Here is a 57,671-nt window from a genome sequence, read left to right on the forward strand (position 1 = left end):
TCCGATTCGATGTCAACAAAATATTTTAATTTATTTTAAACTAAACACTTCGCTGCATCCCGCTAAATATAAAGCCTCAAAGGCATTACACTGACAAGAGATATACTACATATTTCTTGTCTCGAAGGTCACCGTTTTGGCTGACTCCCCGAAGCGAGGTGCGCATTATAGAGATAACTTCTCTCACTGCAACCCCTTTTTTAAATTAATTAACTGACTGCTGATTTATTAAACAAAAAGACCCTTTCGGGCCTTTTTTTGAACATTAATTAAACGTTATTGTTATGTCTCTTCTAATTGTCTTTCATAAAAAGACTATTTCACTTCCATATGTGGAGAGCGATAAACAATCTCGTTATTTAATTCAATGCCAATACCCGGCTCTTCTGATACTTCAAAGAAACCATTCACAGGTTGTGGATCTTGAATACACAATTCACGGTTCCACTCTTTAATGGCATAGGTGTGGTGTTCGTGGATCAAAAAATTAGGAATGGCTGTTTCTAAATGTAGGCTTGCTGCAGTTGCTACTGGGCCACCGCACACGTGAGCTTGCACTCGAATATCGTAAACATCAGCATAATCACATACTTTTTTGGTTTCAGTGAAACCACCACATAAACCCACATCTGGTTGCAACACATCTATACTTTGATCTTCGAAGTACGGACGCACATCCCAGCGATGATATAGACGCTCGCCACCTGCAATAGGTACTCGTACATTTTCAGCTACTTTTTTATGTACTGCAGAGTTTAGATAATTAACTGGCTCTTCGTACATCATGCATTCAACTTCTTCGATGACCTCGCCCATTTGAATAGCTGAAGCGGCGCCCATTAATGAATGGGACTCGAAGATAATATCAACATCAGGACCAACAGCGTTTCTAATTGCACGTAGTCGGTCACCAAACAAGCGCATTTGTGGCTTAGTAAACAACTTAGTGCGATCAAAAGATGAGTTACCGTCTTGGTCATAAACAATAGGGTCGACCTTTACTGCATCGTAACCTTCAGCCACTGCTTTTAAAGCGGCTTCTGCGTATTGCTCGGGCCGAGTTAATTTTGTGCACTCTTTATCCCAATCAAACTGCAACTGACTAGCGTAGGTTCTAAGTTTGCCATTAGTTTTACCACCAAGTAATTGATAGACAGGTACACCAAAGGCTTTACCTTTGATGTCCCATAAAGCTGTATCTATCGCGCTCATTGCAGCATACAAGACTGGACCACCACCTAATCCCCAGAAACTTTCACGTAACATACGCGACCATAACAGTTCGGTATTCATGGGATTAAAACCAATTAGCATGGCTTCAGCAATTTCTTTAATCATGTGTGCTGCTGCACTGTGGCCTAAATCATAAGCAAGGCCAGCTTCGCCAACCCCTGTAATACCTTCATCGGTATGTATACGGATAAATACAGGATTCCAAGGTGGACGTTTAGGACAATGTATGTCAAAGATTTCAACACGATTAATTTTCATTTAATTTTCCTGATTAATAATTCTAATAATAAAGGTGAGAATAGATTGGTGTTAATCCACACACTAGTCGCAAAATGTAGGATCAAGTTTGTAAGCTCGTCTTAACATTGAAGGCCATGCTTTTTGGCCTCCTGTTTGACCACTATGTACCACATTTGCTTGGGCATAAATTCCATCAACTATGTGTTGTGGGATCTCAATAATAGGTTGACCGGATTGAAGTAACTCCATTTGAATTTCACATGCGCGTTGTAAATCATAAAAGCGCATAAAAGCATCCCCCACAGTTGGACCAAGCGTCAAACCACCGTGGTTATGCAATAACATATGATTGGTTGTACCCAGATCATTTTGCAAGCGCAGTTTTTCATCTGCATTTACCGCTAACCCTTCGTAACCATGATAACTTAATGACGAAAGTGAAAACATGGCGTATTGACTCCAAGGTTTTAATCCTCCTTCAACAGTTGCCACACTTATGGTTGCCTTAGTATGCAGATGGATCACACAATGAGCGTCATGACGCACTTCATGAATTGCGCTATGGATAGTAAACCCAGCTGGATTGATTTGATAAGGAGACCCATCAAGTACATTGCCCTGTAAATCAACTTTAACTAAGTTAGATGCAGTGACTTCATCAAAGGCCAAACCGAAGGCGTTCACAAGATAGTGGTCGGTATTTGGTACTCGCGCAGACAAATGGGTATAGATCAAATCTCCCCAACCCAATTCAGCTACCAAACGATAACATGCAGCTAAGTCGACCCGAATCTTCCACTCTTCCTGTGGCACTTTGCCTTGTAAACTAAATTTTTCTAATTCAAACACGTATTAAGTCATTCCATAAAAATGCTATGAATACCCCAGATAATACCCTATTTAGTATACCGATATAAAACATAATGCGTTTATGACAAATTGTTATCAGCAGATATTTGGTAGTCTGCTATTACTTACTTTACCAAATTAGCCTAAGAGTCCTCTATGCCAATTATTTCTCGACGAGATTTTATAACCATGACTACTGCTAGCCTGGCAGTATCGGCCTATTCTCCGCTTTCTTTGTCTAGCACAAATCACAAAAATAAACTCGGGGTGGCTTTAGTCGGCCTAGGTTATTACAGTCGAGACCTGCTTGCTCCAGCATTAAACATCACTGAACATTGCGAGTTAAGGGGCATAGTGACTGGTAGCCCAGATAAAATACCTGTTTGGCAAAAGAAATATGGCATTAAAGATAGTAATGTTTATTCCTATGAAACCATGCATGAAATAGCCAATAACCCAGACATAGACATAGTTTACGTGGTGGTGCCTACTGCATTACATCTAAAATATTGCGAAATTGCGGCAAACGCAGGTAAACATGTTTGGTGCGAAAAACCTATGGCGATGACAGTTAAACAATGCCAACAAATCATAGATGTATGTAATAAAAATAAGGTAAATTTATCCGTAGGTTATCGCATGCAACACGAGCCCAATACCCGTGAAATGGCGGCTTATCACAAGTCACTCCCGTATGGAAAAATTAAAAGCTTATCTGCCTTTGCTGGTTATGGTGGAAATGGTGGGCCTGCTGACAATTGGCGTATGCAAAAAGCTATGGGTGGCGGAGCTATGTATGACATGGGCGTATATGCTGTTAACGAAGCACGATTTTTAACAGGGTTAGAGCCAATATCTATCACAGCCAGCCACGAAAAATCACACCCAGATATTTTTAAAGAAGTAGACGAAACCACTTATTTTACCTTAGATTTTGCTAACGGTTTATCAGCTGATTGTGGCACTAGCGTGGTCAAAAGGTTTAACAAAGCTAGAGTTGAATGTAAAACAGGCTGGTATCAACTGTCGCCTATGCAGAGTTACACTGGGGTCACCGGAACCACCAGTGATGGAAAAGTACTTGCTCCCTACTCCGGTATTCAACAAGCATTACAAATGGATAATGATGCATTAGCTATCTTAAATAAAAGCCCTGTTCTGGTGCCTGGCGAAGAAGGGCTCAAAGATATCAATATAGTTAATGCCGCCTTTGAGTCTGCAAAAAATGGAAAAGCAGTGCTTCTCTAATGCCATTGTTTTAATGGCATTATCTTTAATTTTATTTGCATTTATAAATTAAAGAAGGGCAGATGGTGTGGCCTGAAGCCAATTTTCCTTAGCATACTTAGTGTTTGCGCAGGTGATATGTAAGGTAAAAGCATGGCGTGATTTAGTAGAGATATTAGGTGCACTAAAGTGGGGTAATTCTCCATTAAATACCACCAAGGTACCTTTTTTTACCTCTAAAGGTTTTGCACAATCGTCATTTGGCCAGGGCATATCATGTAATTGTTTAAGCTCTGTTTGGTCATCTGAGTAACGCAAAAACTGCTCTTTAAGTGGAATTGGCTCGCCACCCGACTGCACCTGCAAACATCCGTTTTCGATTGTGGCATCTTCTACCGCGAACCAAAACGTAATAACAGAAATAGGATCAGTCAAAAAATAAGTGGCGTCTTGATGCCAACGAATTACGCCACCAATTTTAGGTTGCTTAAAAATATACATAGATTGGTGGATTTGTGGTTTTTGCTGACCTAGTGCTTCAGCAATGGTTTTAATTTTAGCGTTATGACTAAAAGCTTTAAATTCTGGCGATAAGGTATGCAGGGCATGACCAATTTTATTAATACTGAGTGACTTAGCTTGTTTTAACTTGCCGTTATCATCAAATGCATCTTCTTCGAAAAAGCATCTTATTTTATCCCCAGACGACAAAAAATAATCATCACGAGTTTTATTCTGATCTTGGGTTGAAAATACCGAACGAGTAGAGTCAGGATCAAAGTCATCAACAATTTGCATTGCTGACTGTTTTAAAGTATCCATCTGAGAAGGAGTGAAATATTCATCTAATACTAGATAACCATCTTGTTGGTATGCGGTTTTTTGAGAATTGGTTAACATGCAAAAACGCTCATGAACTGATAATAAAAGGTGAAAGCAAGATGTACGATTTGATAACAAAAAACAAGGATAACCGACATTAAAATCCATAAAAACACCTGAAAAAGTTCAGGTGTTTTTATGCTTGACGTAAAAATTAACTTTCTCTAATGATATAATCAAAAGCAGATAACGAAGCTTTTGCGCCTTCACCCATAGCGATTACTATTTGTTTGTATGGCACAGTTGATACATCACCTGCAGCAAAAATACCTGGTGTAGATGTATTGCACTTTTCATCAATAATCACTTCACCGTATTTAGTTCTGTCAACTACACCATCTAAAAATTCACTGTTAGGCACTAAACCAATTTGTACAAAAACACCTGACAAATTTTGCTGGTGAATGTCACCTGTTTCTCTATCTTCGTAGGCTAGGCCCGCTACTTTACCGTCCTTTGCAAGCACTTCTTTGGTAGCAACGTTTTTGATAATAGTAATTTTGTCATGTGCTTCAGCCTTATCTACCAATACCTTATCAGCTTTAAGCTCAGGTAAAAATTCAAACACAGTCACATGATTAACCATACCAGCTAAATCTAGCGCGGCCTCAATACCCGAGTTACCGCCACCTACAACTGCAACATCTTTGCCCTTAAAGAAAGGTCCATCACAATGTGGACAATAAGCCACACCTGAACCTGTATATTCTTTTTCTCCAGGAATGCCTAACTCTCTCCATTTAGCCCCCGTTGCTATGACTACAGTTTTTGACTTTATCACTTCACCACTAGATAAAGTCAAAGTTTTCGGAGCATTTTCGTTAGCAGGATCTCGCTCAATTTTGTCGACTCGAAGGAACTCTTTTATGTTGATCTCATAATCACTCATATGAGCTTGCATATTGCCAGTTAGCTCAGTACCAGTGGTTTTGGCCACTGAGATTAAGTTTTCGATACCCACAGTATCTTTTACTTGGCCGCCTATACGATCTGCGATCATAGTCACGTTTAAGCCTTTACGTGCGGCGTAAATAGCAGCAGCTACTCCAGCTGGGCCTGCTCCTATCACTGTTACATCTTGTAAAGGTAACTGCTCTGAACTTGCAGCATTAACAATATATGGAAAACGTTCAATTAATTTATCCACCAATTGAGCCGTGTCGATTTTACCATTGGCAAATAACTCGCCATTTAAGTAAACACTTGGTACACCTTGAATATTTCTTTCTTCAATTAGTTCTTGGAATAAACCGCCATCAATCATTTCAGAGCTTATTTCACTGTTTAATAATGCAAACTGGTTCAGTGACTGCACAACATCAGGGCAGTTATGACAGCTAAGAGAAATAAACACTTCAAAATGTAGTTTATCTTTTATATTTTTAATCATGCCACTTAAGGTTTTATCAAGCTTAAGCTCAGTTCCCGATGACTGTAAAATCGCTAATATTAGCGAGTTGAACTCATGACCACTGGGAATGCCCGAAAAATGAATGCCATTATTTTTGTCTTCAACTTCTAAATAAAAAGTAATTGGGCTACGCAAATTATCGTCACGCTCTATCAAGTTTAAGTTTTCTGAAACAGAGCACAGCTGAGTTAAGAACTCTTTTAATTCAGCTCGCTTTGCATGTTCACCTGTCTGTAAAACAAGTGATACTTTATTGGACATATTTTGAGTATAAGATTTAAGTGCGTTTAAAATATCGTTGTTTAACATAGTGTTACCCTTATATTTAATTTAATTTGATTGATAAAAGCGTGTTTGCTTTCTATGTGGTTATATTAAGGAACACTCGTTAATTAATAAAATTAATAAAATAAAAGTTTATATTCTAAAATACTGAACTAGTTACTAATTGAGCAAAGTAGAGTTGAGAGTTTTAATAGATACAGGGTTTCTTGTTGAAACATATAAACAAAAAAAGCGAGTTAATAACTTTCATTATTAACTCGCTTTTAATTTAGTTTATTTACTTAAGCTTATTTATCTAAGCTTAGATTTTACCTACTAAGTCTAGGCTTGGTGTTAAAGTAGCTTCACCTTGTTCCCAAGCGGCAGGACATACTTCACCATCATTTTCACGAACATACTGTGCAGCTTTAACGTTGCGCACCATATCTTTTGCACTTCGTCCAATACCACCAGCGTGGATATGAGCCACTTGGATTACACCATCAGGATCTGCTAAGAAAGTACCACGGTGTGCCATGTGATCTTCTTCAATCATCACATCAAATCCACGTGTGATATTACCTGTTTGGTCACCGATCATTGGAAACTTAATTTTTCCAATTGCCTCTGAAGAGTCATGCCAAGCTTTATGTGAAAAGTGTGTATCTGTAGATACTGCGTACACTTCTACACCTAACTGTTGTAGCTCTTCATACTGGTTAGCCATATCTTCTAATTCAGTTGGGCAAACAAAAGTAAAATCAGCTGGGTAGAATAAAAAAATTGACCACTTACCTTTTACAGATTCTGATGTTACTTCAACAAATTCGCCGTTATGGAATGCTTGAGCTGTAAACTCTGGAATGGTTTTGCCTATTTGAGCCATGTCTATTTCCTCGTTAATTAAAAATACAAATTTTGATTAAGTTTCAAAAGCCTATTCGCTTTCGATGTGAGACATATTAGGGCTAATGTTGTGATTGGTAAATTTGATTAAATTGAACTTTATATTCCAAAAAACAGAATTACTTAAGGTGACATACAACTAAAAAAACCTGTCACAATAACTTGTGGCAGGTTTTTATTATGAGTAATTTTAGGCCTTTACTTTAAATCAAAACGATCTAATTGCATCACTTTGACCCAAGCACTAATAAAATCATCAACAAACTTTTTATTAGCGTCGTCTGATGCATAAACCTCAGCAATAGCACGTAATTCAGAGTTAGAGCCAAATATCAGATCAACTGGCGATGCCTGCCACTTTAACTGGCCCGACTCTCTATCATGTCCTTCATATAAACCTTCCATTGATTTTGCTTTAGTCCACACCGTAGACATATCTAATAGGTTTACAAAAAAGTCCTGACTTAACGCACCAGGTTGCTCAGTTAGTATACCCACTGACGAACTATCGTAATTGGCATTTAATACACGCATCCCACCTACTAACACTGTCATTTCTGGCACATTCAAACCTAACAAGTTAGCTTTATCTACTAACATTTCAGCTGGTGACATATAGCTTTCGCCACTGTAATAGTTTCGGAAGCCATCTGCATGAGGTTTTAAATAATTAAAAGACTCTACATCTGTTTGCCCTTGTAAGGCGTCCACTCGGCCAGCCTTAAATGGCACAGACACTTTATGGCCTGCTTTTTTAGCTGCATCTTCAATAGCCACAGCTCCCGCTAATACAATCACATCAGCCAAAGACACATTACGACTAGTTGACTCAGCATTGAATGAGTCTTTAACCGAACGTAACTTTGCTAGTACCTTTTTCAATTCAGTTGGGTTGTTCACGGCCCAGCTTACTTGAGGCTCGAGTTGAATTCGTGCACCATTAGCCCCACCACGCATGTCGGTTACCCTATGACTTGAAGCGGACGCCCAAGCAGTTCTAACCAGCTCATCATTGGATAGACCCAAATTTGATAATTGCTTTTTGAGTTCTGAAATATCTTTGTCAGTGATGATCTTGGATGAAACTTCTGGTAGAGGATCTTGCCATAACAACACTTCTGACGGCACTTCGCTACCCACATACCTTGCACGAGGCCCCATATCTCTGTGAGTTAATTTAAACCAGGCTTTGGCAAACGCTTTATCAAATTCTTCAGGGTTTGCTCTAAAACGATCTACCACTTTGCGAAAACTTGGATCTTCCTTCAATGCGATATCAGTTGTGAACATGATAGGAGCATGACGTTTGTTAGGAATGTGTGCATCGGGTACTAAAAAGGCAGCACTTTCATCATCAGGTATCCACTGTTTAGCTCCGGCTGGGCTTTTGGTTAATACCCAATTAAAATTAATTAGGTTGTCTAAATAATTAGATGACCATTGAGTGGGAGTAACCGTCCATGCACCTTCTAAACCACTGGTTGTTGTGTCAGCACCAACTCCCGAGCCACATTTATTTTTCCAACCAAGTCCTTGCTCTTCAATTGCTGCCGCTGCCGGCTCTGCGCCTACACATTCACTAGGCTTTTTAGCTCCGTGCGCTTTACCTAACGTATGACCCCCTGCAATTAAAGCTACAATTTCTTCATCATTCATCGCCATTCGGCCAAACGACATTCTAATGTCATTAGCAGCAAGTAAAGGATCTGGTTTACCGTGAGGTCCTTCTGGATTGACATAAATCAAGCCCATTTCTACCGCAGCAAGAGGCCCTTTTAACTTACCTTTTTTGTCCCGACGTTTGTCATCAAGCATGGCGGTTTCTGGTCCCCAATAAACTAAGTCCGGCTCCCAATCATCAGTTCTACCACCAGCAAAGCCAAAAGTTTTGAATCCCATAGATTCAAGCGCAACGTTGCCCGATAACACCATTAAATCGGCCCAAGATAGATTACGGCCATACTTTTGTTTCACTGGCCATAATAAACGCCTTGCTTTATCTAAATTTGCGTTGTCTGGCCAGCTATTTAGCGGATCGAAACGTTGCTGTCCCCCCGCAGCCCCACCGCGACCATCATTCACTCGGTACACACCTGCACTGTGCCATGCCATTCTAATCATCAAAGGCCCATAATGCCCCCAGTCAGCAGGCCACCAGGCTTTGGAATCTTTTAGAGTAACTTCAATATCCTGTTTTACTTGGTTCAAATTAAGGCCGGCAAAAGCTTGCGCATAATCAAATTGTTTTCCATAAGGGTTCGACTCTTCTCCATGTTGACGAAGGGGGCTTAAATTTAATTGTTCAGGCCACCAAAACTGATTCGTTTTGGCTTCATTTGCCTGTACTGACGTAGGTATTGTAATAGTACCTAACGCAACTGAAACAGCTACGATTAGTGAGCGTGATTGTTTTAACATTTTATGTTCCTCATTCTTTCGTGCATGAAAATGTGTGCACAAATAAGCTTAGAAGTGAGATATGTTTATTAACAATTAATTAAATTGAAGATAATCTTCTGTTTTACAGAAGTTAGTGATTAATATCCTAAATTGTCTTGTTACTCCTTAATTTATGAGAACTTTAATTGTTTTGAAGGTGTTCTTATAAAATATGCAAAAGGGAATAAAAGTTAGTTAATCCTAAATAAGTTGTTAAGATCAAGATCAGGTTTAATAAAACTACTCGTGAATAATATGGTCTCCCTTAAACAATTGCATTACGCCTTAGCCATTGAAAAAACCTTACATTTCAAAAAGGCCGCAGAAATATGCAATGTTTCCCAGTCAGCATTAAGCACTGCCATTAATGAATTAGAAAAACAACTTGGTTTTGCTATTTTTGAACGTAATAACAAACAAGTCTTGGTAACAGATGAAGGCCGACCAATTCTTGAAAAAGCCAAAAAAGTCAAATTGGAGTATGACGAGTTATTGCAGCTGTCTAGAAGCAATAAACAGCCTTTCTCCAGTCCTATGACAATAGGCATTATCCCGACTATTGGCCCTTACCTATTGCCCAAGGTTTTACCAGAAGTAAGAAAACAATATCCCAACTTCAAATTAAGAATTATTGAAGACCAATCCCATGTATTGGTGGAAAAAGTCAGAATAGGCGAGATAGATACCGCTATTTTAGCCTTACCTTACCCAATAGAAGGGTTAATGAGTTTTGACTTTTGGCAAGAAGACTTTTATTGGGTTTGCCATAAAGATGAATGCCCAACAAGAGTAAAGGAGATTACTAGCGAAGAGCTAGAAATTGATAAATTAATGCTGTTAAAAGATGGCCATTGTTTAAAAGAACATGCTCTAGCCGCCTGTAGCTTGCAAAACAAAAAACAAGATTCAGATTTTGACTCGGCTAGCTTGCATACTCTTATACAAATGGTGGCGGGGAAAATGGGCACTACCCTAGTGCCGCAAATGGCGCTAGATCAGCTCACTCATAATGAATCTGAATTAAGAGCCATACATTTAAACGAACCAGGGCCACATAGAACTATTTCGCTAATCATCAGACCTAACTATGTTCGAACTAATGAATTAACTACTTTAAAAACTATTTTTACTCAACAATTAACGAGCAAATGTAAATAATTAGAATGCTTTAGTTTTATGGAAGCATATTATTAAAACAATCGAATTTTCTAACTTATTGATAAAAGGCATTATAAATATGTCTTAACTAATCAAGGAAATTCCAATGACACAAATAATAAATCAAGTAAAACTAGTGCTTCGCCCAAATACCACTAAAAAAGAAACGCTAAACTGTAATTATCCAAACAATTATTATGGTGATCAATATTGTCAAAAACGATGAATCCCATACTAAACCCTATCACTCAATAAAACCGTCTTTGCTTGACGGTTTTAGTTTTTAACTAAATATTTGTATATTTCACCAACCTTTGTGCTTTTCTTAACGACTAATGATTAACAGTTTTGAATATTTGTAATATTTTCAATTACTTAAACTCTGGCACATTACCTGCCTTAAGTAGAAGGTTATTTACAAACAACACAAATTAATCATAATTAAAGGGAAAACATGAAACATTCACGCTTAACATTAACCGCAATTATTATTGCCACTGCAATTAGTACCTCAGGATGCATTATTCATGTAGGTGCTCACGAAAACGATAACAATCAGCACCGCGCCAATAAACACCAGTCCCACGATACTGTATTTGGTGGTATAGATATTAAAGAACACCAGCATGTGAAAAACTTATCTTCAGTTAATGGTGGCATTGATTTAGCTAACGGTGTGACGGCAAAAAATGTTGAAACGGTAAACGGTGGTATTGATATTGGCCGTAACGTAACTATAAAAAGCGCTTCAACAGTCAATGGTGGAATTGACGCCAAATCAAACCTTAACGTTGAAAAAGACCTGAGCACTGTCAATGGCGGGATACGTTTAAGTGAAAACTCGAGTGTTGGTAAGGATGTATCAACCGTCAACGGAGAAATTACGTTAATTGGCACGACAGTTGGCGCCCAAGTCAAAACCGTAAACGGCGACATTAAAATATTAAATAACTCGGTCGTGGAAGGCGATATTGTGTATGAAAACAACAATAAAGATTCTTGGTGGAAAAACAGCGAAGACTCATTACCCACTTTACGAATAGACAACAGCTCTCAAGTTCTTGGCCGCATTATCCTCGAACGCAGAGTAATATTAGAGGTTGAAGATGACGCATTACTTGAAAAAGTAGAACGTCGATATAGTCAGTAGCCTATGTAACAGCTAAGTCGCATACTCATACACGAGTTAGTTAACCAGTACTTTAACTAACTCATTTATCTTTTCTAAAACACTTCAAAAGTATCCGCAACTTAGCTTAGGTAATATGCGCACCTTGCGTTCCTACATAAACTGAATAAATAGATTGGCTTGCTGTCATAAACAATCGGTTTCTATGCTCCCCTCCAAAACACAAATTAGAACAAATTTCTGGCAGTTTGATTAAACCTATACGATCTCCGTTTGGTGCAAAAATATGCACTCCGTCAAACCCCTCGCCAGCCCAACCAGCACTTGACCAAATATTGCCGTGAATATCTGCACGAATACCGTCGGCTCCACCTTTTTTACCATCAAACTGCATAGTGGCAAAGGTTTTTCCATTTTTTAACCTAGTACCATCTATATCCCACACACGTATTAAACTTGTACTTGCCCCTGAGTCAGATACATACAATTTTTTGTAGTCATGAGAAAAACACAATCCATTTGGTTTGACCAAGTCTTCTGTTAGCTTAGTTACTTTACCGTTCTGCCCGTCTATACGAAATATCGCTTCTTTTTGATAGGGTTGCGATGAACCAGTATTGGCTTTGGTGCCTTCATACCAGCCTAAAGAGCCATAACCAGGATCTGTAAACCAAATACTGCCATCATTAGGATGTACCACCACATCGTTAGGCGCATTGTAAGATTTGTCACCAAAAGAATCAGTTAACACCGTAACACTTCCATCGTGTTCATAACGCACTACTCTTCTTTGCAGATGTTCACAAGCAATTTGTCTACCTTGAAAATCAAAGGTATTGCCATTGCTATTATTTGAAGGTTTACGAAAATTACGCGACACATGATCATCTTCTTCGATGTATCTAAGTTGTTCGTCTGAAGGGATATCGCTCCAAAGCAAATAACGACCTACGGCATTCCAAGCAGGCCCTTCAGCCCAGCGCATGCCAGTGTAGATTCGCTCAATTGCAGCGTTACCCACTTTATAAGTGAATCGTTTATCTAGGGCTACAACATCAGGCTCCGGGTAGCGAATAGGAGCAGCACCAGGTAAATAACGGCTGGCATCTTGTGCATGAGAGCCAAAACTTGCAGATAATAATCCAACTGAGGTGGCGGCAATTTGTTTGACGAATTGTCTTCTAGAAGGATTATTGGTGTTTTGGCTTAACTTAATGTCATTTTTCATCTTGCTTTAGATCACTATAATTAATTTAACCCCACTTTACCTAGGGCAAAAATAATAAGCAAAAGTCGCAAATAAAATAACTAAAAATCACAAGGCAAAAAATAAATTCAAGTAGAATTAAAACAAAACCCAACTTCAACGAAATTAGGCTTATTAGGTCAGAGTGTAAATTTAAGGTTTAGTCATTCTAATAATCACCCTACGGTTTTTACCTCGCGTGGTTTCATTAATATTCGGTGAAATATGGCGTCTTTCACCGTGTCCCGTCACCTCAATCCGATCTGGCGCTACGCCCATCGAACGAAAGAAGTCTTTAATTTCCACAGCTCGCCTAATAGAAACTTGCTTGTTAATTGCTCTACCGCCATAACTATCGGTGTAACCGTCAAGTAGAACAAGCTCCAAATCTGTGTCTTCTTTTAGGTATTCGCCTATCATAGCTAAACGTTTTTGCGAGTACTTAGTCAAAACAGTATTATTAAACTGATAAGTTAAGGTTGTGTAGGCAATATCTTGAAAGCTGTATGGTAGTAGGTTAGCAACACATTCAGCAAATTCGGTGTAAGGCTGAGCAAAGTTACTAGCATTTAGACCAACCGATACTCTGTCGTATTGGTTGTACCAATCTTGATAATATATAGTTGGCCAGAACCCTTTCTCAAGTTCAGACAACATAGTCCATGCTGCTTGTTCGGGTAAATCACCATCATATTGTTTACGAATGGTCATATCAGCAATGGCTCTTTGCACTTGCCCTGGCATCCATTTTGGAGGCACAGAGTACACTGCTGCGACACCATATGATTTAGGCAAACGCAACATGTCTAACTCAAATTCCATATTTAACTGCTTCGAAGCAAAACTGGTAAACATGGCCTCACCATATCCTGGTAAAGCATGACTTAAGGTGCATTGCAGACGATTTTTTTGTTTAAGTTGCCATTCTGAATTTTCAACTTTTGCCACATATTGGCGTAACGCTGCCGAACCACTGATCGTCCAAACACTCATACTAAAACACAGAAAAACTCTGAATAATTTTGTTATCATAAATAAACAGCCCCCGCTTAATATGTGATATCGACAATATTAACTAAACACTTAAGCGTAGAATCATAATTTATTTAAATATTTATTTCTCTAGGATAGTTAAGTTAAGAGGTGGCGTTGATAATAGAACCTTGCGATAATTAGCTTACTAGTTCATTTGTTAGGTTTCCATGACAGATTCATTTAAATTAAAAAATCGTTTTAGAGGGTATTTCCCAGTTGTTGTTGATGTTGAAACCGCAGGGTTCAACGCTAAAACCGATGCCTTATTAGAAATTGCAGCGGTCACCACCAAAATGGATGAAAATGGTTTTATTTATCCAGACAAAACCTTTCATTATCACGTTAATCCTTTTGAAGGAGCCAATCTAGAAAAGGCTGCTTTAGAGTTTAATGGTATAGATCCATACTGTGCTTTACGTGGCGCTTTGGACGAAACTGAAGCGATGAAAGATTTATGTAAAAACATACGTAAAGAACAAAAAGCAGCGGATTGCCAACGCTCAGTAATCGTCGCTCACAATGCTGCTTTCGATCAGGGCTTTGTCAATGCTGCTATCGAACGTAGTCATATAAAACGCAGCCCTTTTCACCCTTTTGTGTCTTTTGATACCACCTCCTTGGCTGGATTAGCCTTAGGTCAAACTGTATTAGTAAAAGCTTGTATGGCTGCTGGCATTGCATTTGATCAAAAGGAAGCCCATTCTGCTCTATACGACACTGAACGCACTGCAGAGCTATTTTGTTACATTGTGAATAAATGGCAAAGTTTAGGCGGGACTATTCCAGAAATCAGTTAATTTCGAACTACAACAACTTTTTATCGCCATAAGACAGACACAAAAAAACCGCAGTCATTTTACAATAACTGCGGTTTTTTATTTAATACCTTTCTAGCTAAAAGAGTACTGATACTTAAAGGTCGTCAGCATTCTCAGCAAGATAACTAGCAACACCAGCTGGGCTTGCATCCATACCTTTTGAACCTTCCTGCCAACCAGCAGGACAAACTTCACCGTGCTCTTCGTGGAAGTTTAATGCATCAACCATACGTAACATTTCATCAATATTACGACCTAAAGGTAAATCGTTCACTACTTGGTGACGAACCACGCCTTCTTTATCAATTAAGAAAGAACCACGGAAAGCAACACCAGCATCTGGATGCTCAACATCATAAGCCTGACAAATGTCATGCTTAACGTCAGCAACAAGAGCATATTTAACTGGGCCAATACCGCCGTCGTTAATTGGAGTATTACGCCATGCGTTGTGGCTGAATTGAGAATCAATAGATACACCAATTACTTCTACGCCACGCTTTTTGAACTCGTCGTAACGTTTGTCAAAAGCGATTAACTCTGAAGGACATACAAATGTAAAATCTAGAGGATAGAAAAACAATACTGCTGCTTTACCCTTGATGGCTTCGCTAAGGGTAAAACTATCTACAATTTCACCGCTTCCAAGTACTGCAGCTGCAGTAAAATCTGGTGCTGGACGACTAACTAAAACACTCATGTATTTCTCCGACTCGTTAAGTTTAAGGTTGACAGAAATTAAAATTAATTCTGCTCTTCAAATAAATTATTAAACATTAGACATATAAGTACAGATAAGCAAAAAACAATGCTTGGAGTACAAATATTCCGAATAAATTTCTTTTGTGCACATAAATGAATCGATCTAACTCTTGATCTTTATGTGAATAACAATTATTCTTATTTACATCAATATTACTAAGGTTATTTATGTACGTTTGTTTGTGTCACGGCATTACAGATAAAATGATTAAACAGGCTGTCCTAGAAGACGGTGTGGGTAATATGCGTGAACTTAAAAATAACTTAGGTGTAGGCTCTAAGTGTGGGACCTGTGTTCAACTAGCGCAAAGTATCATAGACACCACAATTTACGATGAGTCTTTATTTAAAGAAGTCTGTTAATTATCCAAATTTATTATTAGAAGCCAGTTTTTGTAACTGGCTTTTTTATATAACCAAAAAACAATTCCTAATATACCTTTTAAAAAACAGTTCCCATTGAAATCTGAATAATATACCCATAGAGTAAAAGCATAAATTAATTCAGGAGTTAACATGGGACATAGTAACCACAAAGACGATTTTGATGAGTTCCTGAATGAATTTAAAGATGTCATTCCCCTCAAGAACACACAAGTAGTGCAAACCACAACAAATAAAAACGCTTTGGCTAAACAGCTAAAAAGACAAGCTATTGAACTTGAACAGCAACAAACTAATAATTATTTAACCACTGGCGACGTCAAACCTATTGACCCCTACGACTACCTGAGTTTTAAACAAAATGGCATACAAGATGGTGTGTTCAAAAACCTAAGGTTGGGTAAATATAAAATTGATACTGTGTTAAACCTACAACAACTTAAATTCGAACAAGCAAGAACTACAGTGTTTAATCAAGTTCAACAAGCTCACGCCAAAGGTAGAAGAACTCTATTAATTAAGCATGGTCTTGGTTTACACAGTAAACCTTTTCCAGCCATGTTAAAAAGTTACTTGAATCAATGGTTAATACAAATGCCGGAAATCATCGCTTTTCATACCGCCCAAATTAAACACGGCGGCAACTTAGCTGTGTACGCTCTATTGAAGAAAAACCAAGAGCAAAAACTTCATAATCGAGAAACCTACGGCCAAAAGTAAAGTTTAAGGATGATTAATTTGGATTAGAAGATTGAGATGTGCTTGTTTGTGCAGATGATGATTGAACAGAAGACTGAGGATAATCTGAAGAAGTCGCAGAAGCACTCATAATAGCGGCAACAATTAGTACAATGACAGTGACTAATACACCCGCTAAACCAAAACCTTTATTCGAACGATTCATGTGCGTCTCTTATTATTTTGTTGTATTACTTTTTAATTTAATAAACGTCCTTGAGTGGCTAATACGCAGATGTTTTCGTCCTTGTCAACACGCAAAATAATATAGTCTCTATTTAGCTGATATACAAGGGTTTTATTATAAAGTAATCAAAAATAGTCTTAAGTACTATTGACATGTAAAAATATTGTGAAGTCAACAAGCTGTTTCAGAATGAATTAGGGTAAATAAAAAAGGCGCTAATTACTTAGCGCCTTACTTATGAGTTAATACGTGAATTTAAAGCTTATTTTAACCTAAATAAACTCGCGCATTTCTAAACATTCTCATCCAAGCACCGTCTTCTTGCCAATCGGCTGGATGCCAAGAGTTAGCGACTGTTCTGAATACACGTTCAGGATGTGGCATCATAATAGTGGCACGGCCATCAGCGCTAGTTAACCCTGCAATTCCTAAAGGTGAACCATTAGGATTAGCTGGATATTGTTGAGTCACTTTTCCATAGTTATCAACATACTGCAAAGCGACGGCAGAGCTTTGTAGAGCCGTGTTGGCACCTTGCTCGGCAGCAAACTCTGCACGACCTTCACCATGAGAAACCGCAATTGGCATGCGAGAACCTTGCATTCCATTAAAGAATACTGACTTAGATTCTTTAACTTCTAACATAGCAACACGTGCTTCAAAGCGCTCGGATTGGTTAGTCACAAAGTGAGGCCATAAATCAGCACCAGGAATTAAAGACTTCAAATTAGATAACATCTGGCAGCCATTACACACACCTAGCGAAAATGAATCGTTACGAGCAAAGAACTCTGCAAATTGATCACGAGCCATGTTATTAAACAAAATAGATTTTGCCCAACCTTCGCCTGCCCCTAAAACGTCACCATAAGAGAATCCACCACAAGCGACTAAACCTTTAAAATTTTCAAGAGATTGTTTACCCGATAAAATATCACTCATATGAACATCTATGGCACTGAATCCAGCGCGATCAAATGCGGCAGCCATTTCCACATGGGAGTTAACCCCCTGCTCACGTAAAATAGCCATTTTAGGTGCTAAACCTTTGGCAATATATGGGGCGGCTACATCTTCAGTCACATCAAAACTTAACTTGGCGTGTAAACCAGGATCTTTTGCGTCTGCTTTGGCTGCAAACTCTTGCTCAGCACACTCAGGATTATCTCTAAGTTTTTGCATATGGCGTGTGGTTTGCGCCCAAGTTTGACGATAAGCCACTCGACTGTTTTCTAATACAACTTGATTATTTTGTGAGAATACGATTTGGTCTGTGTTATTTAATCCACCAATTTCATGTACTACTTTTTGTAATCCATGTTCAGCCAACACAGCTAACACTTTTTCTTTATGCTCAGAGGCTATTTGCACTACAGCCCCTAATTCTTCATTAAATAATATTTCGATAGGTTGACCTGTCAAACTATCTAAATTGATATCTAAACCCGTTTTACCAGCAAAAGCCATTTCAACTAATGTGGCAAATAATCCACCATCAGAGCGGTCATGATAAGCAAGTAACATCTTATCTGTTACTAATTGTTGGATCGCTAAGAAGAAGCCCTTGAGTAGTGGCGCAGAATCAACATCTGGCGCTTGATTACCTAATTGTTGATAAACTTGCGCTAAACAAGATGCACCTAAACGGTTTTGACCTTGGCCTAAATCGATTAGCAATAATTCAGTTTCTGCTACTTGAGTATTTAGCTCTGGAGTTAAGGTTTTACGAATATCTTGAACCGCACCAAAGGCAGTAATCACCAAAGATAAAGGTGATGTAACAGACTTATCAGTCCCATCTTCTTGCCAAGTGGTTTTCATCGACATGGAGTCTTTACCCACTGGAATTGTGATATCCAGTGCTGGGCATAACTCTTCACCGACTGCTTTAACGGCTTCATACAAACCAGCGTCTTCACCTGGGTGACCAGCTGCCGACATCCAGTTAGCAGACAAATTAATACGCTTAAAATCACCGATATCAGCAGCGGCAATGTTGGTTAAAGATTCCCCCACTGCCATACGAGCTGAAGCTGCATAATTAATTAAAGCAATAGGAGTGCGTTCACCCATAGCCATAGCTTCACCTTGGTAGGTGTCATAAGCACTAGCGGTAACAGCTACATCGGCCACTGGTACTTGCCAAGGCCCAACCATTTGGTCGCGACATACCATGCCTGTTACTGAGCGATCACCGATTGTAATTAAAAATGTTTTTTCAGCTACTGTAGGTAAACTTAAAATGCGCTCTGCCGCTTCAGCAAGTTCCATCACACTAGTATCAACTGCTGGTGTATCTAATTTTTTAGATTGCACATCACGGTGCATTTTAGGTGTTTTACCTAACAACACGTCAAGTGGCATATCGATAGGGTTATTCTCAAAATGACTATCACTTAGAGTAAGATGTTCTTCAGCTGTCGCTTCACCTACAACTGCAAACAAAGCTCTTTCGCGACGACAAATTTCAGTGAACAGCTCTAAGTTTTCCGGGGCGACCGACATGACATAACGTTCTTGAGACTCGTTACACCAAACTTCTAGTGGCGACATGCCTGGTTCATCATTAAGTACATTGCGTAATTCAAAACGCCCGCCACGACCAGCATCACTGACTAACTCAGGGAAAGCATTAGACAATCCGCCTGCGCCCACATCATGGATAAATTGAATGGGGTTTTTGTCACCTAATTGCCAACATTTGTCGATAACTTCTTGGCAACGGCGTTCCATTTCTGGGTTACCACGTTGTACTGATGCAAAATCTAGATCTTCATTAGATTGCCCAGAAGCCATGGATGATGCAGCCCCACCTCCTAAACCAATATTCATGGCTGGGCCACCTAAGGCAATTAATTTAGCGCCTACTGTGATTTCACCTTTTTGAATATGTTGCTTACGAATGTTACCTAAACCACCGGCTAACATGATGGGCTTGTGATAACCGCGAACTTCTTCACCGTTAAAACTATTTACTTTTTGTTCGTATGTTCTGAAGTAACCTAAGATGCTCGGACGACCAAATTCGTTGTTAAATGCTGCGCCCCCTAAAGGCCCATCCATCATAATGTCGTAGGCATTAACGATACGGGCAGGTTTACCGTAATCTTGCTCCCAAGGTTGTTCATAACCTGGAATGCGTAAGTTAGAAACCGAAAATCCTACTAAGCCCGCTTTGGGTTTTGAACCTCGGCCAGTAGCTCCTTCATCACGAATTTCACCGCCTGATCCGGTAGCTGCACCAGAAAACGGTGCAATTGCTGTCGGATGATTATGGGTTTCAACCTTCATTAAGATATCAATATCTTCGTGATGATAAGAATATTCATTACTATCTGCTGATGGGAAGAAACGCCCAGCAAAGCTGCCTTCCATTACAGCAGCATTATCTTTGTAGGCTGAATGAACATTTTCACCGCAATGTTCATAGGTATTTTTAATCATTTTGAACAATGATTTAGGTTGCTCTTGACCGTCTATGGTCCAATCGGCATTGAATATTTTATGACGACAATGTTCTGAGTTTGCTTGAGCAAACATATACAACTCAACATCATTTGGATTACGGCCTAAACGTGTAAAGTTATCAAACAAATAATCCACTTCGTCGTCCGCTAAGGCTAAACCTAAACGAATATTTGTTTGCTCTAACGCTTGTTTACCTTCTTCAAGCATTTTCACTGAAGTGAGTGCTGTAGGTTGACCTTGCACAAATAACGTTTCGGCTTGAGCCAAATCAGTTAACACCACTTCTGTCATGCGGTCATGTAACAAACCTTTAACTTTAAGCAATTGCTCTGGTGTCAGGTTTTCAGCTTGTAGATAATAAGCCACGCCGCGCTCTAATCTTTGCACCGAGGTTAATCCACAATTGTGAGCTATGTCGGTTGATTTAGAAGACCAAGGAGAAATGGTGCCTGGTCTAGGTGTGACCAACAACAATAAACCTTCAGGTTCGTGCTCTTGGATAGATGGGCCATAAGTTAATAGTTTAGCCAATACTTCACTTTGCTGATCCGATAGAGGACTTTTAACTTCAGCAAAGTGTACATATTCGGCATAAATACCCGTGACAGGAAGGTCATTTTCAGCAAATTGAGAAAGACACTTTTCAACTCTAAAATCAGATAAAGCAGGCGTACCGCGAAGCACTAACATTATGGTCATCACCTTGTAGCAGAATTCACTAAACAACTTATGTTAGCGAATCAATTAATGGGAAATTTTAAGGCGCGAATTATAGGTCAATTTGATCAAATTGATAAGTCTAGATGCTGAATTAACACTCTTTTGTTGTTACTACTTTGCTTTACCTAACTAAAGCACTGGATGATTTAGTTTATTTTGGTCACAATAGAAATATGAACCCAAGTAGTTATCACTGTTTATTGTCCAAGAGGTCAGAATTATCCGTTTATTTATTCGCTTAGTTTCGATTGCTTCATTGCTTGTAATAGGCGGCTGTAACGATGTTAAACAACCTTCAAACTTAGCTGAGGTGTTAGACACGGGTGTTTTAAAAGTAGGCACCACATACGGCCTGACTAACTATTACAATGGCCCTTCTGGGCCAGTTGGTTTTGAATATGAACTAGCCGACGGTTTCGCCAATTATTTAGGGGTTAAACTTGAAGTTTTCCCCTTCTACAACTTAAGTGAACTATTCCCACAATTAGCAAACAATCATATCAATCTTGTTGCAGCGGGAATAACGGTTAGCCCTGAACGAGCCCAAACCTTTACATTTGGGCCTGCTTATCAACAAGCTAGTGAAAAACTGGTATTCAAACAAGGCAAAGAATGGCCGAGAAAAATCGAAGATTTAAACGGCGAATTAGTGGTGATAGCTGATAGTAGCCATCATGAAAGTTTGCTCAAAGTCAAACAGAACTATACTCAACTTAGTTGGCAACAAACTGAAGACAAAGACGTTGAAGAGTTATTAGAAATGGTACTCAACGAAGATTTGGACTATACAGTTGCCGATTCAAACATTTTAGCCCTTATGCGCCGCAGACATCCTGAACTGGCTATTGGATTTTCAGTTAGTCCAGAACAAAACATAGCGTGGGCGGTTAATAAAAATCAAGACGACTCATTATTAGCGGCACTTATCGAATACTTTGGCATAATTCAAAGTAATGGCACCTTAGCCGCACTTGAAGATAAATATTTTGGCCATGTAAGAAACTTCAACTATGTCGATACCAGAGAGTTTATTAAATCGGTAAGAGATATTTTACCAAAGTTTAAACCATGGTTTGAACAATACTCTGGGGATTTAGATTGGCGATTGTTAGCTGCTATGAGTTATCAAGAAAGTCATTGGAAACCTAATGCTAAATCGGTAACGGGTGTACGCGGGTTAATGATGTTAACTCTGGCCACAGCAAAAGATATGGGCATCAAGTCTAGGCTCGACCCGGAACAAAGTATCAAAGGTGGCTCGACTTATTTAGCCAGTATCTTGAGACGGATCCCTGCGCGTATTCAGCCGCCTGACAGCACTTGGTTTGCTCTAGCCGCTTATAATATTGGCTTAGGCCATTTGGAAGATGCTCGAGTGCTAACAGATCGACAAGGTGGCAATCCAGATATGTGGGTTGATGTTAAACAGCGTCTTCTCCAACTAAGGCAAAAACGTTACTACAAAACCACTAAGTATGGTTATGCTCGCGGTAACGAAGCTGTAGCTTATGTTGATAACATCCGAAGATATTACGACACCTTAGTTTGGTTAGATGATCAGCCTCCACAGATTTTGGAAGAGCAATCACCTTCAGAAAAAGGCGCACCTATTAACGAACTTCAACCAGCAATAGAAAACTCTAGCACTTCAATTACTGCTCAAAATTAAATCAATTCAATCTAACTTTGTCACAATCTAGTAACAATCTTGCTTTATTTTGTGTTTAATGAAACTTTTTGAGCTTTCTATGGTTCATAGTAAGCAAGGAAGGTTTAGTGAATTTTAATAAAACAAAGGAGTTAAAATGAAAAAACGTACAACCATATCTAATAGAAGGTCGCTATCGAGTAACAGCCGTAGACGACAACTTTTAAAACGTGTTCATCAAAAAGTAGTTTCACGTAGACAAAGTTTCCAAGTCACTGAATTAAACGAAGACCTAGCAGAAGCTTGCTAGTATTTTTTGAAGTACTAGCTTTCTTCACGCTTTTTCTGTTTTAATTTCTTTTTCTCTGCTCTACGTCGTTTAAAAAAAGCAGATAATCTATCTCCACACTCTTGAGCCAATACCCCTGAACTAATTTCAACTTGATGATTGAGCTTTTCATCCTGCAATAAATTCATCACACTACCCGCTGCTCCAGATTTATAATCTGACGCGCCAAACACTAATCGCCTAATTCTACTATGCACTAACAAACCAGCGCACATAGGGCATGGTTCTAAGGTGACGTATAAAGTTGTATCAATAAGTCGGTAATTTTCAATCACGCAACCAGCTTGACGAATAGCCATCATTTCTGCGTGAGCAGAAGGATCATGCTGAAGAATAGATTGGTTCCAGCCCTCACCTATTATTTGACCATCTTTTATTAAAACAGCCCCAACTGGGATCTCACCTTGTTGTTCAGCATTATTTGCAAGCGACAGTGCATGCCGCATCCACTTTTCATCTTGTTGTTTATTCAAAAGATTTCACACTTTTAATAATTTGGCGAATTTCATCAAATAGTTAGCCAATTTAACCAATATGAATATGGTTATTTAATCAAAAAAATTATAACCTAATGATATTCAAGAAGTTTTAATTCTGGTCAACTATTTGCTTTGTATGTCACATAAGCATAAACTTTTTATTATCTGAGACAAAGAAAAAGGAACAACAAAATGAATATGACAGCCATAGCTATAGTCGCCATAGCATGTTGGGCAGTAGTTGAGTTAGTAAATGGACCTAAAAACCGCAAAAAATCCAAATCGTCGCAAGAGCCAGATCAAGCAACCCTTGATTTACAACAACAAGTAGAAGCCATGCGTGAACGAATTGAAACCCTAGAAAAAATTGTCACTGATGAAAAATATGATTTACATCGTCAGTTTGACGATTTGAAAAAAGACAAAGTTGCCTAGAGTTACTCTCACTTTTAAAAGAACCTTATTTTGTTAATATTTAATTAAAAATAAGGTTCTTGGTTTCTTTCAAAAAATCTAACTTTGCTGCTTCAAAAATGCAGTAGCATACATAGTTAACAATTTATTTTGTTCTTTGTCTGACAAGTCTTGCATGCGTTTTAGCAAATATTCTTTAGCTGAGCTTTCAAGCTTATCATTGCTAGAATAATCCACACTTGTATTCAACATATCCGCAGCCACAGGACCAGTAGAAAAAGGTTTATAACCAGACAATATTGCTGTATCTAAATGTTCAGCCACTTGTTTGGCATTTTCAAACTCGCCGATAAGCTGCTCACCAAAATGTACATGTACTTTACCTTTTTGCCCGGTAATACCATTCACTATGCTGCGCACATCTTCGTTATCAGGTTTGTCGTAACAGCCTTCATCTTCAAGTTGTTGAAGTTCTTTTGCCTTACTAATATCACAAGGATCAAATTCGTAAGAAATTGACACAGGCACAATTCGTAAACTTTTAATGTAATCAGCAAACTCAGTGGTTTTGGGTTTATTTAACGACAACATAGAAATGATCGCAGGGTTAGTTTGATCATTGCCATCTTTAGCACGGCCTTCTCTTTGTGCTATCCAGATATGCTGATGCTCAGAATTCAAGGTAAACTCAATGTATTCACTAAGCAATTTTGCAGCAGCTAGTTTCTCACGTCTGTCAGTTGCCGAACGTTTAACAATAAAACATTTATTTAAGCGAATAAGGTCAGCTACCCATTCTTTTTTAAGTAGATTATCACCCACCGCAATTCTAACTGTATCTTGTTCGTTCATATGCAGGGCCCAGTTTACAAAAGCCGGATCTAATGCAATATCTCTGTGGTTACTGATAAACAAACAAGCTTGGGATAAATCTAATTTATCTAGACCACTCACAGTAAATGACGAAGTGGTGGTGCTGATCATACGCTCCATATAAGGGCTGATTAGATGCTGGAAATCTCTCGGAGTCTTCACATTAGCCATTTGTTTAAGAATATATCTACGAGTTAAATATGCCAAAAACGGTCGTAAACACTTAGGCCAAGCAGAGAACTTAAAGGCCACTAAACTGGCAATAAACTCTTTATTATTAAATAGTTTATTTAAAACAACGGGGATATCAGCGTCTTCGTATGGACGAATAGAGTCAAACTTATTGGACATTAGAGATATTGAAAATTCTTATTGGAAATTTTAGCCGCACATTGTGCCGATAAATACTAGTTTCGGCAAATGCTTTAATAAAGGTCAGCCCAGTAAAGATAACTGCCAAGTCACTGCAAATTCTTCCAATTCACTTCGACTTGTTGTTCAGAACCGGCAATATATACGGATTCACCGCTAATAGTGACTGACATTTCTACAGTTCGATCAACTAATTGGGTTAATACTTGGATTTCTTCCCATTCAAACTGTTTTACTTCGACATTCAGCTTTTCAAATTGTGCTTGCGAGTGTTTCCACCACACATCTGATTTGGAATTAAAACTGTACACAAAAGTTTGCTTGGCTAAACGGGTGGCTTTTTTAATCCGCTCAAATGAGGGCTCGCCCACGTCTAGCCATAGGTGTAATTGGTCATCTAAGCCTTTAAGCCAAATATCTGGCTCTTCAACGGAACTTAACCCTTTGGTAAAGGCTAATAACTTTTCATCATCTTGATGAGCATGTAAACAAAACGCCAAAACTCTAGCCATCATTCTGGCTAGAGTTTCAGAAGGGTGTAAAGCTACGGTTAGATTTAATGCATCAAAATGATCATGATTTAAGTCAGATAAAGAAATCTTAAATTTATAGATGGTCGGCTTAATAGCCATAAGGTTTGTATTTCCGCGGTAAGTGGCTAAAACATTTACAAAGACAATTTAAGTTCGACTAATGATGGTTCAAACCCGAGTTTTTTATAAGCACTAGTTGCCGGTTGATTTTGAGCATAGGCCTCTAAATAAAAATCACTAAACCCTAACGATTTACCCCAAGCAATTAGCGACTCAACCACTCGTTGATTTATGCCCTGACCTCTATAATTTGGTGCCACATACATAAATCCAAGATAAATATGTTGGTCATGAATTAAATGGGCTTTCGATTCTCGAATACGTGCATAACCTGAGGCAATGAGTTCACCATCAAGCTCGGCTACCATAACGGTAGAGGTATCAGCTTCTATTAATGCACCTATGTCGTAATAACAAAAGTGTTCAGACTTTAAACAAGGATTAAAAGGACGCTCAGCGTTAATAATCCCCTGCTCAAAGTCTTTTAGTATGGGTAAGTCGGCCTTAACTGCAGCTCTTATTTTTATATTACTCATCAACTATTCGAACTCTTTATTCATGTTAAAACTTGCTGGTGACCTATTTATTCCCACTCAATAGTGGCAGGTGGTTTACCTGACACATCATAAACCACACGGGAGATACCGTCTATTTCATTGATAATACGATTCGATACCTTACCTAAGAAATCATAAGGTAAATGTGCCCAATGGGCCGTCATAAAGTCAATAGTTTCAACAGCACGTAATGACACAACCCAATCATATTTACGCATGTCACCCATTACACCAACCGACTTAACCGGTAAAAACACGGTGAAAGCTTGGCTAACTTTATGGTACAAATCAGCAGCATGGAGCTCTTCAATAAAAATAGCATCTGCTCTGCGTAATAAATCACAATATTCTTTTTTCACTTCACCTAATACACGCACACCTAAGCCAGGTCCTGGGAACGGATGGCGATATAACATGTCGTAAGGCAGGCCTAACTCAAGACCAATTTTACGTACTTCATCTTTAAATAATTCACGTAACGGTTCAACTAAGCCCATTTGCATATCGTCAGGTAAACCACCTACATTATGGTGAGACTTGATCACATGGGCTTTACCTGTAGCCGATGCCGCTGATTCAATTACGTCTGGGTAAATAGTGCCTTGAGCTAACCATTTGGCGTCAACTAACTTTTTAGATTCTTCATCAAATACTTCAACGAATACACGGCCAATGATTTTACGTTTTGCTTCTGGCTCAGATTCACCCGCCATAGCATTTAAAAACCTGTCTTCAGCTTCAATCTTACGAATATTTAAACCGAAGTGGTCGCCAAACATGTCCATCACCTGCTGTCCTTCGTTTAAACGCAACAAACCGTTATCCACAAACACACAGGTCAAGTTTTTGCCAATCGCTCTGTGCAACAACATAGCCACAACCGATGAATCCACACCGCCAGACAAACCTAAAATAACTTGGTCGTTGCCAATTTGTTTTTTCATTTTGGCTACAGCATCTTCAATGATCGCCGCTGGTGTCCATAGTTTTTCACAACCACATACGTCTAAAACAAACTGAGATAAAATACGCTCACCTTGGCGAGTGTGAGTCACTTCTGGATGGAACTGCACGCCGTAGAATTTCTTTTCGTCATTTGCAAAAGCAGCAAACGGACAGCTATCTGTTTTAGCAGTAGTTGTAAAACCAGGAGGCGCGGCACTGACTTTATCGCCATGGCTCATCCACACATCTAATAAAGCGTTGCCATTGTCGCCAATGTGATCTTCGATATTGTTGAATAATGCCATTTCCCCTATGACTTCAACTTGTGCATAACCAAACTCTTTTAAATTAGAGCTTTGTACCGCACCGCCTAGTTGCTGCGCCATAGTTTGCATGCCGTAACAAATACCTAAAACCGGTACGCCAGCATCAAACACATATTGCGGCGCGCGAGGCGAGTCATCTGCATGTACAGATTCAGGGCCACCAGATAAGATAATACCGTTAGGGTTAAAGTCACGGATCTGTTCTTCGCTAACATCCCACGCCCATAATTCACAATACACACCTATTTCTCGAATTCGGCGTGCAATCAATTGTGTATATTGAGATCCAAAGTCTAGGATCAAAATACGTTGGTCATGAATATCTATGCTCATCTGGTTACTCTTTTAAAAATAGAAAATTGGCTTAAGAACTTGCCTTAAGCCATAAAACAAAACAGTTAATTAAGAACTAATTAACCTAATCGGTAGTTTGGCGCTTCTTTGGTGATACTCACATCATGTACATGAGACTCGCCCATACCAGCTGCGGTGACTTTCACAAATTGTGGTTTAGTACGCAAAATGTCGATTGTAGCAGAGCCTGTTAGACCCATTGCACTGCGCAGGCCACCCATTTGTTGATGGATAATATTAGCGATCGGTCCTTTATAGGCAACACGGCCTTCGATACCTTCTGGCACTAATTTTTCAGCACTTTTACTATCTTGGAAATAACGATCCGACGAACCATTGTTTTGATCCATAGCGCCCAATGAGCCCATTCCGCGGTATGACTTGTAATAACGCCCTTGATACAACTCAACTTCGCCTGGTGCTTCTTCAGTACCAGCTAACATGCTGCCTACCATCACACAACTTGCACCCGCCACTAATGCTTTGGCAATGTCACCAGAAAAACGAATTCCGCCGTCAGCAATAACAGGTACGTCCGTGTCTTTTAGTGCATCAACTGCATCAGAAATCGCAGTAATTTGAGGTACACCACAGCCTGTAACAATACGCGTAGTACAAATTGAACCTGGACCAATGCCCACTTTAACCGCATCAACACCTGCATCGGCTAAGGCTTTAGCACCTTCACCTGTAGCTACGTTACCTGCAATAAGTTGTACGTCGGGGTAGTCTGCTCGAATTTTTGTGACTCTGTCAATTACGCCTTGAGAATGGCCATGAGAGGTGTCAACTAACAACACATCTACGCCAGCTTCAACTAATAATTTAATACGTTCGTCGGTACCGGCGCCAACGCTTACCGCAGCACCAACACGTAATTGGCCTAATTCATCTTTACAAGCATTAGGTTTGCTTTCGGCTTTTTGGAAATCTTTTACTGTGATCATGCCAGTTAGTTTAAAGGCATCATCAACGACTAAAATCTTTTCAATGCGATGCTCGTGCATCAAATCTAGCACTTGCTCAGAGGGTGCACCCGCTTTGACAGTGACTAAATCTTCTTTGCCAGTCATAACACTAGTAATAGGTTTGTCTAAACTGTTTTCGAAACGTAAATCTCGGCCAGTTACAATACCCACTAGGTTATTATCTTGATCAACAACTGGAAAACCTGAAAAGCCATGACGTTTACTTAAGGCGTTAATTTCACCAATAGTGGCGGTTGGTAGAACTGTCACAGGATCTTTCACCACACCACTTTCGTATTTTTTAACAATGCGCACATGTTCGGCTTGTTGTTCTGGTGTCATATTTTTATGAATAAACCCAATCCCACCTTCTTGGGCCAACGCAATAGCTAAACGCGCTTCAGATACAGTATCCATAGCGGCAGAGATAAGAGGGATATTTAAGCTGACTCCGCGAGTTAGTCTAGTTTTTAGACTGGCGGTATGAGGAAGAACATCTGAGTGCCCAGGCACTAACAAAACATCGTCAAACGTAAGGGCTTCTTTAGCGATCCTTAACATGCAATATCACCTATAAATGGGGTTTTAATTGCGGCGTGATTCTAGAGGATTTGTTCTTTTCAGTCTAGTTATTATCGCGTTAATCCATGAGATTTTTGCCAAGAATGGATTTAATACCAAATTGTATGCACAATTGTCCACTCAGCGAGAGTTAAAATTGATTTAATCAAGGCGTGGTTTTAATGGTCTAGTTGTTCTAAATCGATAAGCCGCAACGCAGAGTAAGTCAGTTTTAAACTCGCCCATGGGAAGACCTGACAACCTCCATAGCTACATTGTGATATCTCGAAAGGGCAACCAGCATTCCTTCAAAATCACGCTTTGCTCTGAAGGTTGTCAGTCCTTCTGAGCTGGGTAATTGTTTATACAGTTTGGTATAAATCAGTTAAACTGCAATTAATTACATTTTATTCATATTTTATTGGTTAATGTTTAACACACAATCAAACTCAAAGAACATTCTTACTGTTAGTAAATTAAACCGTTTAGCTCGTTCCGTTTTAGAAACTGAAATTGGCCAAATTTGGTTATCAGCCGAAATCTCTAATTTTGTGGCAGCTGCCTCAGGTCATTGGTACTTCACCTTAAAAGACAACCGCGCTCAAGTTAAGGGCGCCATGTTTAAAGGCGCTAATCGTCGAGTAGAGCAAAAACCCAAAGAGGGCGATAAAGTGCTAGTCAGGGCCAACATTGGACTATACGAACCAAGAGGCGATTATCAAATCATTGTTGAGCACCTTGAGCCTGAAGGTGAAGGCCAGTTAAAACAACAGTTTGAACAACTTAAACAACAACTCGCATACGAAGGCTTGTTTGCCACCGAGCATAAACAAGCCATTCCGCAACAAATACTTAGCGTAGGAATTGTGACATCAGCCACAGGGGCTGCTTTACATGATATTTTAACCGTTTTAAAACGTCGTAATCCTGCTATACAGGTAGTGATTTATCCAACCCAAGTACAAGGCGATTTAGCGCCAGAACAAATCGTTAATGCGATAAATATAGCTAATCATAGAAACGAAGTAGATGTACTTATAGTAGGACGTGGTGGCGGTTCATTAGAAGATTTATGGTGTTTCAATGACGAAAGAGTTGCCAGAACTATTTTTGCTTCTAGCTTACCGATTGTTAGCGCAGTGGGTCACGAAGTCGATGTGAGCATAGCTGATTTTGTAGCAGACTTACGGGCCCCTACGCCATCAGCCGCAGCCGAATTAATTAGCCAAGATCAACTTGAATTAAGTCAGAATATCTCCACTCTTGAGCACAAGCTAGCCAAAGCTTTTAACACCAACCTACAGGTTTTCAGCCATCAGCATAAAGTACTGAACCAAGCTTTGTTACAAAATCATCCGCAAAAGCAGTTACAACAAAAAGCCCAGTATCTAGACCAATTACAAGATAAGCTTAATCTGGTATTTAACCGAAACTTCAGCCAAAACAAACAGCAATTTAGTCATTTAAATAGTCGATTAAATTTATCATCACCAGACAAGCGTATCGCCCAAGAGCAGCACAATTTAAGTGAATTACAAAATAAGTTACACCGAGCTTGCCAACAATTATTGAAGAACAAACAACAAACCTTAGCTAACAATAGCCATTTATTAGACACTGTGAACCCACTCGCTACTTTATCTCGTGGATACAACATTAGCTTTAACAAAGGTGAAATTGTAAAAAGTGTAAAACAATTAGAATCTGGTGATGAGATTGTTAGCCGTTTCGCCGATGGTGAAGTGACTAGCCAAGTAAGTGATATCAAAACCCAATGAAAATGCCAATTTAAAACTATTAACTTTAAGTGAAACCCAATGCTACATAGAGCAATTTTTTTACTTAGTCTTACCCTTACCCATATTAGTTTGAGTGTGACTGCCAGTGAGTTAACTAATAATACAGTTAACTTTGTTAATAGTCTCGACCCACAACAGGCTTCTTTGGTTTTATTCAAGTTCAAAGACGAAGAGAGATTTAACTGGAAGTTTGTACCAACTGCTCGCAAAGGGCTTCCTCTTAAAGAGTTAAATGCTCAACAAAAACAACTGGCCATTATTGTATTAAAATCTAGTTTAAGTGAGCAAGGGTTTAACAAAGCCACCAGCATTATCGACTTGGAAGAAGTACTAAAAGTATTAAACAATGAAGCATATCGCGACACAGAACTTTATTACCTAAGCATTTTTGGCCAACCACAAAACGATAATATTTGGGCGTGGCGTTTTGAAGGCCACCACTTGTCTCTTAACTTTACGGTTGAACAGGGTAAGTTAGCCGCTGTCACACCTAATTTTTGGGGAGCTAATCCAGCTAACGTACCATCTGGCGATAAACAAGGTTTGCGGGTGTTAAAACTCGAAGAAGATCTAGCAAGAGAGCTCATCAATAACTTATCGGCAGAACAACAAAAACAGGCGATAATTTCAAACAAAGCATACAGAGACATATTGACTAGAAATCAACAACAAGTCTCACCTTTAGCCAATAAAGGCATTTTATTTTCAGCCTTAAACTCAGAACAAAAAGCACAATTATTAGGGATTATTTCAGTATATTTAAACAATATGCCAAAAGATCTGGCTCAAAGTCGATACCAACAAATTCAATCTCACTCTATTAATAACTTACAGTTTGCATGGGCAGGCAGTATCAAGGTCAATCAAAAACACTATTACCGTATTCAAGGTGACTCATTCTTAATTGAATACGACAATGTGCAGAACAATGGCAATCACATTCACACTGTTTGGCGAGATTTTAAAGGGGATTTTGGTCGAGATTTATTACAAGAACATCATACTAAACATAAACACTAGAGCGGGATGTTAAAGAAGTTAAGGAATAAACAGAAAACTCGCCAAAGTTAATATTTGGCGAGTTAATCTAACTATATGATTTCTTCTACTGGGATGATCATGTCTTCAATCGCAGGATCCGTATTGGGGTTAGCTGCTAACAAACCTTTATGTTGATTCACTAATTGACTCAACTCTGACTTACAAGACCCACAGTTAGTGCCACATTTAAGGGCATTACCTAGTTTATCAACCGAGTCGCAACCTTTTTGTATGGCATCAATAATGGTGTTTTCACCCACTTTGAAACAACTACAAATCAACTTGCCTTGCTTAAACTGCTCGTCTGGTTGATTGTTTAACAAACCATGCATTTGTTCGCCGTCTACTAAACCACCAGCCAATAAGCTACTGATCCAACCGGTGTCTACATCTAGGTGCTCTTTACCCATAAACAAACATAAAGACAACAAACCTTCACGCATAGCGAAGGTACTCGCCACGTCACCACCAGTTACACTTACCCACTCATCGTATAAAGGTAAATTAATCTGCAACCAGAGTTTAACCTCTGCTTCAGAATGCTCGGTACCGAAATAAATCAAGGTGCCTTGCTCTACCGGAGTAGTCACAAAATAAGCAAACTTTTCTCTCAGCAATTCGACAGCAAGGCTTTGTTTAACAAAGATTTTACCCTGTAATGGATAATCCACTTTGGTTAACGCTACCGCAGCATGTTTTAACTCAGGTTGGCCTGATATTTTGTCATTGGCATCGGTATACAAACCAGTAATGTTTGAGCTAGCGCTATTGGTGGTACTCCAATGAATAGGCGCAAATAACTCACCTTTTCGTTGTTTGTCATCCAATACCAAAGGTAAACAAATATCTGATTGTTCGTGACTTAAATGCCCAGCCGTTAAATTCACTAAATCGTGTTCTTTTAAAGCCATTGCATCTGCATCTTTAGGATGCATAGCTAAAAACGGACGACTAAAGTGTGAAGTTAATGCCGAAGCTTTACCAGTACGTGTCATGGTATGCCACTGGTCACGCAAACGACCACTGTTTAACACAAAAGGATAATCGTTGGTGGTAACTTGTTCTGGCGGGGTAAATACCGTTTTCAAAAAGTTAGCTTTACCGGAAGGTGTATAAAACTTGTCATTGGTAAATAGACGTTTTGTGCCTTCAGGCGCACTTTGATTAACTGGCCACTGAATTGGTTTTAAACCATCGTAAGCTCGGGCAGATAATCCAGCTAAGCCAGATAAATCTAAGTCTCGTTTGCCGTTGTTATCAGCTTGAGTTAAGCCTACATACTCGTCAAAAATCTCTCGCGGATGGTTAAAATCAAACCCTTGCTCAAAGCCCATGGCTTTAGCCACATCACAAATAATTTGCCAATCGTGTTTAGCTTGTCCGCTAGCTGGCATAATGCCGCGCTGACGAGAAATACGACGCTCAGAGTTAGTCACTGTGCCGTCTTTTTCTGACCAGCCTGTAGCCGGTAAGGCAACATCAGCAAAACTTAAGGTGTCGTTTTTATCTACACAATCAGATACCACAACCATTTCGCATTTTTTCAATGCTTTGGCAATTTTTTCGCGATTGGGCATGCTGACCATAGGATTTGTCGCCATGATCCACACCGCTTTTACCTTGCCCGTTTCAATGTCGTCAAACATATCTACGGCTTTAAGGCCAACTTTACTCGCTATGGTAGGAGACTGCCAATAAGTCTGAACTGTCTGTCTGTGCTCTGGATTATCTATATCCATATGACAAGCCAACATGTTGGCTAACCCGCCTACTTCACGGCCACCCATGGCATTAGGTTGTCCAGTAAGTGAAAACGGGCCACTGCCAACTTTGCCAACTTTGCCTGAGGCTAAGTGGCAATTAATGATGCTATTCGCTTTGTCTGTACCTGAGGTAGATTGATTGACCCCCATACAATAGGCGGTGACCACTTTTTCAGTTTCACAGAACAAGTGATAAAAATTCTCTACTAAGGCTTTATCAATATCACAAGTTTGTGCGACAAGATCTAATGTCCACTGCTTGCATTCATCAAGCACCACATCAAAGCCTTGAGTCACACTATCAATGTATTTTTGATCTAAACCTGAGTTTTGTGACAAGTACTGAATTAAGCCATTGAATAAGGCCACATCTGTACCAGGTTTAATGGGTAAATGGCTATCGGCTAATTCGCTAGTGGCGGTTTTACGAGGATCAATTGTGATCACACGCATATCAGGGTTTAATTTTTTAGCCCTTTCCATCCGTTGAAATAACACAGGATGGGTCCAAGCGGCATTTGAGCCAACCAAGATTAATAACTCGGTAACTTCTAAATCTTCGTAACAACAGGGGACGGCATCTGCGCCAAAGGCACGTTTGTAAGCAGCCACTGCTGACGACATACACAAACGAGAATTGGTATCGATATTGGCACTGCCGATATAACCTTTCATGAGTTTATTGGCAACGTAATAGTCTTCAGTCAAAAGTTGACCGGAAACATAAAAGGCCACCGACTCAGGGCCATGCTCAGCAATCACTTGTTTGAATTTGTCTGCTACGGTTTGAGTCGCAGTTTGCCAATCGCTTGGTTCGCCATGCACCATAGGTGACAATAATCGGCCATTGATTGAATTGGTTTCTAGCAGCTTGCTGCCTTTAACACACAAACGTCCGAAATTGGCGGGATGATCTGAACTGCCCTGCAACACACTTAATTGTCGACTTTCATCTAAGGTCACTTCGACCCCACAACCTACCCCACAATAGGGACAAGTTGTGGTCACCAATGAAGGGCCAGACGTGTTAGGTGTATGCAATGCAGTTTCAGCAGATTTGCTGATACTCACCATGAATTAGCCAGCCGATTGAAGTAACACTTTATCTTGCTCAACACGAACAGGATATACGGTTAACTTAACACTTTCGTCATCTAAACACTGGCCAGTTGTTAAGTTGTATCTTTGTTTATAAAGAGGAGCAATAATTACTTCAGCGCCATCTACCGAACCCACTAGGCCGCGATAAAGCACGTTTGCTTTACCAAATGGGTCCCAGTTGCTTACAGCAAATACTTTATCTTCACTGCCAGTTTTCATTTTAAAAATGGCCACTTCTTTATCGTTTACTAAGGCACATACACCTGAGTTCAATACTAGGTCATCGTCTGAACAAACAGAGATCCAATCATTTTGAGTTGTCATATGTATTCTCCTTACACTACTTCAGTGGCAAGTTGGTCAGCATCTTCAATACTTTGCGCTTGCAGTTTTTTCTTTTCTTCTTCAGTAGCCGGGCGGATTTGATCCCTTTCTTCTACAAAGACAATGTTTAAATCAGACTTGTCGCTATTTACAAAACGACGGAAACGTTTACGCGATTGCTCATTTTCAATGGCTGTTTTCCACTCACACTGATAAGTATCCACCACATTTTGCATTTGAGCTTCTAACTCTTCACCTAAACCAAGTGAATCTTCAATCACGACTTGTTTCAAATATTCTAAACCACCTTCAAGGTTTTCCATCCATACCGACGTGCGTTGTAAACGGTCAGCAGTACGTACGTAAAACATCAAAACGCGGTCGATATATTTAACTAAGGTTTCATCATCTAAATCTGTGGCGAATAAGTCTGCGTGACGAGGTTTCATACCACCGTTACCACATACATATAAGTTCCAACCATTTTCTGTGGCGATGACACCTATATCTTTACTTTGTGCTTCAGCACATTCACGAGTACAACCCGATACAGCGAATTTAATCTTGTGCGGTGCACGTAAACCTTTATAGCGGTTTTCTAAATCGATAGCTTGGCCAACTGAGTCTTGAACCCCGTAACGACACCAAGTGCTACCCACACATGATTTAACGGTTCTTAAAGATTTAGCGTAAGCGTGACCTGTTTCAAAGCCAGCATTGATTAATTTTTCCCAAATTTCAGGTAGTTGCTCAACTTTCGCACCAAATAAATCGATACGTTGACCACCTGTTATCTTAGTATAAAGTTTATAATCGCGACCCACTTCACCAATGACAATTAGCTTCTCTGGAGTAATTTCACCACCTGGAATACGCGGAATAATTGAATAAGTCCCGTCTTTTTGCATGTTACCTAAATAGGTATCATTGGTATCTTGTAGGCTGACGTGATCTGGTTTTAGAATAAAATCATTCCATACCGAAGCCATAATTGAGCCAACAGCAGGTTTACAAATTTCACACCCTAAACCTTGACCGTGTTTCTCCACTAATTCATCAAATGATTTGATGCTGCCAACTTTAACTAGGTGAAACAATTCTTGGCGAGAGTAAGCGAAATGTTCACATATGTCCTTTTTTACCTCAACACCTCGCTTTTCAAGCTCGCTGTCGACAACAGATTTAAGTAAAGCAGCACAACCACCACAACCAGTGGCTGCTTTAGTACAACCTTTAACACTGCCTACATCACAAGCACCTTGATCAACTGCTTCAATGATGTCGCCTTTAGATACGTTATGACATGAACAAATAGTCGCAGTGTCTGGCAGTGCATCTGCGCCTAAGCCAGGTGCATCGCCAGCACCCGCTGGTAAAATTAAACTTTCTGGTTTTTCAGGTAATTCAATATCATTTAATGCGTATTGCAATAACGTATCGTAATCACTGGTGTCACCGATTAATACTGAACCTAGTAATTTTTTACCTTCGGCATCAACTACAATCTTTTTATACACTTCTTCAGGTTGGTTTTCGTAGGTATAACATAATGCACCTTCGGTACGTGCATGGGCATCACCGATAGAACCTACTTCAACACCCATTAACTTCAACTTAGTGCTCATGTCAGCACCTTGGAAGGTTAAATCACCACCGACAATGTGGCTAGCGGCAGCACGTGCCATGGTGTAACCCGGCGCAACTAAACCATAAATAAAGTTATTCCACAGGGCACATTCACCAATAGCATAAATATCTTTGTCGCTGGTTAAACATTGGTCGTCGATAACAATACCGCCACGCTCACCAATTTCTAAATCGAATTCACGGGCTAGCGCATCTGACGGACGAATACCGGCAGAGAATAAAATCATGTCTGTTTCTAACACTTCGCCATCGGCAAAGCACATTTTATAACGACAGGTATCACCCGCTTCAATTGATTGAGTGGCTTTTTGGGTGTGAACCTGTACACCTAATGCTTCAATTTTACTACGTAATAAACGGCCACCACCGCCATCGACTTGCACAGCCATTAGTTGTGGGGCAAATTCAACTACGTGAGTTTGTAAACCTGCTTCTTTAAGGGCATTTGCCGCTTCTAGTCCTAATAAACCACCACCAACAACCACACCTACTTTACTTACTGCGGCTGACGCACTGATATCTTCTAAATCTTCGATAGTACGGTAAACCAAACAATGTGGTTGATCGTTACCTGGGATAGGTGGAACAAAAGGATATGAACCAGTAGATAACACGAGTTTATCGTATTCAAACACATCACCAGATTCGGTCGTCACTGACTTAGCCAGTTTATTAATATTGACAACTTTAGCGCTAAGTTCGAATTGAATATTATGCTCTTGGTAATATTCTGGCGTAGTTAAGGCTAATTCATCAGCCGTTTTACCAGAGAAATACTCTGATAAATGAACCCTATCGTAAGCTAAGCGAGGTTCTGCTGATAAAACCACTACTTCTAATTGCGTGTCATTATCTGCCGCATTTTCTTGAATTAATTGATCAACAAAATGATGGCCAACCATGCCATTCCCTACTACTACAATACGCATTTTTTGTGCGCTACCAATATTTACCGAACTTGACATCAGTCACCTCTATATGTGCTTTAAAAACAAAAAAGCCCCAAAAATCGATTAACGCGACTTTAAGGGCTTCTTTGCCATACCAACTCTTACTAAATAATAAGATTGGAAAATGTAAAAACGAACAAACTTGTTAATTGTATTTTTTAATACAGGAATAATGCCAATTTTTTATTCCTTACAATTCAAAAGGTTAAGATGTTAAAAATAATAAAAAACACAAAAACAAGCACCAATCCGGTGCATTGGCACCAAAATAGCCCCGCGTGATTTTAGAGAGCCAAAATGGTGCAAATATATTGATTGCCATGACTAAAGGATTGGCGTTATGCTGCCCTCGCTAAAAAATTAGGCTTATCATTAAAAATAGGACAGAACACTAACATGACGTTATTTAAAAAACTGGTATTGCTAGTTGCTATCACCTTTACCTCGCACTCCCACTGCGCTTCAGTATGGAAAGTATCATCTGACACCCACTCTCTTTATATTGGTGGCACTATCCATGTGTTAGCCAAGGAAGATTACCCTTTACCTAAAGAGTATGACCAAGCGTTTAAATTAGTAGACCAACTTGTATTTGAAACGGATATGTCTGTGGTCAATAGTCCTGAATTTGCACAAAAAATGATGGGCCAGATGATGTTTGCAGACGGCACCACTATAGATAAGATATTAAAACCAGCGGCCTATACTGCGCTTAAAGCCCATTTAGATGCCCGAGGGATCCCGATGCAAAATTTTGCGTCATTCAAACCGAGTTTATTGGCTATCACTTTAAGTATGCTTGAATTACAAATATTGGGGTTAACCAGTGAGGGGGTTGATTTATATTATTCAAAGTTAGCTGCTAAAAAGAATAAACCTCAACTTTGGCTAGAGTCTCCCGATCAACAAATCGAATTTTTATTAAAAATGGGCCAAAGCGATCACGATGCCATGATCGAATACACACTTAAAGACATCAAAAAAATGCCCAATATGATTGACACCCTACGTAAAGCTTGGCGCATAGGTGATATGCCTGCATTAGCCGAGGTGGGGATCAAAGAGTTTATTACTGATTACCCCGAAATTTATCAAGACCTATTAGTTACTCGAAACCATAATTGGCTTCCTCAAATTGAAAAAATGTTAAACACTGAGCCTGTTGAATTTGTTTTGGTAGGAGCTCTACATTTAGCTGGCCCCGATAGTGTTTTAACTAGTTTACAGAGCAAGGGATATAAAGTAGAAAAATTATGATTGTTAAGGTTCTAACCAAGGGCTGTTGATCTTTTAGCTGGTTTGGGGGCACCTTGCCCCCATAAATAATCCTTCCTTGAATTATTCAATAAAACCTACTATCCCTTCACGGCCTTTTTTGCGATAGTTAAACCACTTTATCTCAACCCCAATTTAGTTTTTTTAAGGCGATAAATTACCATGTTGCATTCCTGTGATACTCCTGGCCTAGTAGCCATTTCTGACGCGATATCAAATATGTTGGAACAAGTATCGACCATTCAAGATTCTGAGCGCCTTCCTTTATTCCAAGGGTTAAATCGCGTTTTAGCCCGTGATGTTATTTCGCCAATCAATGTACCACCAGCTGATAATTCGGCAATGGATGGCTACGCTATGCGCAGTGCAGATTTGGCGACTGACAGTCAATCACCCGCTAACACCCAATTAACCTTAGTGGGAACCGCTTTAGCTGGCCAACCTTTTGCAAGCTCAGTTACAGAAGGGCAATGTGTAAGAATAATGACAGGCGCTGTTATACCACAAGGCGCAGACGCTGTAGTCATGCAAGAAAATACTCAAGCAGAACATAACACCATTACCTTTATGCAAGTACCTAAAAAAGGTAATAGTGTTAGAAAAGCGGGGGAAGATATTCAGCAAGGCCAAGTGGTAGTTACAAAAGGTACGCAGCTGACACCCGCTTGTTTAGCTTTAATCGCCTCAGTAGGCATTGCTGAAGTTGAAGTCACTAAAAAAATTAAAGTAGGCTTAATTGCCACAGGTGACGAACTCACTCCACCAGGCCAGCCATTACTTGAAGGCAATATTTATGAAAGTAATCGTTACGCCCTACTTGGTCTAATGGCCAAATATCCAGTCGAAGTTGTCGACTTTGGCATTATAAAAGACGATATCGCTGAATTAAGACATACTTTTACACAAGCAAATCAAAACTGCGATCTCGTTATATCCTGTGGTGGTGTGTCAGTGGGTGATGCCGATTATGTCAAACAAGTATTAGATGAACTCGGTCAAATCAACTTTTGGAAAGTGGCGATCAAGCCCGGTAAACCTTTTGCATTTGGTCGCCTTAGCCAAGCTTGGTTTTGTGGACTGCCTGGTAATCCAGTGTCTGCCTATGTGACATTCGAACAACTAGTTAGCCCAGTATTAAATAAATTGAGTGGTAAAAGCTATTTGCCTGATGCTTATTTTATTGCTGAAGCTGCAGAAACAATTCGAAAACGACCGGGTCGAGCCGATTATCAAAGAGGTATATTTTACCGAGATGCAGCTGGTAAATTGTGGGTTAAAGCCAATGGTAAACAAGGTTCTGGTATTATGAGCTCTATAGCCAATGCCAATTGTTACATGGTTTTGCCTCAAGAGTCTGGCAATATTACTCAAGGTCAAAAAGTAAAAATACAGCCTTTTCAAGATCTATAAGCACACCTTATTTTCAGCTAATTTTCACCTAAGATAGAAGACAACAGTGACATTTAACAAAGAACTCAAAACCATTATTCACCTAGCTTGGCCCCTTTTGATTGCACAAATTACCCAGACCTTAATGGGCGTGTCAGACACTATTATGGCCGGTCGTTACTCGGCTACCGACATGGCAGCAGTAGCTATAGGTTTTAGTTTCACCCTGCCCATAATCGTATTTATTCAGGGCATAACTTTAGCCTTGCCGCCCATCATTTCTCGTTTAAATGGCGCTAAACAATCAGATAAAGTGGCCAATTACACTCAGCAGATGGTGTGGTTAGCTTTGGGGTTTTCTAGTTTAGCCGTTATGTTTGGCTTTGGGTTTGAATCTGTGACTCAATTTATTCAAATGGAGGCTGAACTAGGTAAAATTGCGGTAGATTATATTCAGTACATATTATTTTCTATGCCGGCCTTTGCCCTGTATCAGGTATTACGTAATTATTGTGAAGGATTATCCATCACTAAGCCGAGCATGGTGATCATGGGAATTGGTTTATTGGTTAACATACCTGCTAACTATGTACTTATTTATGGAAAATTTGGTTTACCAGAAATGGGCGGTGCCGGTTGTGGTGTCGCCACAGCTTTGGTTTTTGTAGCTATGTTTATCGCGACCTTTTTTTACAGCTTAAAATCTGAAAAACTAAGCCAATACCAGTTGTTTAGCCAATTTTATCCCCCCAGTAAACAACACATTAAAGAGTGTATGAAGTTGGGTTTTCCCATCGCCATGACTATTTTATTTGAGGTGACTTTATTTGCCGTGGTAGCCATTTTACTGGCTCCGTTTGGCGCGATTATGGTGGCCTCTCATCAAGTGGCTCTGAACTTTTCAGCACTGATGTTTATGATCCCCTTAAGCATTGGCATGGCAACCAGTATTAGAATCGGTTTTTTATTAGGGGAAAATCGCCCAGAGCAAGCTAAAATTGCCACTAAGTGTGCCTTTGTTTTAGGCGTGTCGATTGCAGCTTTTACTGCCACCATAACTATATTTGGCCGTGAGTCTATCGCAAGTTTATATAGTATCGATCCTGCGGTCATAACCTTGGCATCTAGCATGTTATTATTTGCTGCTATGTTTCAGTTTTCCGACGCCATACAAGTCATTGCAGGTACTGCTTTGCGAGGATATAAAGATACAGCTGCAATGTTCTATTTAAGTTTCATCTCTTATTGGCTAGTGGGTTTAACCATTGGCTGTATTTTAGGTTTAACAGATTGGATTGTACCTAAAATGGCTGGCGCTGGATTTTGGATTGGCTTTATTTGTGGCTTAACCTGCGCAGCCATTACCTTAGGAATACGCCTGAAATTCATTCAAAACAAGCACATTCAAAATAAACATATCCAGCCTCAGGAAGCCGTTTAACATGCAATTATTAGGTATAGCCACTCGTGAAAAAACCGGCGCGCCCATGCAAACTCATTTCAGTTGCCATATAACCAAACAAAGTGGTCTTGTGCCAGATGGCCGAGGTAAGCCAGGTAAACGTCAAGTCACTGTTTTAAGTAAAGAACAGTGGTTACAAGCCTGTGACGAACTTAACACAGTTTTACCTTGGACTATTAGAAGAGCGAACCTGTTTGTGGAGGGTATTCGTTTTAGTCAAGATGATGTGGGCAAACATATTCAAATTGGCTCACTTAAACTATTGATCACTCGCGAAACTGATCCTTGTGCCAAAATGGATGCGCAACATCAAGGCCTAACAACCGCCCTCACCCCAGATTGGCGAGGCGGTGTGTGTTGTAAAGTGATAGAGGATGGGGAAATAAAGTTAGGTGACCAAGTAGAGCTTATCATCCAGCCATAACCCTATTCAGCGCAATACAATTGATACAAGGTAGCAATCATAGTTTTCACTTGTTCACTTTTTAATGAATAATAAATGGTTTGCGCCTCTCGCCTAGTTTGTACTAAACCGTCTTTACGCAACACGCCTAAGTGTTGCGACAAAGTGGATTGAGGAATGGCAATTTCATCATTTAGCTGTGATACCGACAATTCCCGATTATTCAATACACACAAAATAAGCAATCGATGTTTATTAGCCATGGCCTTTAAAAGGTCTGCTGCTTGTGCGGCATTGGCCTGCATATCACTTAAATTCATATTGAGTCTTTGTATTACTTAGAAAACCGATTTGTGAGTATCATACCAAGCAACATACTTAACACAAAGGCTAGAATACCGGTTTGACCACCACTTAAATTCACGAGAGCAGGCCCTGGACAAATACCACTTAGGCCCCAGCCTAAGCCAAACAACACTGAGCCAATAATGAGCTTAATATCAATTATTGAATTGTTAGGTAACTGGCAAGGCTCATCAAACAAAGTTTTACCTCTAGGTTTTACTACTAAATGATAGATAGGTAAGTACACACACAATCCTCCGCCCATAACAAAGGCTAAAGTAGGATCCCAATTACCAAATAAATCTAAAAAACCTATCACTTTAACCGGATCGACCATACCCGATACCACTAAACCTAAGCCTAAAATAAGTCCTGATACTGCTGCACTAATAATATATTTCATGCTTGTCTCCTAGAAAAGGTTAGTGATAGCTACAGTGGTAATGGCAGAACCCATAAAGATCATAGTGGCCACAATCGAACGTTTTGATAATCGCCCAATGCCGCATATACCGTGGCCACTAGTGCAACCTGAACCAATTTGAGTGCCCACACCGACAATTAACCCTGCAATCACTAAAGTCGCTGTATCTACAGGTAAACTAGTTGGTAATGTAAATCCTGTAATTGAAGCAACAAAAGGTGCCACCACTAAACCTAAAATAAACGCCCAACGCCAAAACGTTTGTACTGAAAACCCACTTAGTGCGCCATTTACAATGCCCGATATCCCAGCTATTCGGCCATTTAATAACATCAATAAAATTGCTCCTAGGCCAATTAACATGCCACCAACAAAGGCTTCTACATAAAGGTTGTTCATGATTTTTCTCCATAATTTTCGGTTATTGGGGTACAAATATAACGTTTACCATTCGTTTTAGGCTCAGGTAATAATCCACCCCACAAATTGACCTGTAAAGAAGGGTACAACAACTTAGGTGCGGCTAATCCTGCATCCCGTTTATTGCGCATAGAGATATAGTCTTGCTTTTTAGTATCTTGATTAATATGAATATTATGCGCCTTACTTTGGGCAACTGTAGTTTGTATTTGTACTTCACGGCCATCCGGTTGGTAGTCGTGACATACCCAAATGATTGTGTCATCGGTAAGCTTATGTATTTTTTCAATACTCGCCCAAAGCTTTGCTGCATCTCCACCAGGAAAATCGCACCGCGCCGTGCCACCATCAGGCATAAATAAGGTATCGCCAACAAACAGGTTATTATCGATTAAATAACTCACACTGTCGTCTGTGTGACCAGGAGTAGATAACACTTGGATTTCGCTATCTCCAAAAGTTAAAACCTCTTGGTCTTTGACTAAATGATCAAACCCGCTCGCCTCATCAGCCAAAGCTGGGTGTTTGCTAAATAAGCTACTGAAGTGTCTTTGCACTTGTAATATGCCCTCACCGATGGCAACTGGCGCTTGAGTTTGTTGTTTTAAATAGTGCGCCGCTGTTAAGTGATCAGCATGGGCATGGGTTTCCAATATCCAGACCAATTCAAGCTTATGTTTTTGAATAAACGCCAACTGCTGATCGGCAATTGTGCTAGATACTCGCCCTGACCCCATATCTAAATCTAGCACGCTATCAATTACCACAGCATAAGTTTGTGATGAGTCAACCACCACGTAACTTGCCGTGCCAGTACCTTGGTGAAAAAACGCATTAACCGAAACCGCCATGTTAAATACCTCTGGAAATATAATTTAATTTAATATATCGTATATCGCAAATATACAATAAACCAACGCTGGAAAGCAAGCTTATGTTGTTAATGTTGATTATATCAGCCCTAGTGGTGGGTATTAGTTTGGGGTTATTAGGTGCTGGAGGCTCAATCCTCACTGTCCCCGCTCTAATACTGTTACTGGATATGGACGAAAAAACGGCCATAACCAGCTCCTTGCTGATCGTTTCTCTTATAGCATTAACAGGTGCATTAAGCGCTTTTAAACAAAAGCTTCTAGTTAAAAAGGTATTATTGTGGTTTGCCTTATTAAGTTTACCCGCTGCATCAATCGGTGCTCAGGTGGGCGCTTGGTTACCCAATGGCCTACAAACAATCATTTTGGCAAGTATCATGTTATTCGCAGCCAAAAAGCTATTCCACCCTTCTAGTATTCAAGGGGCAAAAATACTCAGTGTTAAACAGTTAGTTGTAGCGGCCTCAATCACAGGATTTATTACTGGACTGGTTGGCGTGGGTGGCGGTTTTTTAATTGTGCCAGCTTTAGTACTTTACGCTGGGCTGACTATGCAACAAGCCACTGCCAATAGTTTAGTGTTAATCGCATTAAATGGCGCGGTCGCATTTTTCAGTCTGCGTGTTTCAGGTAATGCCTTGGATCTAGATTGGATGGTTATTTTAATCATGGCTGGTGTGGGTGCTCTGGCAGTATTGTTAGGTCAAAAAATATCTCACTTTCTTGACCAAACGATACTCAAACGTTCATTTTCAATTCTTTTACTCTTGGTTGCCCTTAGTCTAATGACCCAATCAATTAATACATTTATTTAGGAGAGCACTATGTTGTCATATCCAGCATATGTAAAATCTGTTCAACAGCAAATCAACGAAATTGATATTGATACATTTAATCAAACGCCTAATAACTACTCTTTGTTGATTGATGTAAGAGAAACCGAAGAAGTTGCAGCAGGCAAAATAGCCAATGCCGTACATATTCCTAGAGGTTTATTAGAAGCTAAAATAACGGGCTTATCACCAAACAAAGATCCAATCGCTGCGCAAAAATGGTTACAAGCGCAATCCATAGCCCTGTATTGCAGAACCGGAGGCCGATCAGCCTTAGCGGCTAAGTCTCTGATGGATATGGGCTTGACTAATGTTGTGTCAATCCAAGGTGGTACCACAGATTGGCTAGAAAAAGGCTTAACTTTAGAGAGTTAAGCCTTTCAAAATCATTAAAATCCAGCACGTAATTCAATAAGCCAGATGTAAAAATAAGCACTTTTGCTAATTAATACCATTCCGTCTTAATATGTAGTCACTCAGCGAGAGTTTAAAAGGGCTTAAACAAGGCGCATGATTGAAGGAATAGTGGTGCTATTTCAAAGTCATGGAACGCAGTGTAAGCTCTTTTAAAACTCGCCTGCAAGGAGTGCCCCAGCGGGTTTTGCTTTTTGTTCTCACTATTTGAAAGGGATCAACCATTACTGCATAGCGACGCCTCAATCAAAAACCGCTGGATGCACTCTGAGTGTTCACATATCAAGGTGGATTGGTATAACTATTTGCGGCACACTAAGCATAATGTTTCTCAATTAAGAAAGAAGATGCTCCGCTCAATTCACGCTTCAACACTTTTTTTACTTATGGCATTAGTTGTTTTTGCTAGCATAACTAGCCCTGCACTTGCTAAAAATACATGGCCTACTGGTAACAAAGTGGCCATTAGTTTGTCTTATGACGATGCCCTTGATAGTCAATTAGACAACGCCCTGCCCGCTCTAAATAAACGGGGATTGAAAGCCTCATTTTATGTGGTGCCTTTATCTCAAGCCTTTAAAAATAGAATCGAAGAGTGGAAACAGCTGGCTAGACAAGGCCATGAATTAGGCAACCATACTTTATTTCATGCTTGTGACCGTTCAAAGCCAGGGCGTGATTGGGTTGATCCCTTCAATGCCTTAGACGATAAAACCGTTAACGATATGGTCAACGAAGTCACAGTTGCCAATACTTTGTTAACCGCGGTAGATGGACAACAGATACATACACTTACCCCACCTTGTTTTGATCAGAAAGCTAAAGATGGTAATTATGTGACCGCCGTCAAAAATCAGTTTTTGGCGATTAAAGGTTTGGAAGGTGATGATTTTTCAAGCTTAATTGCACCTAGTAATATTAGTGCAGCTCAAATCATTGAGTTCATAGAAAAGCAACCAAAAAATATCAAATTAGTGAATATATTATTTCATGGTATTGGTGGGGATCATCTTGTTACTTCAAGCTCAGAACATGCTAAATTTTTAGATTACTTACAGCTTAATGAACACAAGTATTGGGTAGATACCTATCGAAATATTATGCTGGCAAAAATGACACAACAAAATAAAAACTAAAATAGGAATACACAATGAATTTACGCACTTTAGGTAAAACAGGTTTTAAGGTATCTGAAATAGGATTAGGTTGTTGGCAACTAGGTGGTGACTTTGGGCCTGTTAGTGATGACCAAGCCCAACAAATATTGTCACAAGCACACGAAAACCAAATTAATTTTTGGGATACCGCAGATGTATATGGAGCAGGTAGAAGTGAGCAGATTATTGCTAAATGGCGAAAGCAACATTCTGATGCAAAAAATTTAGTAGTCGCCACTAAAGTAGGCCGCACAGGCGAATTATTTCCAGATAAATACACAAAAGAGTCGGTTAAATCTGCGATTCAAACCAATGCAAAAAGTTTAGATGTAGATTGTATTGATTTGATCCAGCTGCATTGCATTCCACCTGAAGTATTAAAAGACGGTGAAATTTTCACTTGGCTACAAGACTTCAAAAAACAAGGGTTAATTAAACATTATGGCGCCAGCGTAGAAACCATTGAAGAAGGTTTGTTATGTATGCAAGATCCTGAATTAGCCAGTTTACAAATCATCTTTAACATTTTTAGACAAGATGCCATCAGTGAACTCCTTCCTAAAGCCGCAGAAAATAATGTAGGGGTGATTGTCAGGCTGCCATTGGCTAGTGGTTTGTTGTCTGGCAAATATAAAGTCGATCAAAAATTTGATGACACCGACCATAGAAACTACAACAAAGATGGTGCAGCCTTTAGCGTAGGAGAAACCTTTTCAGGTATTCCTATGAACAAGGGAATCGAATTAGTAAAAGAACTTGAAGGTTTTTTACCTAAAAATATAACCATGGCTCAATTAGCACTACGCTGGATATTAGACCAGCCCGCTATCAGTTCGGTTATTGCTGGTGTGAGTAAACCAACACAAATAGCTTTAAATACAAGTGCATCAAATTTAGCACCATTACCGACCGAGTTGCATGAACAACTTAAAACCTTTTATTTTGAAGCTGTTAAACAAAATGTAAGAGGTAATATTTAACCTGAGTCTGCGTAACAGTATTTACTGTTACGCTCTTTTTCCATTCAAGAAACCAGTTCATAAACATATCTAATTAGAGATCATCTTTTCAACTGCATGTATTGCAGATGAATGATATTAAACTAATGGCTACTATATTTATCACCAAATGTGATTACAATCCGCCCCTTAATCTCTAATAAGGATATCCAATGAAAATCTCTCACCTAATTTTATTATTAACTACATTAACTTTCTCAAACATAAGTATTGCCAACGACATCGTAAATTCGGCTAAAGATATGTTTGGAAAAAGCAATAGCAAAACTAACAGCTTAAACGTTACTGACATGGTTGGCTCAGTGGCTGACTCTTTAGGCATGACAAAATCACAAGCCACAGGCAGCTTAGGTTCTATTTTTGAATATGCTAAAAACAACATCAGCAAAGAACAAGTATCTGCGTTAACAAAGTCGCTACCAGGTCTTGACTCATTATTAAGTGCAGTACCCGCCATTAGTGGTACAGATGGTGATAATAAAAATAATTTAGGTGGATTATTAGGAAAAGCAGCCCAATACAGTGATTCATTAAACTCAGTAGCCAACTTACAAAAACAATTCGAATCACATGGCCTAGACGCTGACATGATAAACAAAGTGATCCAGAGTGTTTATAACTACTTAAATACCGAACAAGGCCAACAAGTTAAAAGCTTATTGGAAAAAGGGTTAAGCTCCCTTAAACTTTAGTGTTATACCAATTGCAGTAAATAATTGTTGGGATATTCACACTTATTAAGTATCCATTAAGTCGACAATAACCGACTGTAAAAAATTAAGTTTACTCAGATTTAACAACTGTTATTAAACAAGGAAAAATGATGGAACCACTCAACGAACAAATGCAAATTTTATATGATAAAGCACTGGTGATGGGCGCGGAATATGGCGCACAGCTCATATCTGCTTTACTGGTACTCATTATCGGCTTATGGATAATTGGAAAAATCAGTGACGGCGTAAGAACCTATACAGTAAAAGGTTTGCCCGACGAAACTTTAGCTAAGTTTTTAACCAATATTTTCGAAGTCACCTTAAAAGTTATCTTAGTCATCAGTGTTGCTTCTATGGTGGGCATTCAAACCACCTCTTTTGTGGCCATAATTGGTGCCGCTGGTTTAGCCGTTGGTTTAGCATTACAAGGCAGTTTGTCGAACTTTGCCGGTGGAGTAATGTTACTGATTTTTCGCCCCATTAGAGTCGGTGACTATGTGGGCGCACAAGGCATGGAAGGTACGGTCACAGATATCGGTATTTTTGTCACCACTTTCGAAACCTTCGACAAACGTATTTTAATTGTGCCAAATGGGCCCCTAGCCAATGGCAATATCACCAATTATACCAAGAGTGAAGTGCGTGCAGTTGAAGTGTCAATTGGTATTTCTTACTCAGATGACATTGCCAAAGGCAAAGCTGCAATGGAAGATGTACTTAAAAATGATGCTCGTGTATTACAAGACGAAGGCAATGTAGTCGCAGTGGTCGACTTGGGTAATAGTTCGGTAGACTTTCTAGTTCGAGCCTTCGTGAAAACCGATGATTATTGGTCGATGTTTTTTGATATTCGACCGGCCTTAAAATCAGCTATCGAAGCACAAGGTTTAACCATACCTTTCCCACAAAGAGATGTGCATATATTTCAAGAAAACAACTAAATTAATACATTAAGATAATTTGTTTAAAAAATGCTCCTTTAGGAGCATTTTTTATAATAAATTTAAGCTCATTGTAAACCAAGAACTTACATAGAACGTATCGAGTCCAATATTGTAAATTTGATTCACTAACTTACGAGAATAAAAAATGAAAAAAAATACTCTTATATTAGCGTTGACTGCTCTAGGGTTAATTTCAGTTGCCGAAGCGGGTCATCACAAAAATAGTAGTCACTCACACGTCGCCGATAAGGTGATTGCAGAGCAAAATGCAAATTTAGTCAGTAATACCAAAGGCAAAGGTTTTGGGCCTCAATCACCAAGAAATATTGATTCAACCGCTGGAACCAATGAGGTTTTATTCGGCACCGCACCAAGTTCTAAAAATATGAATTTGTGTAATATACATTTTCACAAAAATGCTGAACATGCTGGCGGTGAATTTTCAAAATATGCAGGTAATGGGGACGGAAAGGGTTTTCAAACCGGCTACGTATATTCAGGTACATTAACTGCTACAGAAAAAATGCCCGTTAAAAGCAAAGTATGTCCAAGTAAACATGGCGCTCTACAGTCAGGTGATACGATTGAATTACATTATGTGCATTCAACAGCCCAAGTCTCCCCAGGTGTTACCTTAGGAGCTTGTCTAAGTGACTCAATCAAAAACCCACAATTAAGGGTAGAAACACAAGTCTACGTTTTAGTTAACGACAGAAATGCGCTAGATTTCGCAGATTTAACGGCTAATGGTGAAAAGAATGGCTATCAGCAAGCGCTTAATATTCCAACCAATACTGGCAGACCTGTATTGTATGCAGGCTCAACTACTGGACCTAGCTATAATGAAACGGGCTCACCATTTCAAGTCACTTGGAGCGTGCGCCCGAAAATCGCTAAGGTAAATATAGAAACCGTTGGAAAATGGTGCGAAAGCAATATTTATAATGAAGACCATGCACATGGTGTGAGGAATCTTGTTACAATCCCAGCACTTTTGTCAGAAATTAATTAGGCTAAATATGAAATCATTAATTAAGCAAGTCACACTTCTAAGTCTATTAACAGTTTTCTCTGGGCTAGCTAATGCAAATAGTTGCCCCGACCTGTTAAGCTTTAATAAACGAAAACTTAACTCACAAGACGTAGTGAACATGTGTGATGCCTATAAAGGTAAAACCGTTTTGTTTGTGAATACTGCCAGTTACTGTGGCTTTACTAAACAATTCACCGGACTAGAAGCCTTGTATCAAAAATATAAAGATGATGGCTTAGTGGTATTAGGCTTTCCGTCTCACGATTTTAATCAAGAAGATGACAGTGAAGTAAAAACCGGAGAAATATGCGAATTAACATACGGGGTTAAATTCCCTATGTTTGAACCTATCGCGGTTCGAGGTGATGATGTTGATCCCTTGTACAGAATGTTAGCTAAAAAATCAGGTACTACACCTAAGTGGAATTTTTACAAATACTTAGTCGATAAAAACGGCAAGGTTGTTGATTCATATGCATCGACAACTAAACCAGATGATGAAGACTTAGTGGCCGATATAGAAAAATCACTAGCTTTGTAATTTGCAACGTTTAGCTTATGCGCTGCGTGTACTTTATACGCTGCGCTTATTAAGCATCGCTTCGCGACAAGGCATTCACTGCGTTCATCGCAATCCATTGCGGGTTTTCTAGCCTCTTCCCTGAGGCTCGATTTACTTTTTACCAACAGCAGCAAAAAGTAAACAAAAATTGCCGCGCTTCTAACAAATCCCTTATCCATAAAATCATTGTCTTTGATGTCAGACCGGCAATAAGCCGCTCCCAGCTATAAAAGATTGCCTTGCCCAGACGTCCATGTCTAGACATCTGACAAGCCAATAATTTTACGGGGAATTTGTAGTCGCGATAAAATCAAAAGCATCGGCGGCGCCGGAACCGTCTGTTATAAACAAACAGCGGTTAATAATATCTTCTACTAATGGCAAGAATTCCGAAAATTCTGGTCTAAGAAATCATTTCAATGATAGTCGTCTAAGTGCCAAAAGCGGAAGATAAATTGAATCTGTGATTGTTGCTTACCCTAAGTTATAACCATATCCCTCAGAATATATGAACCTTTTATTAACCTCATTCGTATAATACAGTCAATAAGTATATTTTTTCGCTAATTCAAGGTAACTCCATGAAAAATAAAATAATTCGACTTATGGTCACTTTGGTACTACTGTCTTCCATCAATACTGTTATTGCGCAAGATAACAAAAATGTTTTAGTACCATTACCCTCAGTTGATGATTTTACAAAAGGTGAAAATGGATGGGCGTTTGGGCTTGGGTTAGGTGTTGAATATGAGTCAGCATACGAAGGTTCAGACGAATTTGGTTTTGAAGCTCAACCTGCTGGTGCAGTGCAATGGCGCAATGATAACCATATCTATTATTTTGCAGGAGAAGCTTTTGGGTGGCGAAGTCTTGTTTCTGATGAGTGGCTTTTAGATGCAGTTGTAGGGTTTGATGAAGGCAGAGAAAAAGGTGATTCAGATGATGGAAGACTTGATGGGCTGGGTGATCAAGAAGAGGGTTTTGAACTAGTGTTTCAAGCACGTCGTTCTTTTACTCCAGATTGGCGCTACTGGCTAGTAGGCCGATTAGTTGCTGGAGAAGAGGGTAACTTAGGTTTGTTTGGTATAGGACAACGTTTTGGAGAGCAAACCGATGGTACTGGTTCAGAAGTTAACTTGGTTGTAGTTGTTCATGATAGCGAGTATGCCAATAAAGGGTTTGGAGTGAATGAAGAACAATCTGCCGCATCAGGTTTAGAAGAGATAAAACTTAGCGGAGGAATTCGTTCGATTGGTCTTGATTATAACTATCGACATAATATAAATGAAAGCTGGCAGCTCTATGGCGAAGCACTTTTTGAATACTATAGCAGTGAAGTGCGAGACAGCCCCATTGCTCGAAGTGATTATGAAGCTGAAGTGGGCATTAGTGTTATATATGTATTTTAGCCAGCCCTAAAAATTAGTCATGACATTAGCAAAAGTGAATATTTGCTTTATTGCTAATGTCAGTTCCTCGCTCATAGCCCCCATAAGAAAGCTAGACTTTTTTAACCGCCACACCTGCTACTTCTACCACAGTTTTTGCCTCTGTTCGCTCGATTACTTTTAGTAATGTGGTTTGAATGGTTTCGTCGAACCTGGCGTCACCTTCGCTAGCAAAGCGTTGTTCTTGCACCGGTGCGCCTTCTTCTAGAATAAAACCTAGTACCACTTCATTAGCGCACTTTACAGACTCAGCAGAATCAACAGACTCACCTAAGTATGTGATGGTAATTTGAGGGTATCCTTGAAAGCCTTTTTTAACCCGTTTAGCGATACGTTTTGTTGATTTGTCTAAATTCATACTTGTTACTTATAAAAATTAATGACTCAACGTTAACTTTCACCTTTATATAAATCAATCATTTAAAACATTACTTGTTATTTCCCCGCTATAAACTTAAATGCAAAAATAAAATTTTTCACATACGAATCAAAATACAGTATAAATGTACGCTTCAAAGAGAAAAGCTAAATTTACTGGAGTTCAACTTGCTGTATCCAATGTCTTTTATGGTGTTACTTACCTTTATTGTGGGATTTATTGCTGTAAGAACCCGCTTCGCTAGTGTCAAACAGGGCCATGTCAAAGCTAGGTATTTTAAATTAATGCAAGGACAAGACATTCCGGAAAATCTGCTTCAAAGCACTCGTAGTTTTAATAATCAGTTTGAAGTGCCTGTTTTATTTTATGTGGTTTGTACTTTGTACATAAGTCTTAATATAGAAAGTGATTTTGCCTTAGTTAGTGCATGGTTATTTGTCGCTTTTAGAGCCGTTCATGCTTATGTACATTTAACTTACAATCATGTTTTGCACAGAATGATAGTATTTTGGTTAGGCATAATGTGTGTCTTAGCATTGTGGGTTAATTTACTGCTATTACGAGCCTAATCCTCAACTTTTCTGTATTAACTAGATGCAAATTCTATGTATTCTTTAATCGTGTTGAAAAATAGAAATAGCACTAATGTTTAATTGAAACAGGAATAATTAAAGTCATTGCCTTTGAAAAAAGGCAATTTACCCTTACTAGGTATGAGGTTAACTTTGTATAGTCATATCAATAAAAGCTTGATGAGTAGAAATATAAGCAAGCCTTTGCCGTAAACGTGCAATGTAGGCTGCTACTTTCGATGAAGCTTTAAGTGTTCCAAAGAGAACTAATGAATCTAGTAACCCACCAAACACAACATCAGCGGCTGTGAATTTTTCCCCTAAAGCCCAGCCTGTTTTAGGCGTGATTATTTCTATGGTGGCCATTACCCGAGTCGTGTCACCCCAACCAGCGGTGACGGGATTAGGGTGCTGTATATCGAATGCAGCCAAAGTAAAAACTGGCTCAATAGTATTTCCAGCAATAAACAAATAACGATAGTAACTAGCTCTTTGGGCAGAGTTTAATTCTGGTGCTAGCTGCTTTTCCGGATACTTATCAGCAAGATATGCACAAATTGCTGCCACTTCTGTAATAACATGTTCACCATCTACCAAAGTTGGTAATTTCCCCATAGGGTTAAGTTGGCGCAATTGCTGTAATTCAGGGCTATTGGAGGTTAAGTCAATTGAGATTTGTTCATGCTTAATACCTAGTTCTTTAAGCATCCAATCAGTTGTTACCGCCCTGCTCATTGGATTGTAATAGTGTTTCATAGTTTGTTACTCCTAGTTAAAAAATATGCTCAAAGTTAAAAAACCGTCAATGTATTTGATGGCGTAATTGTATGGAAAAATATGCCACTTAATGGCACATTAAAAAATATGAAAACAAATTTTAAAAATCGTACTGAAAGACGAAACCAGCTCATTGGTTTACTTAGATCTGAGGAGTATTGGAAAACTTCTGATTTACGAGAACATTTAATGGTGAGTCAACGTACCTTAATGCGTGAACTAGCTGAGCTAAAAGATGCAGGATACCCAATTGAATCTGACCGAGGGCGCGGAGGGGGCATTCGTTTGCATGGTCGATGGGGTATTGAACGCTTGACATTAAGTCATAAAGAGGTAGTTGAATTATTACTTTCGCTGGCAATTATGGAATCACTTAACTTGCCCCTGTTAACTGGCAATATTAAAGCAATCAGGCAGAAATTATTTCAAGCCTTTCCAGACAATCAAAGAGGGGTAGTTAGTAATATTCGTAAACGCATTTTGATAAGTAAGCAAACAAAAGCTACTTTTGAGCCCCATTTATCAGAGCCTAAACAGAAGATCTCAGAAAACATGTCCGAATCTTTTTTTCGGCAGCGCTGCTTAGATATAAACTACCGTGCTGAGTCTGGGAAATACACATCACGAATCATTGAACCTCACTACATCATGCTGAGTTGGCCTGTTTGGTACATAATCGCTTGGGATCATCTACGGAACTCATCTAGAGTTTTCCGAATCGACAGAATTCAAAACGCGTGTACCACGAATACAAGTTTTAAACTTCGTCCAGATCTTATCTATAACGACAGTTACGCACCATTTTATACGACTATTTAAACTTCATGATTCTATATATGAAGAGAAGTAGATCTTTAATAGATGCTTACTCAGAACACAGCCGCCTAAGGCGCATTTTACTGTATATTATTGCCCGTCAGGCAGTAGATTATTTCGCATCACGCAGTTCATTGACTTTACGGTACTTACCAGGTGCCATACCAGTAGACTTTTTAAAACGTTTTGAAAAGTTAAACACATCGCTATAACCCACTTGCTCACCTATTTGTTCTAAGGTCCAATCAGTGTGGGTTAACAAATATTTGGCTCGCTCCATTCTTAAGTGGATCAAATGCTGCACTGGACTTTGGCCAAACTCTCTTTGAAACAATCGATGTAAATGTGGACTAGAATAATTGGCGATATCAGCCATCGACTCTACTGTCCAATTATAATGCAGACGCTTTTCCAGCTCTTGTTGTAATTGCCAAATACGCTGTGATTCGGGTGAGCGACCATCTGCTGGACTTAAACTATGATTGATATAACTCTCTAATTGAGAAAATACAGATTCACGTAACAACGGCTGCGGTTCGTAATAAATTAAACTAAGTGAATGGTAAACTTGTTGCGTCACTTCACAAAATTCCACATCAGCTCGTCCTTTAATTAACTTATCCCATTGGTGACCTTGCTCGATATGAAACCAAGCAATATCGAGGTGATCAGCTTTAAGATCCATTATAAATGGTTGACCAGCAGGTAAAGTCACTAAATTACAACTACCCACAGTGTGATGCCCATAGTTTGTGGTTAAATCAAGCTCCCCACCTATCACGTAAATAATGGCGTGCCATTCAGGATTTGAGCGAGCTACAGTGTAGTTACCCACTAAGTTTGACGCGCCTGATATTGAACAAGCTAAACGCTTTAACTCGGGTGTGTTGTCACACTCCACAAACCTTTCATCACATTCAGGACCTATCACCAAAATGTCGGGCCACTGGCTATTTTTAGACATATTTTATCAATCTGATTAACAATTTTATTACCTTTAAAAACAAGAATGATAGTAATGGATAAAAATAATGATAGCTTACCCCATAATCAAATAGCAACTAACCCCGTAAACTTGCGTCCAATATTTATACAGAGGAGAACATTATGACAACGATTGAAATATTAGGTTTTACATCAGCTTTTTTGACCACATGTTCGTTTATACCTCAGGCAATACAAGTCATTAAAACTAAAGACACAGAATCTTTATCTTTAGCTATGTACAGTATTTTCACACTAGGTGTAGCGGGTTGGTTAGTATACGGCTTAGTTAAACAAGATAACGCCATGATAGCAGCGAACATGATTACGTTAGTTTTATCATCGGTTATTTTAGGCATAAAACTACGAAACGATGTAAAAATTAAACGTGCTAGATTAATCGAAGAATAACCGCTAGGTTAGGTAACAAATAGACAGGTTTGAACAAACCTGTCTATTTTTTTTAAGCGCAAACCATTTGTTGGGTAATAATTTTTATGAAATTGCTCAGAATTTTTCTTAATAGTTCTAAATAGAAAAGCAAAGTCAGAAAACAGGTTGTTGTTGGAATAACCATTTAACGGCTTCTGCATATTCAGCACCCCATAAAAATTCATTATGTTCACCACCCGCCACTCGTTTAAACAAAGTATTATTTCTAGGATGCCCCTGCTGTTTTAGCTGTCTTTGCATAGTATCAGTGTCGGCTATCATGCCATCACCTTCTTTATCGCCAAACATCACGTAAAGACGCGCATCAAGTTTAGCTTTTTTAAATTTGCTAAACGCGAATACATCCTGCGAATACCAATAAGAAGGCGAAAACATAGCTGCTTTACTAAAGACTTGTGGATATTCATGCACCGCATAGTGGGAAATTACCCCCCCCATAGAACTTCCCATAATGGCTGTATGCAGGCGATCAGGTTTAGTCCGAAAGTTGGTATCGATATAGGGTTTTACCACTTCCACAATAAAGTCCATGTATTGTTCACCTTGCGCCTCACCAAAGCGTTCGTTTGGCCAAGGTGAAAATTCGTTCATTCGAACTTCACCATCGTTATCTACCCCTACCACAATAAACTCTAAACCATCTGATTTCGCTAATTGATTGAGTGATTCATCTACCTCCCACTCTCCAGCATAAGCGGTTAAGTCATCAAATAGATTTTGCCCATCATGCATATAAATAACTGGGTAGGATTTAGTTGACGTGGCATAACTTGGTGGTAAATACATACGCACAGTTCGTTGCCTGTCTAAATCA

General features: G+C 39.3%; 55 protein-coding genes (1 of these 55 running past the window's edge). 27 read left to right on the forward strand and 28 right to left on the reverse strand.

Features of this window, described 5'->3' with window-relative positions; translation table 11 throughout:
• Window positions 1-315: 315 nt before the first annotated feature.
• Both L0668_RS17745 and L0668_RS17750 read right to left on the reverse strand, forming a co-directional pair.
• Window positions 316-1,491 (reverse strand): mandelate racemase/muconate lactonizing enzyme family protein, encoded by a 1,176-nt coding sequence (locus L0668_RS17745; RefSeq protein ID WP_235314070.1) that lies wholly within the window; start codon window positions 1,489-1,491, stop codon window positions 316-318.
• 63 nt (window positions 1,492-1,554) lie between these two features.
• Window positions 1,555-2,322, reverse strand: coding sequence for a class II aldolase/adducin family protein (locus tag L0668_RS17750; protein ID WP_235314071.1), 768 nt, complete (start codon window positions 2,320-2,322; stop codon window positions 1,555-1,557).
• 156 nt (window positions 2,323-2,478) lie between these two features.
• Between L0668_RS17750 and L0668_RS17755 the strand changes: the two genes are divergently transcribed.
• The gene (locus L0668_RS17755; RefSeq protein ID WP_235314072.1) at window positions 2,479-3,570 is read left to right on the forward strand and encodes a Gfo/Idh/MocA family protein; all 1,092 of its coding nucleotides are present in this window, start codon (window positions 2,479-2,481) and stop codon (window positions 3,568-3,570) included.
• Window positions 3,571-3,618: 48 nt separating this feature from the next.
• Here the strand turns inward: L0668_RS17755 and L0668_RS17760 are convergent, their stop codons facing one another.
• The 4 genes from L0668_RS17760 to katG all read right to left on the reverse strand — a co-directional run bounded on the left by L0668_RS17760 (window position 3,619) and on the right by katG (window position 9,430).
• The gene (locus L0668_RS17760) at window positions 3,619-4,449 is read right to left on the reverse strand and encodes a phytanoyl-CoA dioxygenase family protein (RefSeq protein WP_235314073.1); all 831 of its coding nucleotides are present in this window, start codon (window positions 4,447-4,449) and stop codon (window positions 3,619-3,621) included.
• Between the two features lie 136 nt (window positions 4,450-4,585).
• Window positions 4,586-6,151, reverse strand: a complete 1,566-nt coding sequence (ahpF, locus tag L0668_RS17765; RefSeq protein ID WP_235314074.1) for an alkyl hydroperoxide reductase subunit F — start codon at window positions 6,149-6,151, stop codon at window positions 4,586-4,588.
• A gap of 277 nt (window positions 6,152-6,428) precedes the next feature.
• A complete protein-coding gene (gene ahpC / locus L0668_RS17770) occupies window positions 6,429-6,992 on the reverse strand; it encodes an alkyl hydroperoxide reductase subunit C (protein ID WP_235314075.1) in 564 nt (187 codons plus the stop codon).
• 218 nt (window positions 6,993-7,210) lie between these two features.
• Complete coding sequence (katG, locus tag L0668_RS17775; RefSeq protein ID WP_235314076.1) at window positions 7,211-9,430, reverse strand: catalase/peroxidase HPI; 2,220 nt, start codon at window positions 9,428-9,430, stop codon at window positions 7,211-7,213.
• 276 nt (window positions 9,431-9,706) lie between these two features.
• Here katG and L0668_RS17780 point away from each other — a divergent pair, with 276 nt between their 5' ends.
• Together L0668_RS17780 and L0668_RS17785 are read left to right on the forward strand one after the other, a co-directional pair.
• A complete protein-coding gene (locus tag L0668_RS17780) occupies window positions 9,707-10,609 on the forward strand; it encodes a hydrogen peroxide-inducible genes activator (RefSeq protein WP_235314152.1) in 903 nt (300 codons plus the stop codon).
• A 454-nt stretch (window positions 10,610-11,063) separates the two neighbouring features.
• Entirely contained in the window at window positions 11,064-11,759 is a 696-nt protein-coding gene (locus tag L0668_RS17785; protein WP_235314077.1) for a DUF4097 family beta strand repeat-containing protein, read from the forward strand.
• A 106-nt stretch (window positions 11,760-11,865) separates the two neighbouring features.
• Here the strand turns inward: L0668_RS17785 and L0668_RS17790 are convergent, their stop codons facing one another.
• The gene (locus L0668_RS17790) at window positions 11,866-12,966 is read right to left on the reverse strand and encodes an SMP-30/gluconolactonase/LRE family protein (RefSeq protein WP_235314078.1); all 1,101 of its coding nucleotides are present in this window, start codon (window positions 12,964-12,966) and stop codon (window positions 11,866-11,868) included.
• A 171-nt stretch (window positions 12,967-13,137) separates the two neighbouring features.
• Complete coding sequence (locus L0668_RS17795) at window positions 13,138-13,977, reverse strand: flagellar protein MotY (RefSeq protein WP_370659913.1); 840 nt, start codon at window positions 13,975-13,977, stop codon at window positions 13,138-13,140.
• Between the two features lie 209 nt (window positions 13,978-14,186).
• Here L0668_RS17795 and rnt point away from each other — a divergent pair, with 209 nt between their 5' ends.
• Window positions 14,187-14,816 (forward strand): ribonuclease T, encoded by a 630-nt coding sequence (rnt, locus tag L0668_RS17800; protein ID WP_235314080.1) that lies wholly within the window; start codon window positions 14,187-14,189, stop codon window positions 14,814-14,816.
• 115 nt (window positions 14,817-14,931) lie between these two features.
• Here rnt and L0668_RS17805 read toward each other — a convergent pair whose 3' ends face one another.
• Window positions 14,932-15,537, reverse strand: coding sequence for a peroxiredoxin C (locus L0668_RS17805; protein WP_235314081.1), 606 nt, complete (start codon window positions 15,535-15,537; stop codon window positions 14,932-14,934).
• Window positions 15,538-15,767: 230 nt separating this feature from the next.
• Here L0668_RS17805 and L0668_RS17810 point away from each other — a divergent pair, with 230 nt between their 5' ends.
• Window positions 15,768-15,962, forward strand: a complete 195-nt coding sequence (locus tag L0668_RS17810; protein ID WP_235314082.1) for a (2Fe-2S)-binding protein — start codon at window positions 15,768-15,770, stop codon at window positions 15,960-15,962.
• 153 nt (window positions 15,963-16,115) lie between these two features.
• Complete coding sequence (gene smrA / locus L0668_RS17815) at window positions 16,116-16,703, forward strand: DNA endonuclease SmrA (protein ID WP_235314083.1); 588 nt, start codon at window positions 16,116-16,118, stop codon at window positions 16,701-16,703.
• A gap of 13 nt (window positions 16,704-16,716) precedes the next feature.
• Here smrA and L0668_RS17820 read toward each other — a convergent pair whose 3' ends face one another.
• Both L0668_RS17820 and purL read right to left on the reverse strand, forming a co-directional pair.
• On the reverse strand, window positions 16,717-16,887 hold the full coding sequence (locus L0668_RS17820; protein WP_235314084.1) for a hypothetical protein: 171 nt from the start codon (window positions 16,885-16,887) through the stop codon (window positions 16,717-16,719).
• Window positions 16,888-17,175: 288 nt separating this feature from the next.
• Window positions 17,176-21,066, reverse strand: a complete 3,891-nt coding sequence (purL, locus tag L0668_RS17825; RefSeq protein WP_235314085.1) for a phosphoribosylformylglycinamidine synthase — start codon at window positions 21,064-21,066, stop codon at window positions 17,176-17,178.
• A 262-nt stretch (window positions 21,067-21,328) separates the two neighbouring features.
• Between purL and mltF the strand changes: the two genes are divergently transcribed.
• Together mltF and L0668_RS17835 are read left to right on the forward strand one after the other, a co-directional pair.
• Window positions 21,329-22,765, forward strand: coding sequence for a membrane-bound lytic murein transglycosylase MltF (gene mltF / locus L0668_RS17830; protein ID WP_349815657.1), 1,437 nt, complete (start codon window positions 21,329-21,331; stop codon window positions 22,763-22,765).
• 136 nt (window positions 22,766-22,901) lie between these two features.
• Window positions 22,902-23,054: a hypothetical protein gene (locus L0668_RS17835; RefSeq protein WP_235314086.1), complete on the forward strand. Its 153-nt coding sequence runs from the start codon at window positions 22,902-22,904 to the stop codon at window positions 23,052-23,054.
• Between the two features lie 14 nt (window positions 23,055-23,068).
• Here the strand turns inward: L0668_RS17835 and tadA are convergent, their stop codons facing one another.
• Window positions 23,069-23,566 carry a tRNA adenosine(34) deaminase TadA gene (tadA, locus tag L0668_RS17840; RefSeq protein WP_235314087.1) on the reverse strand — a complete coding sequence of 166 codons (498 nt, stop codon included), beginning with the start codon at window positions 23,564-23,566 and terminating at the stop codon, window positions 23,069-23,071.
• Window positions 23,567-23,764: 198 nt separating this feature from the next.
• On the opposite strand from tadA, the gene L0668_RS17845 reads away from it, so the two are divergent.
• A complete protein-coding gene (locus L0668_RS17845; RefSeq protein WP_235314088.1) occupies window positions 23,765-24,007 on the forward strand; it encodes a phage shock protein B in 243 nt (80 codons plus the stop codon).
• Between the two features lie 78 nt (window positions 24,008-24,085).
• Here L0668_RS17845 and L0668_RS17850 read toward each other — a convergent pair whose 3' ends face one another.
• The 5 genes from L0668_RS17850 to guaB form a co-directional block, all read right to left on the reverse strand.
• Window positions 24,086-25,210 carry a 1-acyl-sn-glycerol-3-phosphate acyltransferase gene (locus L0668_RS17850; protein ID WP_235314089.1) on the reverse strand — a complete coding sequence of 375 codons (1,125 nt, stop codon included), beginning with the start codon at window positions 25,208-25,210 and terminating at the stop codon, window positions 24,086-24,088.
• A 110-nt stretch (window positions 25,211-25,320) separates the two neighbouring features.
• Window positions 25,321-25,863, reverse strand: a complete 543-nt coding sequence (locus L0668_RS17855; protein WP_235314090.1) for a YaeQ family protein — start codon at window positions 25,861-25,863, stop codon at window positions 25,321-25,323.
• Window positions 25,864-25,898: 35 nt separating this feature from the next.
• Window positions 25,899-26,360, reverse strand: a complete 462-nt coding sequence (locus L0668_RS17860) for a GNAT family N-acetyltransferase (protein ID WP_235314091.1) — start codon at window positions 26,358-26,360, stop codon at window positions 25,899-25,901.
• A 47-nt stretch (window positions 26,361-26,407) separates the two neighbouring features.
• A complete protein-coding gene (gene guaA / locus L0668_RS17865; RefSeq protein ID WP_235314092.1) occupies window positions 26,408-27,985 on the reverse strand; it encodes a glutamine-hydrolyzing GMP synthase in 1,578 nt (525 codons plus the stop codon).
• An 80-nt stretch (window positions 27,986-28,065) separates the two neighbouring features.
• Window positions 28,066-29,535, reverse strand: coding sequence for an IMP dehydrogenase (gene guaB / locus L0668_RS17870; protein ID WP_235314093.1), 1,470 nt, complete (start codon window positions 29,533-29,535; stop codon window positions 28,066-28,068).
• A 428-nt stretch (window positions 29,536-29,963) separates the two neighbouring features.
• Between guaB and xseA the strand changes: the two genes are divergently transcribed.
• Entirely contained in the window at window positions 29,964-31,313 is a 1,350-nt protein-coding gene (gene xseA, locus L0668_RS17875) for an exodeoxyribonuclease VII large subunit (RefSeq protein ID WP_235314094.1), read from the forward strand.
• Between the two features lie 39 nt (window positions 31,314-31,352).
• Complete coding sequence (locus L0668_RS17880) at window positions 31,353-32,354, forward strand: DUF3500 domain-containing protein (protein WP_235314095.1); 1,002 nt, start codon at window positions 31,353-31,355, stop codon at window positions 32,352-32,354.
• 71 nt (window positions 32,355-32,425) lie between these two features.
• Here the strand turns inward: L0668_RS17880 and L0668_RS17885 are convergent, their stop codons facing one another.
• From L0668_RS17885 to nirB, 3 genes are read right to left on the reverse strand one after another with little or no spacing between them, the layout of a single operon-like run.
• Window positions 32,426-35,212, reverse strand: a complete 2,787-nt coding sequence (locus L0668_RS17885) for a nitrate reductase (RefSeq protein WP_235314096.1) — start codon at window positions 35,210-35,212, stop codon at window positions 32,426-32,428.
• A 3-nt stretch (window positions 35,213-35,215) separates the two neighbouring features.
• Complete coding sequence (gene nirD, locus L0668_RS17890) at window positions 35,216-35,563, reverse strand: nitrite reductase small subunit NirD (protein WP_235314097.1); 348 nt, start codon at window positions 35,561-35,563, stop codon at window positions 35,216-35,218.
• Between the two features lie 11 nt (window positions 35,564-35,574).
• Window positions 35,575-38,175 (reverse strand): nitrite reductase large subunit NirB, encoded by a 2,601-nt coding sequence (gene nirB / locus L0668_RS17895; protein WP_235314098.1) that lies wholly within the window; start codon window positions 38,173-38,175, stop codon window positions 35,575-35,577.
• Between the two features lie 381 nt (window positions 38,176-38,556).
• Between nirB and L0668_RS17900 the strand changes: the two genes are divergently transcribed.
• From L0668_RS17900 to L0668_RS17915, 4 genes are all read left to right on the forward strand, one after another.
• A complete protein-coding gene (locus tag L0668_RS17900; RefSeq protein ID WP_235314099.1) occupies window positions 38,557-39,417 on the forward strand; it encodes a TraB/GumN family protein in 861 nt (286 codons plus the stop codon).
• 180 nt (window positions 39,418-39,597) lie between these two features.
• A complete protein-coding gene (gene moeA, locus L0668_RS17905) occupies window positions 39,598-40,845 on the forward strand; it encodes a molybdopterin molybdotransferase MoeA (RefSeq protein ID WP_235314100.1) in 1,248 nt (415 codons plus the stop codon).
• 46 nt (window positions 40,846-40,891) lie between these two features.
• The gene (locus L0668_RS17910) at window positions 40,892-42,265 is read left to right on the forward strand and encodes an MATE family efflux transporter (protein ID WP_235314101.1); all 1,374 of its coding nucleotides are present in this window, start codon (window positions 40,892-40,894) and stop codon (window positions 42,263-42,265) included.
• 1 nt (window position 42,266) lies between these two features.
• Entirely contained in the window at window positions 42,267-42,710 is a 444-nt protein-coding gene (locus L0668_RS17915) for an MOSC domain-containing protein (protein WP_235314102.1), read from the forward strand.
• Between the two features lie 2 nt (window positions 42,711-42,712).
• Here L0668_RS17915 and L0668_RS17920 read toward each other — a convergent pair whose 3' ends face one another.
• The 4 genes from L0668_RS17920 to L0668_RS17935 are packed head-to-tail and all read right to left on the reverse strand — an operon-like array spanning window position 42,713 to window position 44,729.
• Complete coding sequence (locus L0668_RS17920; RefSeq protein ID WP_235314103.1) at window positions 42,713-43,009, reverse strand: ArsR/SmtB family transcription factor; 297 nt, start codon at window positions 43,007-43,009, stop codon at window positions 42,713-42,715.
• A 14-nt stretch (window positions 43,010-43,023) separates the two neighbouring features.
• Entirely contained in the window at window positions 43,024-43,437 is a 414-nt protein-coding gene (locus L0668_RS17925) for a YeeE/YedE family protein (RefSeq protein ID WP_235314104.1), read from the reverse strand.
• Window positions 43,438-43,446: 9 nt separating this feature from the next.
• Window positions 43,447-43,857 carry a YeeE/YedE family protein gene (locus L0668_RS17930; protein WP_235314105.1) on the reverse strand — a complete coding sequence of 137 codons (411 nt, stop codon included), beginning with the start codon at window positions 43,855-43,857 and terminating at the stop codon, window positions 43,447-43,449.
• On the reverse strand, window positions 43,854-44,729 hold the full coding sequence (locus tag L0668_RS17935; RefSeq protein WP_235314106.1) for an MBL fold metallo-hydrolase: 876 nt from the start codon (window positions 44,727-44,729) through the stop codon (window positions 43,854-43,856). The genes L0668_RS17930 and L0668_RS17935 overlap by 4 nt, the downstream gene beginning before the upstream one ends.
• Window positions 44,730-44,812: 83 nt before the next feature.
• Here L0668_RS17935 and L0668_RS17940 point away from each other — a divergent pair, with 83 nt between their 5' ends.
• The 9 genes from L0668_RS17940 to L0668_RS17980 all read left to right on the forward strand — a co-directional run bounded on the left by L0668_RS17940 (window position 44,813) and on the right by L0668_RS17980 (window position 52,837).
• Window positions 44,813-45,565, forward strand: a complete 753-nt coding sequence (locus L0668_RS17940) for a sulfite exporter TauE/SafE family protein (protein WP_235314107.1) — start codon at window positions 44,813-44,815, stop codon at window positions 45,563-45,565.
• A gap of 9 nt (window positions 45,566-45,574) precedes the next feature.
• Entirely contained in the window at window positions 45,575-45,958 is a 384-nt protein-coding gene (locus L0668_RS17945; protein ID WP_235314108.1) for a rhodanese-like domain-containing protein, read from the forward strand.
• 386 nt (window positions 45,959-46,344) lie between these two features.
• The gene (locus L0668_RS17950) at window positions 46,345-47,133 is read left to right on the forward strand and encodes a polysaccharide deacetylase family protein (protein ID WP_235314109.1); all 789 of its coding nucleotides are present in this window, start codon (window positions 46,345-46,347) and stop codon (window positions 47,131-47,133) included.
• Window positions 47,134-47,147: 14 nt separating this feature from the next.
• Entirely contained in the window at window positions 47,148-48,134 is a 987-nt protein-coding gene (locus L0668_RS17955; RefSeq protein ID WP_235314110.1) for an aldo/keto reductase, read from the forward strand.
• Between the two features lie 191 nt (window positions 48,135-48,325).
• Window positions 48,326-48,865: a DUF2780 domain-containing protein gene (locus L0668_RS17960; RefSeq protein WP_235314111.1), complete on the forward strand. Its 540-nt coding sequence runs from the start codon at window positions 48,326-48,328 to the stop codon at window positions 48,863-48,865.
• A gap of 131 nt (window positions 48,866-48,996) precedes the next feature.
• On the forward strand, window positions 48,997-49,830 hold the full coding sequence (locus L0668_RS17965) for a mechanosensitive ion channel family protein (protein WP_235314112.1): 834 nt from the start codon (window positions 48,997-48,999) through the stop codon (window positions 49,828-49,830).
• 148 nt (window positions 49,831-49,978) lie between these two features.
• Window positions 49,979-50,845, forward strand: a complete 867-nt coding sequence (locus tag L0668_RS17970; protein ID WP_235314113.1) for a delta-class carbonic anhydrase — start codon at window positions 49,979-49,981, stop codon at window positions 50,843-50,845.
• 7 nt (window positions 50,846-50,852) lie between these two features.
• Window positions 50,853-51,407 carry a glutathione peroxidase gene (locus L0668_RS17975; protein WP_235314114.1) on the forward strand — a complete coding sequence of 185 codons (555 nt, stop codon included), beginning with the start codon at window positions 50,853-50,855 and terminating at the stop codon, window positions 51,405-51,407.
• A 602-nt stretch (window positions 51,408-52,009) separates the two neighbouring features.
• Entirely contained in the window at window positions 52,010-52,837 is an 828-nt protein-coding gene (locus tag L0668_RS17980) for a MipA/OmpV family protein (protein ID WP_235314115.1), read from the forward strand.
• A 91-nt stretch (window positions 52,838-52,928) separates the two neighbouring features.
• On the opposite strand, the gene L0668_RS17985 is transcribed toward L0668_RS17980, so the two are convergent.
• Window positions 52,929-53,234, reverse strand: coding sequence for a hypothetical protein (locus L0668_RS17985; protein WP_235314116.1), 306 nt, complete (start codon window positions 53,232-53,234; stop codon window positions 52,929-52,931).
• Between the two features lie 188 nt (window positions 53,235-53,422).
• Between L0668_RS17985 and L0668_RS17990 the strand changes: the two genes are divergently transcribed.
• Complete coding sequence (locus L0668_RS17990; protein ID WP_235314117.1) at window positions 53,423-53,824, forward strand: MAPEG family protein; 402 nt, start codon at window positions 53,423-53,425, stop codon at window positions 53,822-53,824.
• Window positions 53,825-53,974: 150 nt separating this feature from the next.
• On the opposite strand, the gene L0668_RS17995 is transcribed toward L0668_RS17990, so the two are convergent.
• Window positions 53,975-54,583, reverse strand: coding sequence for a glutathione S-transferase family protein (locus L0668_RS17995; RefSeq protein WP_235314118.1), 609 nt, complete (start codon window positions 54,581-54,583; stop codon window positions 53,975-53,977).
• A gap of 108 nt (window positions 54,584-54,691) precedes the next feature.
• Here L0668_RS17995 and L0668_RS18000 point away from each other — a divergent pair, with 108 nt between their 5' ends.
• Window positions 54,692-55,423, forward strand: coding sequence for a helix-turn-helix transcriptional regulator (locus L0668_RS18000; protein WP_235314119.1), 732 nt, complete (start codon window positions 54,692-54,694; stop codon window positions 55,421-55,423).
• A 109-nt stretch (window positions 55,424-55,532) separates the two neighbouring features.
• On the opposite strand, the gene L0668_RS18005 is transcribed toward L0668_RS18000, so the two are convergent.
• Window positions 55,533-56,384, reverse strand: coding sequence for a helix-turn-helix transcriptional regulator (locus L0668_RS18005; protein WP_235314120.1), 852 nt, complete (start codon window positions 56,382-56,384; stop codon window positions 55,533-55,535).
• A 143-nt stretch (window positions 56,385-56,527) separates the two neighbouring features.
• Here L0668_RS18005 and L0668_RS18010 point away from each other — a divergent pair, with 143 nt between their 5' ends.
• Complete coding sequence (locus L0668_RS18010) at window positions 56,528-56,815, forward strand: SemiSWEET transporter (RefSeq protein ID WP_235314121.1); 288 nt, start codon at window positions 56,528-56,530, stop codon at window positions 56,813-56,815.
• Between the two features lie 135 nt (window positions 56,816-56,950).
• Here the strand turns inward: L0668_RS18010 and L0668_RS18015 are convergent, their stop codons facing one another.
• Window positions 56,951-57,671: the 3' portion of an alpha/beta hydrolase gene (locus L0668_RS18015; RefSeq protein WP_235314122.1), read on the reverse strand. It continues 131 nt past the right edge of the window; only the last 721 of its 852 coding nucleotides appear in the window; the start codon falls outside the window, past its right edge; it ends in the stop codon at window positions 56,951-56,953.

The sequence above is a fragment of the Paraglaciecola algarum genome (assembly GCF_021532655.1).
Taxonomy (GTDB): domain Bacteria; phylum Pseudomonadota; class Gammaproteobacteria; order Enterobacterales; family Alteromonadaceae; genus Paraglaciecola; species Paraglaciecola algarum.

What these genes read in the sequence shown, in the direction of transcription:
- L0668_RS17745 (WP_235314070.1), bottom strand. Translation starts at nt 1,491, where the DNA reads ATGAAAATTAATCGTGTTGAAATCTTTGACATACATTGTCCTAAACGT.
- L0668_RS17755 (WP_235314072.1), top strand. Translation starts at nt 2,479, where the DNA reads ATGCCAATTATTTCTCGACGAGATTTTATAACCATGACTACTGCTAGC.
- L0668_RS17760 (WP_235314073.1), bottom strand. Translation starts at nt 4,449, where the DNA reads ATGTTAACCAATTCTCAAAAAACCGCATACCAACAAGATGGTTATCTA.
- ahpF (WP_235314074.1), bottom strand. Translation starts at nt 6,151, where the DNA reads ATGTTAAACAACGATATTTTAAACGCACTTAAATCTTATACTCAAAAT.
- ahpC (WP_235314075.1), bottom strand. Translation starts at nt 6,992, where the DNA reads ATGGCTCAAATAGGCAAAACCATTCCAGAGTTTACAGCTCAAGCATTC.
- katG (WP_235314076.1), bottom strand. Translation starts at nt 9,430, where the DNA reads ATGTTAAAACAATCACGCTCACTAATCGTAGCTGTTTCAGTTGCGTTA.
- L0668_RS17780 (WP_235314152.1), top strand. Translation starts at nt 9,707, where the DNA reads ATGGTCTCCCTTAAACAATTGCATTACGCCTTAGCCATTGAAAAAACC.
- L0668_RS17785 (WP_235314077.1), top strand. Translation starts at nt 11,064, where the DNA reads ATGAAACATTCACGCTTAACATTAACCGCAATTATTATTGCCACTGCA.
- L0668_RS17790 (WP_235314078.1), bottom strand. Translation starts at nt 12,966, where the DNA reads ATGAAAAATGACATTAAGTTAAGCCAAAACACCAATAATCCTTCTAGA.
- L0668_RS17795 (WP_370659913.1), bottom strand. Translation starts at nt 13,977, where the DNA reads ATGAGTGTTTGGACGATCAGTGGTTCGGCAGCGTTACGCCAATATGTG.
- rnt (WP_235314080.1), top strand. Translation starts at nt 14,187, where the DNA reads ATGACAGATTCATTTAAATTAAAAAATCGTTTTAGAGGGTATTTCCCA.
- L0668_RS17805 (WP_235314081.1), bottom strand. Translation starts at nt 15,537, where the DNA reads ATGAGTGTTTTAGTTAGTCGTCCAGCACCAGATTTTACTGCAGCTGCA.
- L0668_RS17810 (WP_235314082.1), top strand. Translation starts at nt 15,768, where the DNA reads ATGTACGTTTGTTTGTGTCACGGCATTACAGATAAAATGATTAAACAG.
- smrA (WP_235314083.1), top strand. Translation starts at nt 16,116, where the DNA reads ATGGGACATAGTAACCACAAAGACGATTTTGATGAGTTCCTGAATGAA.
- L0668_RS17820 (WP_235314084.1), bottom strand. Translation starts at nt 16,887, where the DNA reads ATGAATCGTTCGAATAAAGGTTTTGGTTTAGCGGGTGTATTAGTCACT.
- purL (WP_235314085.1), bottom strand. Translation starts at nt 21,066, where the DNA reads ATGTTAGTGCTTCGCGGTACGCCTGCTTTATCTGATTTTAGAGTTGAA.
- L0668_RS17835 (WP_235314086.1), top strand. Translation starts at nt 22,902, where the DNA reads ATGAAAAAACGTACAACCATATCTAATAGAAGGTCGCTATCGAGTAAC.
- L0668_RS17845 (WP_235314088.1), top strand. Translation starts at nt 23,765, where the DNA reads ATGAATATGACAGCCATAGCTATAGTCGCCATAGCATGTTGGGCAGTA.
- L0668_RS17850 (WP_235314089.1), bottom strand. Translation starts at nt 25,210, where the DNA reads ATGTCCAATAAGTTTGACTCTATTCGTCCATACGAAGACGCTGATATC.
- L0668_RS17855 (WP_235314090.1), bottom strand. Translation starts at nt 25,863, where the DNA reads ATGGCTATTAAGCCGACCATCTATAAATTTAAGATTTCTTTATCTGAC.
- L0668_RS17860 (WP_235314091.1), bottom strand. Translation starts at nt 26,360, where the DNA reads ATGAGTAATATAAAAATAAGAGCTGCAGTTAAGGCCGACTTACCCATA.
- guaA (WP_235314092.1), bottom strand. Translation starts at nt 27,985, where the DNA reads ATGAGCATAGATATTCATGACCAACGTATTTTGATCCTAGACTTTGGA.
- guaB (WP_235314093.1), bottom strand. Translation starts at nt 29,535, where the DNA reads ATGTTAAGGATCGCTAAAGAAGCCCTTACGTTTGACGATGTTTTGTTA.
- xseA (WP_235314094.1), top strand. Translation starts at nt 29,964, where the DNA reads ATGTTTAACACACAATCAAACTCAAAGAACATTCTTACTGTTAGTAAA.
- L0668_RS17880 (WP_235314095.1), top strand. Translation starts at nt 31,353, where the DNA reads ATGCTACATAGAGCAATTTTTTTACTTAGTCTTACCCTTACCCATATT.
- L0668_RS17885 (WP_235314096.1), bottom strand. Translation starts at nt 35,212, where the DNA reads ATGGTGAGTATCAGCAAATCTGCTGAAACTGCATTGCATACACCTAAC.
- nirD (WP_235314097.1), bottom strand. Translation starts at nt 35,563, where the DNA reads ATGACAACTCAAAATGATTGGATCTCTGTTTGTTCAGACGATGACCTA.
- nirB (WP_235314098.1), bottom strand. Translation starts at nt 38,175, where the DNA reads ATGTCAAGTTCGGTAAATATTGGTAGCGCACAAAAAATGCGTATTGTA.
- L0668_RS17900 (WP_235314099.1), top strand. Translation starts at nt 38,557, where the DNA reads ATGACGTTATTTAAAAAACTGGTATTGCTAGTTGCTATCACCTTTACC.
- moeA (WP_235314100.1), top strand. Translation starts at nt 39,598, where the DNA reads ATGTTGCATTCCTGTGATACTCCTGGCCTAGTAGCCATTTCTGACGCG.
- L0668_RS17915 (WP_235314102.1), top strand. Translation starts at nt 42,267, where the DNA reads ATGCAATTATTAGGTATAGCCACTCGTGAAAAAACCGGCGCGCCCATG.
- L0668_RS17920 (WP_235314103.1), bottom strand. Translation starts at nt 43,009, where the DNA reads ATGAATTTAAGTGATATGCAGGCCAATGCCGCACAAGCAGCAGACCTT.
- L0668_RS17925 (WP_235314104.1), bottom strand. Translation starts at nt 43,437, where the DNA reads ATGAAATATATTATTAGTGCAGCAGTATCAGGACTTATTTTAGGCTTA.
- L0668_RS17930 (WP_235314105.1), bottom strand. Translation starts at nt 43,857, where the DNA reads ATGAACAACCTTTATGTAGAAGCCTTTGTTGGTGGCATGTTAATTGGC.
- L0668_RS17935 (WP_235314106.1), bottom strand. Translation starts at nt 44,729, where the DNA reads ATGGCGGTTTCGGTTAATGCGTTTTTTCACCAAGGTACTGGCACGGCA.
- L0668_RS17940 (WP_235314107.1), top strand. Translation starts at nt 44,813, where the DNA reads ATGTTGTTAATGTTGATTATATCAGCCCTAGTGGTGGGTATTAGTTTG.
- L0668_RS17945 (WP_235314108.1), top strand. Translation starts at nt 45,575, where the DNA reads ATGTTGTCATATCCAGCATATGTAAAATCTGTTCAACAGCAAATCAAC.
- L0668_RS17950 (WP_235314109.1), top strand. Translation starts at nt 46,345, where the DNA reads ATGCTCCGCTCAATTCACGCTTCAACACTTTTTTTACTTATGGCATTA.
- L0668_RS17955 (WP_235314110.1), top strand. Translation starts at nt 47,148, where the DNA reads ATGAATTTACGCACTTTAGGTAAAACAGGTTTTAAGGTATCTGAAATA.
- L0668_RS17960 (WP_235314111.1), top strand. Translation starts at nt 48,326, where the DNA reads ATGAAAATCTCTCACCTAATTTTATTATTAACTACATTAACTTTCTCA.
- L0668_RS17965 (WP_235314112.1), top strand. Translation starts at nt 48,997, where the DNA reads ATGGAACCACTCAACGAACAAATGCAAATTTTATATGATAAAGCACTG.
- L0668_RS17970 (WP_235314113.1), top strand. Translation starts at nt 49,979, where the DNA reads ATGAAAAAAAATACTCTTATATTAGCGTTGACTGCTCTAGGGTTAATT.
- L0668_RS17975 (WP_235314114.1), top strand. Translation starts at nt 50,853, where the DNA reads ATGAAATCATTAATTAAGCAAGTCACACTTCTAAGTCTATTAACAGTT.
- L0668_RS17980 (WP_235314115.1), top strand. Translation starts at nt 52,010, where the DNA reads ATGAAAAATAAAATAATTCGACTTATGGTCACTTTGGTACTACTGTCT.
- L0668_RS17985 (WP_235314116.1), bottom strand. Translation starts at nt 53,234, where the DNA reads ATGAATTTAGACAAATCAACAAAACGTATCGCTAAACGGGTTAAAAAA.
- L0668_RS17995 (WP_235314118.1), bottom strand. Translation starts at nt 54,583, where the DNA reads ATGAAACACTATTACAATCCAATGAGCAGGGCGGTAACAACTGATTGG.
- L0668_RS18000 (WP_235314119.1), top strand. Translation starts at nt 54,692, where the DNA reads ATGAAAACAAATTTTAAAAATCGTACTGAAAGACGAAACCAGCTCATT.
- L0668_RS18005 (WP_235314120.1), bottom strand. Translation starts at nt 56,384, where the DNA reads ATGTCTAAAAATAGCCAGTGGCCCGACATTTTGGTGATAGGTCCTGAA.
- L0668_RS18010 (WP_235314121.1), top strand. Translation starts at nt 56,528, where the DNA reads ATGACAACGATTGAAATATTAGGTTTTACATCAGCTTTTTTGACCACA.